This window comes from Rhizobium ecuadorense, from assembly GCF_001187535.1.
GTDB classification, from domain to species: Bacteria; Pseudomonadota; Alphaproteobacteria; order Rhizobiales; family Rhizobiaceae; genus Rhizobium; species Rhizobium ecuadorense.
In genome coordinates this window covers 1-56,186 of record NZ_LFIO01000812.1, presented here as the reverse complement: position 1 = coordinate 56,186, position 56,186 = coordinate 1, and the positions used below count along the sequence as shown (strand labels likewise).

At 62.0% G+C, this 56,186-nt stretch carries 54 protein-coding genes and 4 pseudogenes (1 of these 58 running past the window's edge); 26 read left to right on the top strand and 32 right to left on the bottom strand.

Annotated features, from left to right (window positions below; translation table 11 throughout):
• Window positions 1–221, top strand: partial view of a hypothetical protein gene (locus AF337_RS14410; protein WP_049732587.1) — the 3' portion only. The gene continues 43 nt to the left of window position 1, outside the view; the window shows 221 of its 264 coding nt (coding positions 44–264); the start codon falls outside the window, past its left edge; its stop codon occupies window positions 219–221.
• A gap of 44 nt (window positions 222–265) precedes the next feature.
• Entirely contained in the window at window positions 266–535 is a 270-nt protein-coding gene (locus tag AF337_RS14405; RefSeq protein ID WP_049732573.1) for an antibiotic biosynthesis monooxygenase, read from the top strand.
• Between the two features lie 74 nt (window positions 536–609).
• On the opposite strand, the gene AF337_RS14400 is transcribed toward AF337_RS14405, so the two are convergent.
• The 5 genes and pseudogenes from AF337_RS14400 to AF337_RS14380 form a co-directional block, all read right to left on the bottom strand.
• Window positions 610–1,029, bottom strand: coding sequence for an HD domain-containing protein (locus AF337_RS14400; protein ID WP_049732572.1), 420 nt, complete (start codon window positions 1,027–1,029; stop codon window positions 610–612).
• Window positions 1,030–1,033: 4 nt separating this feature from the next.
• Window positions 1,034–1,363, bottom strand: a complete 330-nt coding sequence (locus AF337_RS14395; protein WP_049732571.1) for a DUF2934 domain-containing protein — start codon at window positions 1,361–1,363, stop codon at window positions 1,034–1,036.
• A 31-nt stretch (window positions 1,364–1,394) separates the two neighbouring features.
• Window positions 1,395–1,745 (bottom strand): hypothetical protein, encoded by a 351-nt coding sequence (locus AF337_RS14390; RefSeq protein ID WP_049732570.1) that lies wholly within the window; start codon window positions 1,743–1,745, stop codon window positions 1,395–1,397.
• A 128-nt stretch (window positions 1,746–1,873) separates the two neighbouring features.
• Entirely contained in the window at window positions 1,874–2,164 is a 291-nt protein-coding gene (locus AF337_RS14385; protein WP_049732569.1) for a hypothetical protein, read from the bottom strand.
• Window positions 2,165–2,346: 182 nt separating this feature from the next.
• A pseudogene (locus AF337_RS14380) lies at window positions 2,347–2,796 on the bottom strand (SDR family oxidoreductase); the annotation flags it as partial.
• A gap of 30 nt (window positions 2,797–2,826) precedes the next feature.
• Between AF337_RS14380 and ydiJ the strand changes: the two are divergent.
• Complete coding sequence (gene ydiJ / locus AF337_RS14375; protein ID WP_049732586.1) at window positions 2,827–5,928, top strand: D-2-hydroxyglutarate dehydrogenase YdiJ; 3,102 nt, start codon at window positions 2,827–2,829, stop codon at window positions 5,926–5,928.
• The gene (locus tag AF337_RS14370) at window positions 5,928–6,140 is read left to right on the top strand and encodes a GntR family transcriptional regulator (protein ID WP_049732568.1); all 213 of its coding nucleotides are present in this window, start codon (window positions 5,928–5,930) and stop codon (window positions 6,138–6,140) included. Before ydiJ ends, AF337_RS14370 begins: the two co-directional genes overlap by 1 nt.
• Window positions 6,141–6,218: 78 nt before the next feature.
• Here the strand turns inward: AF337_RS14370 and AF337_RS14365 are convergent.
• From AF337_RS14365 to AF337_RS14350, 4 genes and pseudogenes are all read right to left on the bottom strand, one after another.
• Window positions 6,219–6,580, bottom strand: a pseudogene (locus AF337_RS14365) (thiamine pyrophosphate-dependent enzyme); the annotation flags it as partial.
• A 72-nt stretch (window positions 6,581–6,652) separates the two neighbouring features.
• Window positions 6,653–6,931, bottom strand: coding sequence for a DUF6522 family protein (locus AF337_RS14360; protein ID WP_049732566.1), 279 nt, complete (start codon window positions 6,929–6,931; stop codon window positions 6,653–6,655).
• 40 nt (window positions 6,932–6,971) lie between these two features.
• Window positions 6,972–8,102 (bottom strand): HPP family protein, encoded by a 1,131-nt coding sequence (locus AF337_RS14355; protein ID WP_049732565.1) that lies wholly within the window; start codon window positions 8,100–8,102, stop codon window positions 6,972–6,974.
• Between the two features lie 58 nt (window positions 8,103–8,160).
• A complete protein-coding gene (locus tag AF337_RS14350; RefSeq protein WP_049732564.1) occupies window positions 8,161–9,063 on the bottom strand; it encodes a LysR family transcriptional regulator in 903 nt (300 codons plus the stop codon).
• A 255-nt stretch (window positions 9,064–9,318) separates the two neighbouring features.
• Between AF337_RS14350 and AF337_RS14340 the strand changes: the two genes are divergently transcribed.
• Entirely contained in the window at window positions 9,319–9,630 is a 312-nt protein-coding gene (locus AF337_RS14340) for a hypothetical protein (RefSeq protein WP_049732562.1), read from the top strand.
• Window positions 9,631–9,692: 62 nt separating this feature from the next.
• Here AF337_RS14340 and AF337_RS40410 read toward each other — a convergent pair whose 3' ends face one another.
• Window positions 9,693–9,914: a hypothetical protein gene (locus AF337_RS40410; protein ID WP_082336811.1), complete on the bottom strand. Its 222-nt coding sequence runs from the start codon at window positions 9,912–9,914 to the stop codon at window positions 9,693–9,695.
• 236 nt (window positions 9,915–10,150) lie between these two features.
• On the opposite strand from AF337_RS40410, the gene AF337_RS14335 reads away from it, so the two are divergent.
• Window positions 10,151–11,194 (top strand): tartrate dehydrogenase, encoded by a 1,044-nt coding sequence (locus tag AF337_RS14335; RefSeq protein WP_049732561.1) that lies wholly within the window; start codon window positions 10,151–10,153, stop codon window positions 11,192–11,194.
• Window positions 11,195–11,259: 65 nt separating this feature from the next.
• Here AF337_RS14335 and otnC read toward each other — a convergent pair whose 3' ends face one another.
• Both otnC and AF337_RS14325 read right to left on the bottom strand, forming a co-directional pair.
• Complete coding sequence (gene otnC / locus AF337_RS14330; protein ID WP_049732560.1) at window positions 11,260–11,928, bottom strand: 3-oxo-tetronate 4-phosphate decarboxylase; 669 nt, start codon at window positions 11,926–11,928, stop codon at window positions 11,260–11,262.
• 14 nt (window positions 11,929–11,942) lie between these two features.
• Complete coding sequence (locus tag AF337_RS14325; RefSeq protein ID WP_049732585.1) at window positions 11,943–12,941, bottom strand: LacI family DNA-binding transcriptional regulator; 999 nt, start codon at window positions 12,939–12,941, stop codon at window positions 11,943–11,945.
• Between the two features lie 239 nt (window positions 12,942–13,180).
• On the opposite strand from AF337_RS14325, the gene AF337_RS14320 reads away from it, so the two are divergent.
• From AF337_RS14320 to AF337_RS14275, 10 genes are all read left to right on the top strand, one after another.
• Window positions 13,181–14,497, top strand: a complete 1,317-nt coding sequence (locus tag AF337_RS14320; RefSeq protein WP_049732559.1) for an MFS transporter — start codon at window positions 13,181–13,183, stop codon at window positions 14,495–14,497.
• A 169-nt stretch (window positions 14,498–14,666) separates the two neighbouring features.
• Complete coding sequence (ltnD, locus tag AF337_RS14315; protein WP_049732558.1) at window positions 14,667–15,605, top strand: L-threonate dehydrogenase; 939 nt, start codon at window positions 14,667–14,669, stop codon at window positions 15,603–15,605.
• A 2-nt stretch (window positions 15,606–15,607) separates the two neighbouring features.
• Window positions 15,608–16,384, top strand: a complete 777-nt coding sequence (otnI, locus tag AF337_RS14310) for a 2-oxo-tetronate isomerase (RefSeq protein WP_049732557.1) — start codon at window positions 15,608–15,610, stop codon at window positions 16,382–16,384.
• 2 nt (window positions 16,385–16,386) lie between these two features.
• Entirely contained in the window at window positions 16,387–17,667 is a 1,281-nt protein-coding gene (gene otnK, locus AF337_RS14305) for a 3-oxo-tetronate kinase (RefSeq protein ID WP_049732556.1), read from the top strand.
• A gap of 468 nt (window positions 17,668–18,135) precedes the next feature.
• Window positions 18,136–18,849, top strand: a complete 714-nt coding sequence (locus tag AF337_RS14300; RefSeq protein WP_049732555.1) for an HAD-IA family hydrolase — start codon at window positions 18,136–18,138, stop codon at window positions 18,847–18,849.
• A gap of 34 nt (window positions 18,850–18,883) precedes the next feature.
• Window positions 18,884–20,494: an ABC transporter substrate-binding protein gene (locus AF337_RS14295; RefSeq protein WP_049732584.1), complete on the top strand. Its 1,611-nt coding sequence runs from the start codon at window positions 18,884–18,886 to the stop codon at window positions 20,492–20,494.
• Between the two features lie 87 nt (window positions 20,495–20,581).
• Complete coding sequence (locus tag AF337_RS14290) at window positions 20,582–21,532, top strand: ABC transporter permease (RefSeq protein ID WP_049732583.1); 951 nt, start codon at window positions 20,582–20,584, stop codon at window positions 21,530–21,532.
• Window positions 21,529–22,395, top strand: a complete 867-nt coding sequence (locus AF337_RS14285) for an ABC transporter permease (RefSeq protein ID WP_049732554.1) — start codon at window positions 21,529–21,531, stop codon at window positions 22,393–22,395. The genes AF337_RS14290 and AF337_RS14285 overlap by 4 nt, the downstream gene beginning before the upstream one ends.
• Entirely contained in the window at window positions 22,392–24,047 is a 1,656-nt protein-coding gene (locus AF337_RS14280) for an ABC transporter ATP-binding protein (RefSeq protein WP_049732553.1), read from the top strand. The genes AF337_RS14285 and AF337_RS14280 overlap by 4 nt, the downstream gene beginning before the upstream one ends.
• 83 nt (window positions 24,048–24,130) lie before the next feature.
• Entirely contained in the window at window positions 24,131–25,456 is a 1,326-nt protein-coding gene (locus tag AF337_RS14275) for an NAD(P)/FAD-dependent oxidoreductase (RefSeq protein ID WP_049732552.1), read from the top strand.
• A 67-nt stretch (window positions 25,457–25,523) separates the two neighbouring features.
• On the opposite strand, the gene AF337_RS14270 is transcribed toward AF337_RS14275, so the two are convergent.
• The 3 genes from AF337_RS14270 to AF337_RS14260 form a co-directional block, all read right to left on the bottom strand.
• Window positions 25,524–28,067 carry a methyl-accepting chemotaxis protein gene (locus AF337_RS14270; protein WP_049732551.1) on the bottom strand — a complete coding sequence of 848 codons (2,544 nt, stop codon included), beginning with the start codon at window positions 28,065–28,067 and terminating at the stop codon, window positions 25,524–25,526.
• Between the two features lie 218 nt (window positions 28,068–28,285).
• Window positions 28,286–31,993: a trifunctional transcriptional regulator/proline dehydrogenase/L-glutamate gamma-semialdehyde dehydrogenase gene (gene putA / locus AF337_RS14265; protein ID WP_049732550.1), complete on the bottom strand. Its 3,708-nt coding sequence runs from the start codon at window positions 31,991–31,993 to the stop codon at window positions 28,286–28,288.
• A 28-nt stretch (window positions 31,994–32,021) separates the two neighbouring features.
• The gene (locus tag AF337_RS14260) at window positions 32,022–32,228 is read right to left on the bottom strand and encodes a hypothetical protein (protein ID WP_049732549.1); all 207 of its coding nucleotides are present in this window, start codon (window positions 32,226–32,228) and stop codon (window positions 32,022–32,024) included.
• Window positions 32,229–32,400: 172 nt separating this feature from the next.
• Here AF337_RS14260 and AF337_RS14255 point away from each other — a divergent pair, with 172 nt between their 5' ends.
• Window positions 32,401–32,895, top strand: a complete 495-nt coding sequence (locus AF337_RS14255) for an Lrp/AsnC family transcriptional regulator (RefSeq protein WP_049732548.1) — start codon at window positions 32,401–32,403, stop codon at window positions 32,893–32,895.
• Window positions 32,896–32,907: 12 nt separating this feature from the next.
• Here AF337_RS14255 and AF337_RS14250 read toward each other — a convergent pair whose 3' ends face one another.
• Window positions 32,908–33,288, bottom strand: coding sequence for a winged helix-turn-helix transcriptional regulator (locus tag AF337_RS14250; RefSeq protein WP_049732547.1), 381 nt, complete (start codon window positions 33,286–33,288; stop codon window positions 32,908–32,910).
• Between the two features lie 154 nt (window positions 33,289–33,442).
• Here AF337_RS14250 and AF337_RS14245 point away from each other — a divergent pair, with 154 nt between their 5' ends.
• Both AF337_RS14245 and AF337_RS14240 read left to right on the top strand, forming a co-directional pair.
• The gene (locus AF337_RS14245; RefSeq protein ID WP_049732546.1) at window positions 33,443–33,835 is read left to right on the top strand and encodes a DoxX family protein; all 393 of its coding nucleotides are present in this window, start codon (window positions 33,443–33,445) and stop codon (window positions 33,833–33,835) included.
• A gap of 35 nt (window positions 33,836–33,870) precedes the next feature.
• The gene (locus AF337_RS14240) at window positions 33,871–34,617 is read left to right on the top strand and encodes an SDR family NAD(P)-dependent oxidoreductase (RefSeq protein ID WP_049732545.1); all 747 of its coding nucleotides are present in this window, start codon (window positions 33,871–33,873) and stop codon (window positions 34,615–34,617) included.
• 71 nt (window positions 34,618–34,688) lie between these two features.
• On the opposite strand, the gene AF337_RS14235 is transcribed toward AF337_RS14240, so the two are convergent.
• A complete protein-coding gene (locus tag AF337_RS14235; RefSeq protein WP_049732544.1) occupies window positions 34,689–35,585 on the bottom strand; it encodes a LysR family transcriptional regulator in 897 nt (298 codons plus the stop codon).
• A 122-nt stretch (window positions 35,586–35,707) separates the two neighbouring features.
• Here AF337_RS14235 and AF337_RS14230 point away from each other — a divergent pair, with 122 nt between their 5' ends.
• The 3 genes from AF337_RS14230 (at window position 35,708) to AF337_RS14220 (ending at window position 38,729) form a co-directional block, all read left to right on the top strand.
• A complete protein-coding gene (locus tag AF337_RS14230; protein WP_049732543.1) occupies window positions 35,708–36,454 on the top strand; it encodes an SDR family oxidoreductase in 747 nt (248 codons plus the stop codon).
• Window positions 36,455–36,465: 11 nt separating this feature from the next.
• On the top strand, window positions 36,466–36,936 hold the full coding sequence (locus AF337_RS14225) for a cyclophilin-like fold protein (RefSeq protein ID WP_049732542.1): 471 nt from the start codon (window positions 36,466–36,468) through the stop codon (window positions 36,934–36,936).
• A 140-nt stretch (window positions 36,937–37,076) separates the two neighbouring features.
• Window positions 37,077–38,729: an acyltransferase gene (locus AF337_RS14220; RefSeq protein WP_049732582.1), complete on the top strand. Its 1,653-nt coding sequence runs from the start codon at window positions 37,077–37,079 to the stop codon at window positions 38,727–38,729.
• Between the two features lie 15 nt (window positions 38,730–38,744).
• On the opposite strand, the gene AF337_RS14215 is transcribed toward AF337_RS14220, so the two are convergent.
• A complete protein-coding gene (locus AF337_RS14215; RefSeq protein WP_049732541.1) occupies window positions 38,745–39,632 on the bottom strand; it encodes a LysR substrate-binding domain-containing protein in 888 nt (295 codons plus the stop codon).
• A 110-nt stretch (window positions 39,633–39,742) separates the two neighbouring features.
• On the opposite strand from AF337_RS14215, the gene AF337_RS14210 reads away from it, so the two are divergent.
• Genes AF337_RS14210 through AF337_RS14200 form a run of 3 tightly spaced genes read left to right on the top strand, consistent with a single transcriptional unit; the run spans window position 39,743 to window position 43,398 of the window.
• Complete coding sequence (locus AF337_RS14210; RefSeq protein WP_049732540.1) at window positions 39,743–40,996, top strand: aromatic ring-hydroxylating oxygenase subunit alpha; 1,254 nt, start codon at window positions 39,743–39,745, stop codon at window positions 40,994–40,996.
• Window positions 40,986–42,077, top strand: a complete 1,092-nt coding sequence (locus AF337_RS14205) for an FAD-binding oxidoreductase (RefSeq protein WP_049732539.1) — start codon at window positions 40,986–40,988, stop codon at window positions 42,075–42,077. Before AF337_RS14210 ends, AF337_RS14205 begins: the two co-directional genes overlap by 11 nt.
• A 40-nt stretch (window positions 42,078–42,117) precedes the next feature.
• Window positions 42,118–43,398 (top strand): M24 family metallopeptidase, encoded by a 1,281-nt coding sequence (locus AF337_RS14200; RefSeq protein WP_049732538.1) that lies wholly within the window; start codon window positions 42,118–42,120, stop codon window positions 43,396–43,398.
• A 25-nt stretch (window positions 43,399–43,423) separates the two neighbouring features.
• Here the strand turns inward: AF337_RS14200 and AF337_RS14195 are convergent, their stop codons facing one another.
• The 13 genes and pseudogenes from AF337_RS14195 to AF337_RS14140 form a co-directional block, all read right to left on the bottom strand.
• On the bottom strand, window positions 43,424–44,437 hold the full coding sequence (locus tag AF337_RS14195; protein ID WP_049732537.1) for a GlxA family transcriptional regulator: 1,014 nt from the start codon (window positions 44,435–44,437) through the stop codon (window positions 43,424–43,426).
• A 40-nt stretch (window positions 44,438–44,477) separates the two neighbouring features.
• On the bottom strand, window positions 44,478–45,476 hold the full coding sequence (locus tag AF337_RS14190) for a 4-hydroxyproline epimerase (protein WP_049732581.1): 999 nt from the start codon (window positions 45,474–45,476) through the stop codon (window positions 44,478–44,480).
• 14 nt (window positions 45,477–45,490) lie between these two features.
• On the bottom strand, window positions 45,491–46,342 hold the full coding sequence (locus AF337_RS14185) for an ABC transporter permease (RefSeq protein WP_049732536.1): 852 nt from the start codon (window positions 46,340–46,342) through the stop codon (window positions 45,491–45,493).
• Window positions 46,339–47,187 (bottom strand): ABC transporter permease, encoded by an 849-nt coding sequence (locus AF337_RS14180; protein ID WP_049732535.1) that lies wholly within the window; start codon window positions 47,185–47,187, stop codon window positions 46,339–46,341. Before AF337_RS14180 ends, AF337_RS14185 begins: the two co-directional genes overlap by 4 nt.
• Window positions 47,188–47,208: 21 nt before the next feature.
• The gene (locus tag AF337_RS14175) at window positions 47,209–48,300 is read right to left on the bottom strand and encodes a quaternary amine ABC transporter ATP-binding protein (RefSeq protein WP_049732534.1); all 1,092 of its coding nucleotides are present in this window, start codon (window positions 48,298–48,300) and stop codon (window positions 47,209–47,211) included.
• Between the two features lie 84 nt (window positions 48,301–48,384).
• Window positions 48,385–49,236, bottom strand: coding sequence for a glycine betaine ABC transporter substrate-binding protein (locus AF337_RS14170; protein WP_049732533.1), 852 nt, complete (start codon window positions 49,234–49,236; stop codon window positions 48,385–48,387).
• Between the two features lie 77 nt (window positions 49,237–49,313).
• Window positions 49,314–50,660, bottom strand: a complete 1,347-nt coding sequence (locus tag AF337_RS14165) for an NAD(P)/FAD-dependent oxidoreductase (RefSeq protein WP_049732532.1) — start codon at window positions 50,658–50,660, stop codon at window positions 49,314–49,316.
• Window positions 50,657–52,174 carry an aldehyde dehydrogenase gene (locus AF337_RS14160; protein ID WP_049732531.1) on the bottom strand — a complete coding sequence of 506 codons (1,518 nt, stop codon included), beginning with the start codon at window positions 52,172–52,174 and terminating at the stop codon, window positions 50,657–50,659. Before AF337_RS14160 ends, AF337_RS14165 begins: the two co-directional genes overlap by 4 nt.
• On the bottom strand, window positions 52,167–53,078 hold the full coding sequence (locus AF337_RS14155) for a dihydrodipicolinate synthase family protein (protein ID WP_049732530.1): 912 nt from the start codon (window positions 53,076–53,078) through the stop codon (window positions 52,167–52,169). The genes AF337_RS14160 and AF337_RS14155 overlap by 8 nt, the downstream gene beginning before the upstream one ends.
• Complete coding sequence (locus AF337_RS14150) at window positions 53,075–53,791, bottom strand: GntR family transcriptional regulator (protein WP_049732529.1); 717 nt, start codon at window positions 53,789–53,791, stop codon at window positions 53,075–53,077. The genes AF337_RS14155 and AF337_RS14150 overlap by 4 nt, the downstream gene beginning before the upstream one ends.
• Before the next feature lie 400 nt (window positions 53,792–54,191).
• Window positions 54,192–54,621 (bottom strand): annotated as a pseudogene (locus AF337_RS14145) (S-(hydroxymethyl)glutathione synthase); the annotation flags it as partial.
• A pseudogene (locus AF337_RS45395) lies at window positions 54,617–54,885 on the bottom strand (ISNCY family transposase); the annotation flags it as partial. The pseudogenes AF337_RS45395 and AF337_RS14145, both read right to left, overlap by 5 nt.
• Window positions 54,886–54,901: 16 nt before the next feature.
• A complete protein-coding gene (locus AF337_RS14140) occupies window positions 54,902–55,459 on the bottom strand; it encodes a hypothetical protein (protein WP_049732528.1) in 558 nt (185 codons plus the stop codon).
• Window positions 55,460–55,586: 127 nt separating this feature from the next.
• Between AF337_RS14140 and AF337_RS14135 the strand changes: the two genes are divergently transcribed.
• Window positions 55,587–55,805, top strand: coding sequence for a hypothetical protein (locus AF337_RS14135; RefSeq protein WP_049732527.1), 219 nt, complete (start codon window positions 55,587–55,589; stop codon window positions 55,803–55,805).
• Window positions 55,806–55,926: 121 nt separating this feature from the next.
• Here AF337_RS14135 and AF337_RS14130 read toward each other — a convergent pair.
• A partial coding sequence (locus AF337_RS14130) for an aminotransferase class I/II-fold pyridoxal phosphate-dependent enzyme (RefSeq protein ID WP_152971078.1) occupies window positions 55,927–56,186 on the bottom strand: 260 nt, incomplete at its 5' end.

The window sequence follows — 56,186 nt, the reverse complement described above, 5'->3', positions numbered from 1 at the left end:
ACTGGCTCGCCTCGCCTGTTCGCAAGCAGGTGCTAGAACCAATCGGCGTCACGAATATTCGCACTTTTACAGACCCGCAAACCTCTAACCGCGTCGGTTTGGTCATGGACGTTGCGGACATGCAAAAGTTGATGGACTTCATGCAGACCAAGGCCGCGGCTGATGCGATGGCGAGTGACGGCGTCCTGCCCGAGACCATGATGTTCCTGGTTCAATCGTAGCACACATCTCAACGAGACTTGGAAATGCAACGCGGGAGGATGATATGACGACGTTATTCGTCAGACACGAGGTCTCCGACTACGCCACCTGGCGCAAGACATACGATGCGTTTCAACAGGTGCAAAAGGCCAATGGCGTTACGGCGGAAGCCGTCTACCGGGCCACCGACAATCCGAACGACATTACCGTTACGCACGAGTTTGCCACGCTGGAAGCGGCTCAGGCTTTCAGTAAGCTGGAAGAACTGAAGGCAGCGATGCGCAAGGGAGGGGTGCTCGGCACTCCGATCGTGTGGTTTGCCAACAAAACGTGAAATGGGGCAAACGCCCGTGGCCGCTCGCGGCACATGAGATGAAGGCGCAGTAGCGCGCGCGCTGCCGAGCGCTCTTATTGCCAGTTCCTCAGGGTACGCAGGAGATCCAGGCCGCGCTGGTATTTTTCCGTTTTCTTGCCGGCATGTTCGGCCTGGCGGAGATTGTCTTCGAGGTCGGCCTGTTTGACCGGCAGGGCTAGCGGATTGGATGCCGCACGTCTGACGAAATCGTCATCCGGCTCGTCGGGCCGCCGCGTCAGGGCATCGACCGCGGAGATAATTGCCGGCGGAAAGCCTTCCTCCCTCAACCTGTCGAGCGTCCACCCGCTTCCCTTCTCGACGACGTCATGAAGATAGGCGACCGTTCGGGTATCGTCGCCGGAAACGAGAAGTGCTACCCGCTGGCAGTGCTCGAAGAACGGCCGGTCAGTCTTGTCAACCTGGTCTTCATGCGCCTCGAGAGCGATTTGGATGGCGTGGTCGAGATGCTGCATCGGATCACGGCCCTTCGGTCTTCCTGATCTTCCGCTGGGACGGCTTTTCGCCCGCCGTCATTTCGATATCAGGCACGGGAAGAACCTGGGTAACCCGGCCGCGCTTTGGTGGCCGCCGATCGAAATCGCCGCTCTCACCGGCGCCCTGAAGCAGCGCCGCATCATCCCTGTCGTCTTCATCGAGCAGGTCCTGCAGCGTCTCATGCTCGTCCTCGCCGGCCAGTTCATCGCATGCTTGCAGCCAATGGCGCTGGTCCGCACCATCCGGGCGACCCTCGGCCTCCCAGATTTCGTAAGCACGGCGACGTATCTGCTCGTGCTTGTCTATAGCCATGATCTCCTCCAAGCACATTTGAATCAGCCATTCAGGGTGTGTTGATGGTCGGCAGAAAATCCTCCACCTGTTTACGCGCATCTTTTGAAAGCGTCTCCACCCGCTCCTTCCAGAACCGTTCGGCCTCCGGCGGATCCTCGTCCCATTGGCGGACTTCGGTGATGTTGTCGTCAATTTTGGACCGGCGGCAGCCACCGAGTCTCAAATATTCCTTCGCAAGTTTCAGGCTGGGTGTTTCGGTGTCGGCGCCGCCTATCACCGTGCCTACGTTCCTGCGGGCATTCTCCAACGTCCTGCGACGATCATCCGCCGCCTGCTGCGTGTCGGCGGAGCGTGCGTCGTCAGTGCCGCTTTCCGGCGGCAGGGCGGATCTGGGCGTCATACCGGTCATCCTTCCACTCATGCAAAGATATTTCGATCCGATAAACCTCGCGGGTTGCAAGAGTTCCCACCGATGGCAATGATTTGAGTGGAGGCTCGGGCCGGAGCGCCCGGGCGCTATCCCGGCCGTCAATGAACGGCCACGCTCACCATGCGATAGGGATGCACGGCCTCGAACTGCGAGATCATCGCCGTTGCCCGCAGCAGCACGCGCTCGGCATTCTCGGGATCGTCACGGGCCAGTTCGTCGGCGCTGACCCGAATTGCTTCAGCCATGTTGATGGAAAGTTCTGCAAATTGCGCATCGCCCTCGACAAGGGCCTCACGTGCCGTGTCTTCCAGCGTACGGGCGATGTCAACGAAGATCTCCTCGCGTTCCTCGACGCTGAGATCTTTGATTGTATTGGCCTTTTCTTCCATGACAGGCACTCCGGAAAGACGTGGGAATCATCTTCTTTCATTTCGAACGCCGGAGCAGCACTTCTGTTCCCTGGAGGGGGAGACCGGCGCCTCGGTGTCGGCATCGTTTGCCGTGCGATCGAGGCGCCGGAATGCCGGTGCGGAAGGCTCGGCCATCGTTGGCACGTCTGCGGATCGCCCGCTTACTGCTCAGAGAATTTGACCATCGTGCCGCCGCCGGTCGCCTGGTCGGTCGGGAAGACCTCGATCCGGGACACGTCGACGAAAACAGGAAGCTCGATGGCATTCGCGATGATCGAGGCGATGTGAGCGGGCTGTATCGGGCGGTAGCCGTCGCAAAGCAGAGTTCGCGCCTGATTGCCGGCCATTGCGGTGCGATAGAGGTCCGTCTGCACGCGGCCCGGCACCACCTCGGTCACGCGCACCGAGCTTCCGAGCAGGTCGCAACGCAGATTGTCGCAAAACAGGCTAAGCCCGGCCTTCGACGGCCCGTAGGCACCCATATTCGGATATGGCGCCTGACCGCCGCTCGAACCGATGTAGATGAGGTGGCCACGCTTTCTTTCGACCATGGCAGGCAGGAATGCGCGGGTCAGATGCATCGGCGCTTTGAGATTGATGTCGATCATGGCAAAGCTCAAGTGCATTCTGAAGGTTTCGAAATGATTCCACGCCTGCAGCCAAAGATCTCGATCTGCCTTCCTCCCGCGGATTTCTTCCAGCGCCTCGTCGAGGCGGGGTTTACCGGCGATATCGAGACCGGCGCCGCCAGCCGGACGGTATTTTCGACCGACAATTCCATTTACCAGATCGAGCCGACCGGCATCCTTTTTCCGAGGGGCGTCGAAGACCTGCAGCTCGTGGCGGCCACTCTATCGGAACCGGCCTTCCGGGGGATAAGCATCGCACCGCGCGGCGGCGGCACCGGCACGAATGGCCAATCCCTGACATCGGGCGTCGTGGTGGACTGTTCGCGGCACATGACGTCCATTCTGGAAATCGATCCGGTCCGAAGGGTTGCGCGCGTCCAGGCCGGCGTCGTCAAGGATGAGCTGAACCGGGTACTGAAGCCCTACGGCCTCTTTTTCGCACCGGAGCTCTCGACCTCCAACCGCGCCACCATCGGCGGCATGATCTCCACCGACGCCTGCGGCCAGGGCTCCTGCCTCTACGGCAAGACCAGCAACCACGTCCTCGGATTGCGCGTCGTGCTTATGGACGGGTCCGACTTTTGGTCGCGTCCGCTCGATGCAGAGGCGCTCGCGGGGATCGCCGCGCGCGAGGATCGCCTCGGCGAAATCCACAGGACGGTCGAACGGATTGCGCGGGAAAAGCGCGAGCGGATTACCGAGATCTTTCCGAAGCTGAACCGCTACATGACCGGCTACGACCTCGCCCATGTCACACGTGGCGACGGACGCTTCGACCTCAACGCCGTTCTCTGCGGCTCCGAGGGCACGCTGGCGATGATCGCCGAAGCCGAACTCAACCTTCTGCCGATCCCCGCCCATGCGGCACTGATCAATATCCGCTACGGGGACTTCAACACCGCCTTGGAGGATGCACGCAACCTGGTGGCGCTGAAGGTCGCCTCGGTGGAAACGGTCGACGAGAAAGTGCTCGGCCTCGCGAAAGGCGACATCGTCTGGACCGGCATTGCCCGCTTCTTTCCCGACGATCCGGCGAACGCGACCAACGGCATCAACATCGCCGAAGTGCTTGCCGACGATGAAGAGGAACTCGAGCGCAAGCTTTCGGAAGTGACCGCCGCACTCGACACGGACGCGAATGCACGCCATGCCGGCTACACGGTCGCCCGGGGCCATGCCGAAGCCGAAGCGATCTGGTCGATGCGCAAGCGGGCGGTCGGCCTGCTCGGAAATGTGGAGGGGCCGGTCAGGCCCGTCGCCTTCGTCGAGGATACGGCCGTGCCGCCGGAAAACCTGGCGGCCTATATTCGCGAGTTCCGTTCGCTTCTCGATGGCGCGGGCCTTTCCTACGGCATGTTCGGCCATGTCGATGCCGGCGTCCTGCACGTGCGGCCGGCGCTCGACCTCACCCGCGACGACCACATCAGGCTGGTGCGCGACATCAGTGACGCCGTCGTGGCGCTCACCCGCAAATATGGCGGCGTCCTCTGGGGAGAGCACGGCAAGGGCGTGCGTTCGGAATATGTGCCGGAATTTTTCGGCGATCTTTATCCCAGCCTGCAGGAAATCAAGCGGGTGTTCGATCCTGAGAATCGGCTCAATCCGGGCAAGATCGCGACCCCTTCCGCGGAAGTGCTGACGAAGATCGACGATGTCCCGCTGCGGGGAGATATCGACCGCATCATCGGCAACGAGATCCGCTCCGCGTTCGACAACGCCGCCTATTGCAACGGCAACGGCGCCTGCTTCGATTTCGACGAAACGAGCCCGATGTGCCCCTCCTACAAGGCAACGCGCGACCGGCGTTTTTCCCCCAAGGGCCGCGCCGCGCTGATGCGGGAATGGCTGAGGCTGCTTGCCGAAAAAGGCATCGACCCGCGCCAGGAGGTGACACGGCTGCGGCGCGGCACGCCCCTCGTAAGTCTCGCGCGCCGCGCTTTCAACTCGCTGAACCCGGCCAATCGGGATGACTTTTCCCACGAGGTGCGCGCGGCGATGGACACATGTCTCGCCTGCAAGGCCTGCGCTGGGCAATGTCCGGTGAAAGTCAGCGTGCCGGCCTTCCGCTCGAAATTCCTGGAACTCTATTATGGACGCTACCTCCGCCCGCTGAAGGATCCGCTGGTCGCAGCGATCGAAACCACCTTGCCGTTCGTCCGGCGCATCCGGCCGGCCTATAACTTCATCGTCGGCACGCGCGCCGGCAGGACGATGATGAGCATGACCGGGCTGACTTCCCTGCCGCGTCTGCCGCAGATCTCGCTCGCAAGGGAAGCCGTCCGCCTCGGCGTGCCGCTTGCGACCGCTCAGGCGATCGAAGCCCTGTCGCGCGAGGAAAGGCAGCGGAGTGTCGTTTTCGTCGCCGATGCCTTCACCGCCCACTTCGATCCCGATGTCGCGCTTGCTGCCATCCGGATCGCTCGGAAAATGGGGCTGACGCCCTTTCTTGCAACCTCCCACGTCAATGGCAAAGCCCTGCATGTTCACGGCTATCTCGGACGCTTCGAGGCGGCGGCCGAGCGGACCGCACGTTATCTGCAGCGACTGTACGAGACAGGCGTGGCGCTCGTCGGGCTCGATCCGTCGATGACGCTCGCCTTTCGCAGCGAATATAAGGGGATGCTGAAGGCGACCGTTCTGCTGCCGCAGGAATGGCTCATCGACAATCTCGACCGGCTCGCCGCTTCATCTGCCGCCGCTCCGAGTAGAAGCTTCCGGTTGCTCGCCCATTGCACGGAACGCACCAATGCGCCGGCCTCCGTCGGGCAATGGCAGAAAATATTCAAAAGTCTCGGCATCGACCTTCGGCCAGCCCAAACCGGGTGCTGCGGCATGGCCGGCACCTTCGGCCACGAGGCTCGCAACCGGCCGATCTCCGAGCGTCTTTATGCGATGAGCTGGAAGCCGGAGCTGGATGCCGCCGGCGAGACCCATATCCTTATGGCGACAGGATATTCCTGTCGCTCGCAGGTGAAAGAAATCGACGGCAAGCAAATTCCGCATCCATTTCAGGTCATCGACAAGATAATCCCCGAAACCGAGCATATCTGCAAGACGCGCGCCCGAGGCGCTGATCGCCCGCGCCTACGACTATCTCGAAAACCTCGTGACTGATGACGCCGTGGTCGAGGCGCGCGCCGACTAGCGCGCGCGGCTACAGCACCTATTTGAAAAAGATCAACAAGGAACATGCCGCCATTCTGGCAGCAATCACCCGGGGTAACGCCAAGGTCGCAAAAAACGCGCTGATCGCCCACCGGGAGGAAAGCCTCCATCGCCACCGCACGATGCTCGACGAGCCGGCGAATAGCGAAACAGAGGATTGATGTGCGCCGCCTGCCTTTCAAGCGGCGCGTTTTCCTGCGATCACCTATCCCGCGATCGCTTTCCCGTAATCACTTTACCTATGCGATAGCCTGGTCGCGAATTTGGCTCAGGCTCGTTTTCGGCGTCAGCGTTTCCGGGTCGATCCGGATTTCGATAAGAGCCGGCTTACCTAATGCCTCGCAGCGTTCGAAGGCGCCGACGAAATCCTCGATCTCATCAACGGTCTCGCCATGCAGGCCATAGGATCGCGCCAACGACGCAAAATCCGGGTTCGTCAGTCGGGTGCCGGAAACGCGGCCGGGATAGCTGCGCTCCTGATGCATACGGATCGTGCCGTAAATGCCGTTGTTGATGACGAGGAAGATCACCCGCGCGTCTGCATCGCGGTCGCGAGCTCCTGCCCGTTCATCAGGAAACACCCGTCGCCCGCAAAAGCCGCCGATCGATCAGAAGGTCGCAATCCTTGATGTGCCGGATCAGCTTCGGACCTGCGGCGAGGCCGAGGTCGCCGTCAGTCGGGGTTTCGGCCGGATGATTTTCCCCGAAGCACGATCATCTGCTCGTGCTGTACCTCATTCGCATCATTCAGCACCGCGCGCCAAAGCCTGTTGCCGAGCCGAAGCGACACCCGCTTGGTGCCCTCGTGTCCAGCGGTGCCGATTTCCACGGAGCTGACGAGGGAGCCATGCCGCATGTGGCGGCGCAGATCGGCCTGCGACAGTCCGAACCGTTCCGCGAGTTCGGATGAATCCAGGATAAAATCCCCACTCGGATCGCGCTCGATCAACACCGGCTCATTCTCCCCCTGCTTGACAATCTACGAGTACCGCTCAGGCCACGGCCGAGATCGGGGCGCTGTCGTTCGGCAGCAGCCGCGCCACTGCGCTCAGGAGATCGGTCTGCGATATCAGGCCGAGGATCCTGTAGTCGTCATCGACGATGATGACGGCATGCGTGCATCCGTCCGTCAGGACGGGCAGCAGCGACAGGGCCGGATCTGAAGGCCTCGCCACGGCCGGTTTCGAGATCGCATGCGCGATCCTATCGGTGCTCGTCGACAATTCCCGCAAGCCGACGGTGCCGATCAGGCGACCCTCCGGATCCTTCACCGGCAGCGTCCGGATATTATGCTTCAAAAGCAGGTGCCGGGCGACATCCGGTTCTGCAGCTTCGCCGACGGCGATCACGTCGCGCGACATGATATCGGCACAGCTGATCTTGCCGTTTGAGCGGATCGCCGCCTGCAACTCGACCTGCTGCAGCAGCCGGCCGAGGTCGGCGCGATCGATATCGAAGGTTTCGTCGAGCGCGGCGAGGGCGGCATCGACATCCTCGTCGCGAAAGCCCACCCGCACGGCCGATGGCAGGTCGATCGTCTGATGGTTGTTCTCCGCCGGTTTTGGAACGACGTGCGGATAATTCCGCTTGGAAAGCTTGTGGAACAGCAGCCCAAGGCCGACGAGGATGCAGGAGTTCAAGGCGACGGGCACGAAGGGAAAGAGGAAACCCCAGCCGGCAACGACAGGACCGCCGAGCACGGCGGTCAGCGCCGCCGCGCCTCCCGGCGGATGAAGGCATCGAGTGAAAGACATGGCGCCGATGGCAAGCGACACACCGACGCCGGTCGCGATGATCGGATCGCGGATGAAATAGGCAGCGATGATTCCCATCAGGGCGGAAATGGTATTGCCGCCGATGATCGACCAAGGCTGGGCAAGCGGGCTTGAAGGCACAGCGAAAAGCAGCACCGCGGATGCCCCCATCGGCGCGACGATCAGGGGAAGATGCGGCCCCTGCCCGAACAGATAGCCACTGATGACGCCGGTGAGGCCGATGGCCAGCAAAGCGCCGAGACATGCGATCAGCCGCTCTCGCAAGGTCGCGCCGGCCAGGATCGGTGAAAACAACCGAAAGCGGCGGAAGCGGCTCGGTCCCACCTTCGGGGAAACGGGAGATTGCATGAGAAGACCAATTTGAAGCGAGGATTATCTGGCGGGTTAAGGGAGCAAGATGGGCGAGCTAGTTTGTCAGCCTGACATCTCTGCCTTTTGTCGCGCTGAGAACTTCGTGGAATGCGTCGAAAGCGCGGGGGCGATCGTTCTTGCGGTAGACCAGGAGCGTCTCCACGAGCCCCAGCTGATGGGTCTGGACGGATGTCGGCCAGGGCATCAGGTCGAGCACGGATCTCGGCATCACACCGGCGGTGTTGCCGGTCGCCACACTCGCCAGGATCGCATGGTAGGAGCCATGTTCGCTCGTCGGCAGGATACTCGATTTGCGCGCCCAGTTTTCGGCGATCCGGCGATAGGTGCAGCCGGGTTCCAAAGCGGCAATCGACCCGACACGCAGATCGGCGGCGGATTTGACCGCGGGATGCCCGGATGGCAGTACGATCAACAGGTCTTCAACAAAGACCGGCTCCATCTCCAGTGCCTTGAGCTCAGCCTCGAAACCCGCGTCTTCCCCGCGCATCGTCTTCGGCGGGCAGGCAATCAGCGCGCAGTCCAGCATATCGGCCACAACGGCGCGGGCGAGGTCGCGGGATGCGCCCATCGTCAGATGAAGCGACACGTCAGGCCACATCCAGTTGAATTGCGTCAGCGCCGCCGGCAGCCGGCTCGCCGCCGTGCTTTCCATCGTGCCGACGCGCAATGTTCCAGACGGGGCGAGAGGCCGTACAGCCTGGCGCGCTTCGAGCGCGAGCGCCGTCAGCCGGTTGGCGTAGGTCAGGAACGTCTCGCCCTCCCGTGTCAATGTCATTTTCTTGCCGTCACGGCTGAAGAGGGAAACACCAAGGTCGCCCTCCAGCTGCCGGATGCGCGTCGTCACATTCGACGGCACCCGCCCGACGGCCTTGGCAGCCTTGGTAACGCTGCGCTCGCCGGCGACAGCGAGGAATATCTCGAGCGACGAAAGGTCCAATGAAAGATCTCGTTTCGGGAATTATGGAGAAAGATCATTCTCCATACAAAAATCATCGCCACCACTCAAGTCGTATTGCGATATAATTTGCCCAGGCAAGCAAAGAGGAAACAGCTGCCGAAAAAAACAACGCGACGCCGAGGAAATAGCCATGCGAGCCCGATGTTACCGCCACTCCACAAGAATTGCGGCGCTTGCAGCTGGCACGGGGTTTGCATCTGCAAACCCATCTGCAGATCGATCGGCGACGACCTCATGGTGCATCTTGTCTTGACCTGTCTTCTTCTCAGCATGGCTTCCGGCTTGAGCATGCGGCGCTTTCTCCTGCCGTATCTCCCGGGCGGCGATCTCGCCGAGAAGTCCGCGCCCGTGACCGTCGTCGCGAGCGCCGTTTTTCTGGGGACGCTGGCTTTTACGGTCTCCGATCAGAATCTGTGGGCAATATCCGCCATTCTGATGCTCGGCCTGCTACTGGCGGCCATGTTCGACGATGCCAGGCCCAAGCTGACCATCGCCCTCTCCGCCATCAGCCTGGCGGTCTATCTCGGCCTGCGTTCGATCAACTGAGCCATCCGGCTTTCCCAGACAGCGGCGCCGCGTGCGCCGCTCGGAGATGATCGAACACTCGTCTATTTGGCGGCATAGAAGCCGCTGTCAAGATGCTGCATCCAACGACGAAAATCATTCGTAAGCAGCGCCACATCATACCGCCACTCCGTTCGCAAAAGCTCCCACCGGCCTGCTTCTCCACTGTCAAGCAAGGCATCAAGCCTCTGCCTGAGATTTTCAAACGCCTCATCAGCAGGATAGGGCGTGGGGCGGTACAATGAGGGATGCAATCGGCTTTCCATCAAGCTCACTCCTCAACAATCGGGGCCACTCATATATATCGTATTACGATATATTTTCAAGAGACGCTGGCGAGATCGTTCGATAGAATTCACCGGTGATGCCGGTGCAAACACAACAATCGACCAAATCCCGGCCGCTTTCGGCAAATAAAGCCTGAGCCTCCCTCTACAGTCATTGCCGCACGGCGCAACCCGCAGAGCAGGAATGTGCTGATCAGCCTGTGAGAGGACCTGCCATGAAGACCTACAAGATTGCCCTACTGCCAGGAGACGGCATCGGCCGCGATGTAACTGAGGCAGCCAAGGCCGTGCTCGAAAAAGCGGCTGCGCGAAACGGATTCTCGCTTGCGACGACAAGCTATCCCTGGTCCTGCGACTACTATCTGGAGAACGGCAGCATGATGCCCGGCAACGGCATCGAAATACTGCGCTCCTTCGATGCCATTCTGCTCGGCGCCGTCGGATGGCCTCGTAAAGTGCCCGATTCCGTGTCGCTGCACGGACTTCTGCTGCCGATCCGCAAGGCTTTCGTGCAATATGCCAATATCCGCCCGCACCGGCTGCTGCCGGGTGTGCAGGGACCGTTGCGGTCGGAGAACTTCGACATCCTCTGTATCCGTGAAAATACCGAAGGCGAATATTCCGGCGCCGGCGGCCGCGTCCACCAGGGGACCGACAGCGAGGTGGCTGTTGAGACCTCGATCTTCACTCTCAAGGGGGTCGAGCGCATCCTGCGTTTCGGTTTCGAACAAGCGCGGGCGCGACGCGGCAAGCTTGCCTCGGTGACAAAGTCCAACGCGCAAAGATACTCAATGGTTTTCTGGGATGAGATCACCCAGAGGCTTTCCCAGGACTATCCCGATGTCGAGGTGACCAGTTACCATATCGACGCCATGGCCGCCCGCATGGTCATGGCGCCGGAGAGCCTCGATGTGGTCGTCGCGTCCAACCTGTTCGGCGACATCCTGACAGACCTTGGCGCCGCCATCCAGGGCGGGCTCGGCTTTGCAGCCTCCGCCAATATCAACCCGGATCGCTCGGCACCGTCGATGTTCGAGCCGGTGCACGGCTCGGCGCCGGATATCGCCAATCTTGGTATCGCCAACCCGATCGCCGCCATCTGGTCGGGCGCAATGATGCTGCAGCATCTGGGAGAAGCGGCTGCAGCCGGAAAGGTGATGGCCGCAATCGAGGCGACGACGGCACGCGGCATCGGTGCAAGTCCCGGCAGGGACAAGACGGAGGCGATCACGGCATCGGTGCTATCGGCGCTCGACTAGAGCAAATACCGACGCGGGTAAGCGGGTTTGGCCGCCCGACCTAAATCTGAACCTGTTTTGGCCGTTCAATGATCGTCGTGATCGTGATGCGATGGAAGGTCGAGGCCGAACGTATTGACCAGATCGGCCACCTGTCCCGGGCTGAGGTAACGGGGATTGAGGTTGCGTAACAGTAGATACAGCTTTGCCGTTTCCTCCAGCTCTTCGGTGGCAAAGACCGCCGCCTCAAGGCTGTCGCCGGCAACGACAGGTCCGTGGTTGGCCAGAAGCACCGACGAATACTTGCCCGCCAGTCCGCGGATGGCGTCGGCCACATCAGGATCGCCGGGACGGTAATAGGGCACCAGAGCGGTTTCGCCGGCGCGCATCAGATAATAGGGCGTCATCGGCGGCAGGGCGGCGCGCGGATCGATCTCCGGCAGCATGGTCAGCGCCACCGCATGGGTGGAATGAAGATGAACGATGGCGCGGGCGCTGCCGCGCGTATCGTAGAGGGCCGCGTGCAGCGGAATTTCCTTGGTCGGCTTGTCGCCGGAGAGCAGCCGGCCTTCGGCATCGAGCCTGGAGATCCGGGCCGGATCGAGAAAACCGAGCGACGCGTTGGTCGGCGTAACCAGCCAACCGCCGTCTTCCAGCCGCAACGATATGTTGCCCGACGAACCGGGCGTCAGCCCGCGCTCGAACAACGAGCGGCCGTATCGGCAGATTTCTTCACGCTGGCGCGCGTCGGACATGACATTTCCTCCAATTACGCGGTTGCCCCGTCGATCAGTTCAAAACCGAGATCGACGGCCTGGGGCGGGGCGTCGGCCACGACCAGTTGCGCGGCGATCTGTCCGGTCGCCACACGCGGCGTTCGTATGGTCGACAAGGGCTGCGGCATTGCCCGGCCGATATCGAGGCCGTTATAGCCGAAAATGGCAAGCCTCGAGGGGATAGCGATCCCCTCGGCCAGACAGTGAAAATAGCCGCCCAGCGCCATATCGTCGTTGGAAAAATAGACGGCATCGAGATCCCTCGTCCGGGCAAGCAGCCGCTCCAGCCCCAGCCGGCCGTTTTCCACGGATGAAGCGCCGGCGAGAATTTCGCGCGCGACGAGAGGGGCGCCACCGGCCGCCAGCGTTTCGCAAAAGCTGGAAAACCGCTTGCCGGCGCGGGTATCACGGTTGAGATCGTGACCGACATAGCCGATCCGGCGATAGCCTCGCTTGAGCAGGAAGGCAGCGCTCTCCCGCCCGGCCGCGCGGTTCGAGAAGCCGACCGCGATATCGAGCGCATCGCCGTCGAGATCGAGCAGTTCCAAGACCCGGCATCCGCTGGCGCGCAGCATCTTCACCGTCCCCTCGGTATGCTCGTATCCCGCCAACATGACCGCCGCCGGCCGCCAGGCGAGCATCGCAGCAGCGAGCGCTTCCTCCTTGCCCGGATCATAGTCGGTGACGGAGAACACCGCCTGATACCGGTTTTCCTCCAGGACGGCGCTGGCGCCGCGCAGCACATCGGGGAAGACGATGTTGGAGAGCGAGGGAATGACGAAGGCAACGAGACGCGAACCGGTGGAGGCCAGCGTCCCGGCGATCCGGTTCGGCACATAGCCCAACCGCTCGACGGCAGCCATCACCCGCTCCCGCGTCTTGCCGGAAAACGAGCCGTGATTGCGCAGCACGCGCGATACCGTGCTCTCACCGACACCGGCCGCTTCCGCGACCTCGGCAAGCGTTACCGTCACCTGCTGTTTGAAATCCATCGTATGTTTGAACCCAAGCTCTTTGGGGATGGCTGCCGGCATCTCCGCCGGCAACCGCCGCGCTGCCACCATTTTTCACTGCTCCCGCCAAGAAGCAAGGATTTTTTGGCAGCGCTACCAATTTGATGTTGGCAGCGCTGCCAAAATAGATTAATGAAAATGGCAGCGCTGCCAAAAATGGCTTGGCGTGCTGCGGGAGGACCGACAGGAGACCGCGGCAACAATTGGAGGAGAAAATCATGACTCTGCAGACGCAAGCGCCGCCCGTTGGCGCCCATCCCGCCCAGACGGCGGAAGACCGCGCCTATGCCAAGGTGTTCTGGCGCATCGTGCCATTTTTGATGTTGTGCTACGTGGTCGCCTATCTCGATCGCGTCAATGTCGGCTTCGCCAAGCTGCAGATGTCGAGCGAGCTCGGCCTCTCCGAAGCTGCCTATGGCATCGGCGCAGGCATTTTCTTTATCGGTTATTTTCTGTTCGAGGTGCCGAGCAATGTCATCATGAACAGGGTTGGCGCGCGGATGTGGATCGCCCGCATCATGGTCACCTGGGGCATCATTTCCGCCGCCTTCATGTTCACCTCGTCGGAAACCGTCTTCTATGTGCTGCGTTTCCTGCTGGGTGTTGCCGAAGCCGGATTTTTTCCCGGCATCATTCTCTACCTCACAGCGTGGTATCCGGCCGGTCGCCGCGCCAGGATCATCACCACCTTCATGTCCGCGATCCCGATATCGGCGATTTTCGGCAATCCGCTTTCGGGCCTCCTGATGGACAGTTTCCACGGCACGCACGGACTTTCCGGCTGGCAATGGATGTTCCTGATCGAAGCCATTCCGGCCATTCTTTTCGGCATCGCGACCTTCTTCTATCTTGATGATACGATCGAAGACGCGAAATGGCTGAACGATGAGGAAAAGCGCGTGCTCGCGGCCAATATCGAAGCGGAGAACCGGGCCAAGGCCTCAAGCCCGCACAGCATTGCCGCAACGCTGAGCGACCGCCGCGTCTGGCTGATGTGCCTGATCTATTTCTGCTTCGTGCTCGGGCAATACGGCCTGAATTTCTGGATGCCTTCGATCGTGAAAGCCTCAGGCGTCAGCGGAAACCTCAATATCGGCCTGATTTCCGCGATCCCCTATATCTGCACCTTCATCGCCATGCTGGCGCTCGGACGCTCTGCCGACCGGATGCGTGAACGCCGCTGGCACCTCGTCGTCCCGGCCGTCATCGCCGCCGGCGGTTTTGTCGCGGCAACGTTGGCGACCAGCACGACGGTCTCGATTGCCTGCCTCTCGCTGGCGGCCGCAGGCGCCATCAGTTGCGCGCCGCTCTTCTGGTCGCTTCCGACAGCTTTTCTTGCCGGCACCGGCGCTGCGGCCGGCATCGCCTGGATCAACTCGGTCGGCAATCTTGCCGGGTTCCTCGGGCCGTTTCTGGTAGGCTATCTGAAGGACTTCACCGGCACCAACAGCGCCGGCATGTATCTGCTGGCAGCTGCCTTGATCATTGGTTCGCTGGCCGTGTTGACGGTTCCTGCGAAAACCGTCAATCGCTGAACTCGCCCATAACCCCGAAAATCGGCATCGATTTTCGGAAAGGATTATGCGCAAATTCAAAATGTTAGAGCGTCGTTAGCGTGTCTTATGGACGTGCGGCGCTCTAAAGCCCCTCCAGGACTGCTCCGCAGGAGCACAGACTTTTCTCACAAGACCGGAGAACCTCCTCATGTCACCGCTTGCTGAAAATACCGGACCTGCCGTCGTCGCGGCCGTCATCGGCCTTGGTTCCATGGGGCTCGGAATGGCCCGTTCGATGAAGCACGCCGGGCTCGATGTCGTTGGATATGACATCACGCCGGCAGCGGTGGAGCGCTTCATCGCCGATGGCGGACGAGGTGCAACGACCCCGGCCGGCGCGGCAAAGGACGCCGACATCGTCGTCTCCGTCGTCGTCAACGGCGCCCAGACCGAGGCCGTGTTGTTCGGGCCTGACGGCGTCGCGCACAGGATGAAACCCGGGGCGGTCTTCATCTCGTCGGCAACCATGGACCCCGCCGTCGCCCGCGATCTGGCACAAAGGGTGGAGGCTCTCGGCCTGCATTATCTCGACGCCCCGATTTCGGGCGGCGCAGCCAAGGCCGCGCGTGGCGAACTGACGATCATGGCATCCGGCTCCAGACAGGCTTTCGACGCCGCGCGTCCGGGTCTGAACGCCATGGCCGGCAAGGTCTACGAACTCGGCGATGCCGCCGGGGCAGGCGCGGCCTTCAAGATGATCAACCAGCTTCTCGCCGGCGTGCACATCGCGGCCGCCTGCGAAGCCATCACCTTTGCCGCCAAGCAGGGCCTCGATCTCGACAAGGTCTATGAGGTGATCACGGCCTCGGCCGGCAATTCGTGGATGTTCGAAAACCGCGTGCCGCATGTACTGGCCGGAGACTATACGCCGCTCAGCAGCATCGAGATCTTCGTCAAGGATCTCGGCATCGTCCAGGACATGGCCCGCTCCCAGCGTTATCCCGTGCCGCTCGCGGCAGCGGCGCTGCAAATGTATCTGGCTGCCGCCGGCGCCGGCATGGGCCGTGATGACGATTCCTCGCTCGCGCGGCTCTATGCCCAGCTTTCCGGCGCGGAATTGCCCGGCTCCAACAAAGAGGAACGCTAGCCATGCCGGTTTTCGCCGCCAACCTGACGATGATGTTCAACGAATGGACATTCCTCGACCGCTTCGACGCCGCAGCCGACGCCGGCTTTGCCGCCGTCGAATATCTCTTTCCTTACGAAGCAGCGCCGGAGGCAATCGCCGAACGGCTTGGCCGCAACAATCTGCAGCAGGCCTTGTTCAACCTGCCGCCGGGCGACTGGGCGGCAGGCGAGCGTGGCGTCGCGGCCCTTCCCGGACGGTTCGATGCGCTGAAAGCGGATGTCGAGCGGGCGCTCGACTATGCGGCGGCGACCGGCGTCAGGCGGTTGCATCTGATGGCAGGCATCGCCGACCCGCGTGACGAAAACGCCGCTTCTTCTTACCGGCGCTCCGTCACTTATGCTGCCGAACGGCTTGCGGACAAAGGCATCGATCTCGTGCTCGAGCCGATCAACGGCCGAAACATGCCGGGATATTTCCTCAACGACTTCAGCGCCGCCGAAAAGCTGATTGCCGAATGCGGCCTGCCCAACCTGAAACTCCAGTTCGACATCTATCATTGTCAGATCATCCATGGCGACGTCACGATGGCGTTGCGGCGCCTGCTGCCGATCACCGGCCATATCCAGATCGCCAGCGTGCCGTCCCGCAACGAGCCGGACGGGGAGGAGCTGAACTATCCCTATCTGTTCGGCGAAATCGACCGCCTGGGTTACGACGGTTTCATCGGCTGCGAATACGTCCCGCGCGGCCACACACTGGACGGCCTCGGCTGGTTCAGACCTTTTGCACGGAGCTAGACATGGCCATTTTGCTCGGATCAATCGCTGACGACTATACGGGCGCGTCCGACCTTGCCAACACGTTGACGAAGAACGGTCTGCGCACGGTGCAGACGGTCGGCATCCCCGATCCGTCGCTGGCGCTGCCGGATGTCGACGCCGTCGTCGTTTCCCTGAAAATCCGCTCCATCCCCCCGGCGGACGCCGTGACGGCTGCAACCAGCGCCGAGCAATGGCTGCGCCGGCGAGGCGCGAGTCACGTCCTCTACAAGATCTGCTCGACCTTCGATTCCACCGATGCCGGCAATATCGGACCGGTCACCGAGGCATTGAGCCACGCTGCGGGCGGCGGCATCGTGCTGGTGACACCAGCTTTCCCGGAAACGGGTCGCACCGTCTATCTCGGCCATCTCTTCGTCGGCAGACAGCCCTTGAACGAAAGCCCGCTCAAGGACCACCCCCTCAATCCGATGCACGACGCCAATCTCGTGCGGGTTCTCGCCCGGCAATCGCATGGCGCTGTCGGGCTGATCGATCTCACGGCCATCGCGGCCGGACCCGGCGCCGTCAAAGCGAGGCTCGAGGCGCTGCGCGCGGCAGGCGTCACCGCTGCCATCGCCGATGCGATTTTCGAGCGGGATCTGGAAACGCTCGGCGAGATCGCATTGGAAACACCGGTATCCACCGGCGCATCCGGGCTCGGTCTCGGCCTTGCCCGCGCGTTGGTCCGCTCCGATCGGATATCGTCCGGCGGCGCGGTGCCGGCGGATGTCATTCGCCCGGTCGGCGGGCTTTCCGCGATCGTTGCCGGCAGTTGTTCCAAGGCAACGCTACGCCAGCTCGACGTCGCCGAACGGTCGATGCCCGTCCTGCGGCTCGATCCGGAAAAGCTGCTTGCCGGTCCGGACGAGATCGCCGCGGCGATTTCCTGGGCCGGAGACCGCATCGCTGCCGGCCCCGTCGCGGTCGCCGCAAGTGCTGCCCCCGAAACCGTGACCCGGCTGCAATCCCTTTATGGGCGGGAGGCCTCCGGCCACGCGGTCGAGACTGCAACGTCGATCATCGCAGCCGAACTGGTGGCAAGAGGCGTGCGGCGCCTCGTGGTCGCAGGCGGCGAAACCTCAGGGGCCGCCGTCGACCGGCTGGCCATTCCGGCATTTCTGATCGGACCGGAGATCGCGGCCGGCGTGCCGGTGTTGCGCACGGTCGGCAATGCCCAGGGCGACATGCTTCTGGCGTTGAAATCAGGCAACTTCGGAGGCGAGAATTTCTTCGCGGCAGCGCTGGCCATGATGCACTGACGTGTCTCCGGTTTTCAGCGGTGCCGGCGGAAACGGAACCCGCCGCCATCGCCGATCTCCACACCATCACGGCGCTTGAACGCGCGGCCTTTGACCTCGTCATCCCCAACATTCGGCCATGGCGTCTCTGCCATGCGCTGCCGCGTGCCGCGCCGAAACGATAGACCTGACGGCCGAACGTCCCGGAGCCCACCGGAACAAAACGCGAACGAAGCAGACAGGCGCGTGGGCGAGGCAGGCCTCAGAATATCGCGAAACGGTCAGATTCGGTATTTTGTGCCGCCATATGTCGCCTTTCAGGAGAATCCGGCGCGGTGCAGGTGACAAACTACAGTCACTGAAGGGCTCGGATCCCGGCAAATGCGAGGCCTTCCATAGAAGAGCGGGACAATGATCTCGCCTGCGGGAACAGAATATTCTTCTTCGAGAAACCGTGCTCCCATTGGGGCCGAACACTGGGGAATTCACGTGAGCAAGAGCCTTCCGGAATTCAAATACATGACATTCGATGTCGTCGGCACGCTCATCGACTTCGAGAGCGGCCTCAAGACCTGCTTCGCCGAGATCGCCGCCGAGGCGGGAATTACCGTCGACGGCGAGCAGGCGCTTAGCCTCTACCGCGCAGCCCGCTACGCCGAGGATGCAGGCCTCTTTCCCGACGACCTCGTGCGGGTCTACCTCGCGATCGCGCCGAAGCTCGGTCTGCCCGCCGAACAAAAATATGGCGAACGGCTGCGGGAGTCGGCCAAGAGCTGGAAGGGGTTCGCCGACAGCGCCGCAGCGCTGGCCAGACTTGCGAAGGATTACCGCCTCGTTGCGATGACCAATGCCCGCCGCTGGGCCTTCGATTTGTTCGAGAAGGAACTCGGCAATCCCTTTTATGCCGCCTTCACGGCCGACGATACCGGCACCGAAAAACCCGATCCTGCCTTCTTCGAGAAGGTCTTCGCCTACGTTGCCGCGGAAGGCCATTCGAAGGACGACATTCTGCATGTCGCCCAGAGCCAGTACCACGACATCGGGATTTCCAGGGAACTCGGGCTGGCCAATTGCTGGATCGAGCGCCGACATGCCCAGAAGGGTTACGGCGGCACGATCGAGCCGGTCGAGTTCACCAAACCCGATTTCCATTTCACGTCCATGGCAGGCCTTACGGATGCCGTGGCTGCTGCACGCGCCTGACTTTAAAACCGCCACAGAAGAAAAGGGGAATGAGATGAACAGCAAGATTACCAATTGGACCAGCTCCGACGATGCCATGATCGAAACCGCCATCCGTCGTGGTGCGACCCGCCGCGAGCTGCTGCATATGCTGCTCGCAGGCGGCGTGGCCATGTCGGCCGGCGGGCTCGTGCTCGGCCGCGCCGGCAAGGCGCTTGCGGCGACGCCGGTTTCCGGCGGCTCGCTCAAGGCAGCCGGCTGGTCGTCCTCCACGGCCGATACGCTCGACCCCGCCAAGGCGTCGCTCTCCACCGACTATGTCCGGTGCTGCTCCTTCTATAACCGCCTCACCATCCTCGATCAGAGCGGCAAGCCGCAGATGGAGCTTGCCGAAGCGATCGAATCCAAGGATGCCAAGACCTGGACGGTGAAGCTAAAGAGCGGCGTCACATTTCACGATGGCAAGCCGCTGACATCAGACGACGTGGTCTTCTCTCTGAAGCGCCACCTCGATCCTTCCGTCGGCTCGAAGGTCGCCAAGATCGCCGCCCAAATGACTGAGATCAAGGCGATCGACAAACAGACCGCCGAGATCACGCTCGCCAACGCAAATGCCGACTTGCCGACCATCCTGGCGATCCATCACTTCATGATCGTTGCCGACGGAACGACCGACTTTTCGAAGGCGAATGGCACCGGCGCTTTCGTCAAGGAGGTCTTCGAACCCGGCGTGCGCTCGGTCGGGATCAAGAACAAGAACTACTGGAAATCAGGCCCGAACGTCGATTCCTTCGAATATTTCGCGATCAGCGACGACAATGCCCGCGTCAACGCCCTGCTTGCCGGCGATATCCACCTCGCAGCCTCGATCAATCCGCGCTCGATGCGCCTCATCGAGGCTCAGGGAGAAGGGTTCACCTTGTCGAAGACGACCTCCGGCAACTATACCAACCTCAATATGCGGATGGACATGGAGCCCGGTAACAAGCGGGATTTCATCGAAGGCATGAAGTCCCTCGTCAACCGCGAACAGATCGTCAAGTCGGCGCTGCGCGGTCTCGGCGAGGTCGGCAACGACCAGCCCATTTCTCCGGCCAACTTCTATCATGACGCGGACCTGAAAGCGCGGGCCTTCGATCCCGAAAAGGCGAAGTTCCACTTCGAAAAAGCAGGCGTTCTCGGCCAGTCCATTCCGATCATCGCTTCGGATGCGGCGAACTCGTCGATCGACATGGCCATGATCATCCAGGCCGCCGGCGCTGAGATCGGTATGAAGCTCGATGTCCAGCGGGTGCCTGCCGACGGTTACTGGGACAACTACTGGCTGAAGGCGCCGATCCACTTCGGCAATATCAACCCGCGGCCGACGCCGGATATCCTGTTTTCCCTGCTCTACAGCTCGGATGCTCCGTGGAACGAAAGCCAATACAAGTCGGAGAAGTTCGACAAGATGCTGATCGAGGCGCGCGGTTCGCTCGACCAGGACAAACGCAAGGCGATCTACAACGAGATGCAGGTTATGGTCGCTCAGGAAGCCGGCACCATTATTCCGGCCTATCTATCGAACGTCGATGCCACCACGGCCAAGCTCAAGGGTTTGCTACCGAGCACGCTTGGCGGCCAGATGGGATACGCGTTTGCAGAATATGTCTGGCTCGAAGCCTGATAAGCATTGGGGCCGGGGCTGCAGTCGCGCCCCGGCTCCGCCATTTGATTGGTCAAACTCAACTCGAACGCCAAAAGGGAGCCGCGCGTGAACAACCAGGTCTTATCCCTTGTGCTGGGCAGATTGCTCATCGCCCTGATCACCCTGGTGATCGTCTCCCTCGCCGTGTTCTTCGCAACAACGCTGTTGCCGGGAGACACGGCGGCGATCCTGCTTGGCCAGGCGGCCACGCCGGAAGCCGTCGCAGGTCTTCGCCAGGCCATGCATCTCGACGAGCCGGCGCTCTTTCGTTTCCTGCGCTGGTCCGTCGGACTGCTGCAGGGCGACCTTGGCACCTCCTATGCCAACCAGATGCCGATCGCCGATCTTATTGCCGGCCGCTTCGTCAATACGCTGAAACTCGCCGGCGTCACCGCGCTCTTCTCCGTGCCGATTGCGCTGACGCTCGGGATCACAGCGGCGATGCTGCGCGGCACGCTTTACGACCGGGTCGTCACCGTGATCACCATCGGCGTCATCTCCGTGCCGGAGTTCATGGTCGCGACCTCCGCCGCGCTGATCTTCGCCGTCTATCTGAAATGGCTGCCGGCGCTGTCTTTCGCCAATGAAATCCACAGTCTGGCCGACATGCTGCGCGTCTATGCCATGCCGGTGATCACCCTCACCTTCGTCGTCTCGGCGCAGATGATCCGCATGACGCGCGCGGCCGTCATCGAGACGCTCAACACACCCTATGTCGAAATGGCGCTGCTCAAGGGGGCCTCCCGGCCGCGCATCGTCTTTCGCCATGCGCTGCCCAATGCGCTCGGCCCGATCGTCAATGCCGTTGCACTTTCCCTGTCCTATCTGCTCGGAGGCGTCATCATCGTCGAGACCATTTTCAATTATCCCGGCATCGCCAAGCTGATGCTGGATGCCGTGGCCACCCGCGACCTGCCGCTGATCCAGAGCTGCGCGATGATCTTCTGCCTGGGCTATCTGCTGCTGATCACCATCGCCGATATCATCGCCATCCTTTCCAATCCGAGGCTCCGATGACCATGAGCAATTCCGAAACCACCACCGGCTGGCTGTCCGGAACCTCGTTTGGCTATCGCTTCAACATCGTCGGAGCAATCGGGCTTGCCGTCATCCTCTCCTGGGCGCTCGTCGCGATCTTCGCGCCGTTGATCATCCCCTACCCTGTCGGCGAGATTGTCGATCTCGACTATTTCGGCCCGATGAGCCGGCAACTCTGGCTCGGCTCCGACTATCTCGGCCGCGATATGCTCTCGCGGATTTTGATGGGCGCGCGCTACACGGTCGGCATCTCGCTGGCGGCGGTGACGATCGCCTGCTTTAGCGGCGTCGTGCTCGGCATGATCGCCGCGGTCGCCGGCGGCTGGCCGGACACCATCCTCAGCCGCTTCCTCGACGCCCTCAATTCCATCCCGAGCAAGCTGTTCGGCCTGGTCGTGGTCGCCGCCGTCGGCTCTTCGGTGCCGGTTCTGGTCCTGACGCTGTCGGTGATCTACATCCCCGGCGCCTATCGCTTCGCCCGGGCGCTCGCCGTCAACATCAATGCGATGGATTTCATCACCGTCGCGCGCATCCGCGGCGAAAGCACCCTCTATCTCATTCGCTCGGAAATCCTGCCCAATATCGTCGGGCCGGTGCTTGCCGACCTCGGGATCCGCTTCGTCTTCATCGTTCTGCTCCTTTCCGGGCTTTCCTTCCTGGGCCTCGGCGTCCAGCCGCCCTATGCCGATTGGGGCGCGCTCGTGCGCGAGAATATCGGCGGGCTGCCGTTCGGTGCGCCGGCGGTGATGTTTCCCTCACTTGCGATCGCCAGCCTGACGATCAGCGTCAACCTGCTGATAGACAACCTGCCGCAGAAGATTCGCGACCGGAGCGTGTCATGAGCAATTTCATTGAAATCCGCGACCTGAAGATCGAGGCCACCACCGATTCCGGCCGACGCGTCGAGATCATCAAGGGTGTCAGCCTCGACGTTGCCGAGGGCGAGATCGTCGCGCTGATCGGCGAGAGCGGTTCAGGCAAGACAACCATCGCCCTGACACTCATGGGCCATACCCGCGCGGGCTGCCGCATCACCGGCGGCAGCGTTTCGGTCGGCGGCAAGGACATGGTCACGCTCAGCGAGAAGCAGCGCGCCAAGGTGCGCGGCACCAAGGTCGCCTATGTCCCGCAGTCAGCCGCCGCCGCCTTCAATCCGGCCACAACGATCATGGATCAGGTGATCGAAGTCACCCGGATTCATCGGCTGATGTCGCCGGACGATGCGCGCGCCCGGGCAGTCGAACTCTTCCGGGCGCTGTCGCTGCCGGAACCCGAGACGATCGGCAGCCGATATCCGCACCAGGTTTCCGGCGGCCAGCTGCAGCGTCTGGCGGCAGCCATGGCGCTGATCGGCGACCCGACCCTCGTCATCTTCGACGAGCCGACGACGGCACTTGATGTGACGACCCAGATCGAAGTGCTGCGCGCTTTCAAGTCGGTCATGAAGAAGGGCGGCATAGCGGGCGTCTATGTCTCGCACGACCTTGCCGTCGTCGCGCAGATCGCCGACCGCATCGTCGTGTTGAAAGGCGGGGAGGCCCAGGAAACCGGCACCACCAACGAGATTCTCAACAACGCGAAGCATCCGTATACCAGAGAGCTGCTCGCAGCCTTTGAGCCGAAATCGCGCGGCGCAGCCGGATTGGCCGCCAATGTGACGGCGCCGCTTCTGAAGATCGAGGATCTCGTCGCCGGCTATGGACAGCGCCAGGCCGACGGCCTCCCCCTCGTTCGAGCGGTCGAGCATGTCAGCCTGAAGGTGGAGAAGGGGCGAAATCTCGGCATCATCGGAGAATCCGGTTGCGGCAAGTCGACGCTTGCCCGCACCATCGCCGGCATCCTGCCGGCCGCAATCGGCAAGATCGTCTTCGACGGCACCGAACTGCGCCGCAGCGCCCGCGAGCGCTCGCGCGACCAGTTGCGCGAGATGCAGATCGTCTTCCAATATGCCGATACCGCTCTCAACCCGGCAAAATCGGTGGAGGACATCCTCGCCAGGCCCCTGGTTTTCTACCACCGCATGGATCGGCAAGCGCGAAACGCCAGGATCGATCAGTTGCTCGACATGGTGCGACTGCCTCGCAGCCTGCGCCATCGCCGGCCGGGAGAACTCTCGGGCGGGCAGAAGCAGCGCGTCAACTTCGCCCGCGCACTCGCCGCCGATCCGAAGCTGATCCTTTGCGACGAGATTACCTCGGCGCTCGACACGGTGGTTGCCGCCGCGGTGATCGACCTGCTCAAGGAATTGCAGCGCGAACTCGGCCTTTCCTACATTTTCATCAGCCACGATCTCTCGGTCGTGGAGGCGATCTGCGACGAGATCGTCGTGATGTATGGAGGCCGGAAGGTCGAGGAAATCACGCCCTCGACGGTGAAGACGCCGACGCATCCCTATTCGCAGCTGCTCTTCTCCTCGGTGCCGACGCTTGATCCGACCTGGCTCGACGGTCTCCAGCGGGATCCTGAACTGGTGCGGGCCTATTGTCGGCAATGAGCGTCGGCGAGCGATCGTTTTGTCCGGCAATAGCGAATCTGAAAGATCGCGACGCGCTTTAAAGTATGAACGGAGACCCTGCCATGCCTGCACCGCTTGATCGCGTCGACACCACGCCGGATCTGCCCGCTGCCGCCGATGCGGTGGTGATCGGCGGCGGCATCGTCGGCGTTTTCGCGGCCTATTATCTTGCCCGGCGCGGATTGAAGGTTGCCCTCGTCGAGAAAGGCCTTGTCGGCGCGGAACAATCGAGCCGCAACTGGGGCTGGTGCCGGCAGCAGAACCGCGACGCCCGTGAACTGCCGATGTCGACGATGAGCCTCGATCTGTGGGAGCGCTTTGCCGCCGAGACCGGGGAGGATACCGGTTTTCGCCGCTGCGGCCTTTTCTATCTCAGCAATAGCGACGAGGAACTGGCGGGCTGGGCACGCTGGCGGGATTTCGCGCGTTCGGTCGGCGTCACGACGCACATGCTGAGCGGCGCAGAGGCAAGCGAACGAGGGCGCGCCACCGGCGCCTCGTGGAAAGGCGGCGTGTTTTCGCCGACCGACGGCACCGCCGATCCGGCCCGCGCCGCACCGGCCGTCGCGCGGGCGATCCTGAAGCTCGGCGGCACTGTGCATCAATCCTGTGCGGCCCGCGGCATCGACATCGAAGGCGGCAGGATCGCCGGCGTCGTCACCGAGCATGGCACGATCCGGACAAAAATCGCGATCCTGGCCGGCGGTGCCTGGGCTTCCTCCTTCTGCCGCCAGCTCGGCATTCGATTTCCGCAGGCATCGATCCGTTCGTCGATCCTTTCCGTTTCGCCGGGTGCGAGCGGCCTGCCGGATGCGCTGCACACATCCGCGGTCTCCGTCACGCGTCGCAGCGATGGCGGCTACACGCTGGCGATCAGCGGCCGCGGTCGCGTCGATCCCACCGCACAACAGTTCCGCTTCGCACCACAGTTCCTGCCGATGTTCGCTCGGCGGTGGCGCAGTCTCGCACCCGGGGGCTTGGAGGGATTTCGCTCCGGCCACGAGTCTCTTGCACGCTGGCGGCTCGACAGGCCGACGCCGATGGAGCGCATGCGCATCCTCGACCCGGCGATCAACCAGGCCACCATCCGCCTGACGCATGCGCGGGCGCTCGAGCTTCTACCCGCCTTGAAGAAAACCGCCATCAGCGCGACCTGGGCGGGTTATATCGACAGCACGCCCGACGGCGTACCGGGGATCGGCGAGATCGCCACGCTTCCGGGTTTGATCCTCGCTGCGGGCTTCAGCGGCCATGGCTTCGGCATCGGCCCGGGCGCCGGCCATCTGATTGCCGATATCGCCACAGGCGATGAGCCGATCGTCGATCCCCGCCCCTATCACCCGGACCGCTTCGGGAAATCCGCCTGGGGCAAAGTGGCCGACTTTTAGATGTCGCTCGGTCGAAGGAGCCTGCCGTAAAGTGCCCTGTCGCCTCAAAAACCGGGGCAGCACCTGTTCAGGAGGCCACAGACATCCGGGGGCTGCTGGCGGAAGAGGCCCTGCGGCCATCGGCGGCAACGGTCTGAAAGTGGGAAATTCTTTCGTTCAACAGTTCCACCTGCTGGCGAAGCCGGTGAATTTCCGCGGTGTTTTCTTCAACCATGGCGGCGTTGTGCTGGGTGATGTGCTCGACGTCGCGAACGGCGTTGTTCACCTCGTCGATGCCCTTGTACTGGGTGGTCGTGGAGGCCGAGATGACCTGCACCAGGCCGTTGATCGAGGTGAAGTGCTCCATGATGGCAGATAGCGCCTTGCCGGTTTCCTCGACGAGCGTGACGCCCGCACCGACCTGCGATGCGCTGTTGGAGATGAGGTCCTTGATCTCGCGGGCAGCCTTGGCGCAGCGCTGGGCAAGCTCGCGCACTTCCTGCGCGACGACGGCAAAACCTCTGCCGGCCTCTCCTGCGCGCGCCGCTTCCACACCCGCATTGAGCGCAAGAAGATTGGTCTGGAAGGCGATCTCGTCGATCACGCCGATGATGCTGGTGACTTTCTCGGATGACCGGTTGATGGCGCCCATGGCGTCGACGGCTTTGGCGACGACAGCTGCGGAATGCTCCGCCTGGCGGTGGGCTTCCGCGACCGAGAGCGACGTCTGACGGGCGTTTTCGGCGGTCGTCCGCACGCTGTCTGTGAGTTCACCGAGCACCCGCGAGCTCTCCTCAAGGGCGGCTGCCTGCTGTTCCGTGCGCCGCGCCAGATCGTCGGCCGCTCCCGAAAGATTGGTGCTGCCCTCGGCGATCTCATAGGTCGTATTGCGAACCTCGGCGAGCGTCAGCCGCAGCGCATCGATGGCGTGATTGTAGGTTTGCGCCATCGCGACATAGTCTGCGGCCAGATCCTCGCTCATCTCGGCGGCGAGGTTGCCATTGGCAAGCTTGCCGAGCATGTCGGAGAGCGCATTCAGAGCCTCGCTCTGTTCCGCCTCGATGCGCGCCTGCTCGGCGGCACGGCGGGCCTGCTCCCGCTCGTCGCGCGCCCTGTTCGTTTCGGCGACCTCTTCCAGCCGGGTCTTCTCAAGCGCCTGGTCGCGGAAGACGGTTACGGAGCGGATCATGTCGCCGATCTCGTCGCCGCGCTTGCCGTCGCCGATCGGGACATTCAGATCGCCGTCGGCAAGCCGCATCATCGTCTGGGTGATCCGCTTCAGCGGCCCGCGCAGGGTTTCGATCAGCATGAGGCCGCCGATGATCGCAAGCACCGTGCCGGCGATCATCGCCGCGAGCGACATTGTCGCCGAGCGCTGGCTGATTTCCCTGCCGCTCTCCTGCGCCGTGCTGACGAACTGTTCGAGCGTATGGCTTGCGTCGGCCACAAGCGCGGTCGCCGCCTCCTTGTCCGCGCGCCACCGGTCGGCGATCGATATCAGAAGCGACGTGTCCTTCTCGATCGTCGCAAGCGACGGCTCGATCTTCTTGGCAAGATCCTGCAGCGCGGCATTCTTACCGCTCAGGGGGACGAGCTTTGCAGCGCTCTCGCGCAATGCCTTGAGATCGGCGAGAACCGCATCCCGCGACGCGGCATCCAGCCGCCTGTTCAGTTCGCTCAGGTGTAGGCGCAGATCGTCGATCGATTTGAAAGCGGCATTGACGATCGCCGCCATCGAACGAAGCGTTGATATGCTCGCATCCATGCCGGTAAAGCGCTCGATCGCCGTGTCCGCATTGCCGGAGGCGAGTTTTGCAAATTGCTCCTGAAGGCCCTGCAGATCCTGATCGACGGGAGCGTAAGCTTCGAGCGTCAGGCTGCTGTCCTTGGCCATGGGGGCAAGCTTGTCCAGGACCGGCTTCAGCGCAGCGATCTGGCTTTGGGCCTTGTCGGAGGCAAGCGCCCCGCTGTCGCCGACCTCTTTGACGAGCGGCGGCAGAAGGCTGCCGATGGCCTGGGCGAGCTTCTGAGGGTCGGCTGCCGCTGCGGTCGCCTTGCGCAGTTTCGCAATGCGTCCCGCGAGATTCTTATAGGCCGAGGCATCGAGAAGCAGCGCCCGGACGAAGGCCTCCTTGCCATTCGCCTGATCCTGGAGAACGTCGAGCTGTTTGCGCGCCGTCTGGCTTTCCTTAAACAGCCCGGCCACCGCGTCGTCGATCGCCTGTTCGGTATTGACGCGCTCCTGCGACACGGCCCAAAGCGCGTCAGCGCCGCCCTGCATCTTAGCCCCGAGTTCGCGCACCGTGGCGATCTGCTGCTTTTGCGCAGGATCGATCAACATGGCATCGAGCGTCGCCGCGCCCTTCTCCTGATCGGAGATGCTGGCAATCAGGCGATCGCGCGTGGCCGCACTCGGAAGATCGGTAAAGGTGGTCAGCGAGGATCGCAGCTGCTGGAAACTGGAAAGCGTATCGATCGTCTGCCGGGTCAGGGTCATCTGGCCGTTCAGCGTACCGGCGGTGAAATAGCCGAAAAGACCGATGCCGGCGATCAGCACGATCAGCGGCACTACGAAGAAGAGCACCTTCGTCACGATCCGCATACGCTGCAACAGTCGGTCAATCAACGCCATAAGGAAGCCCCGCCCCAGGAAATTTCTGCTTCTCCGGCGCAACCGCTCACATCGACATACAGCCACGGCGGTCATGTCGGAGTGACCACAATTGGCAGTCGTCGCGCCAGGTTGCGACGATAGCCAGAACTCTTAAAAAAATGGTCAATGGTGTCGAGTTTTTCGGGACAAGCAAAACAGCGATCGAGGGCGCATTTGTGCGCCCTCGTCTCGTTTTCTCAGCCGATCGCCATCAGGCTGGCATTGCCGCCGGCTGCCGCGGTGTTGATCGACGTGGACACCTCCTCCAGCAGCCAGTTCAGGCAATAGGCCTCGGGATCGCCGGCCAATTCCTCGCTCGTGGCAGCCTGGACCAGCAGAAGCGGACCGGGCAGAGCAGCAATCTTCCGGTTGACGATCAGAACCCTGTCGCGATCCCCTTCGACCAGTGCGCCCGAGAATGGCCCGTCCTTTTCCCAAACCGACGTCCAGGAAACCCGGCTGGCGACAGCCGCCGGCAGATCGGCCAGGGCCGATTTCGGCAGGGAGCCGGCGTCGACGACCACGTGGTTGCCGGTCGACAGGGCCGCGGCGATCTGGCGATACAGCCCGCTTTCGGTCTGCGGCACGGCCAGAATGCGGCCGCGGGGATGGAGCGCGTAGAGATTTTGCTCTCCGACCGGGCCGACCAGTTCGCGTTCGAGCCCGAGCGCTGAACGGCTCGCATAGCCACGCGCCGCTTCCCCTTCGGCCGGCAAGCCCTTCTTGTCGAGCCAGACGATGTAGTCGCGAAGGGCGAGGTCGGTGTGGACAGAATCCTGCTGCGGCGGCACCGGAGCACGCTGTACCAGCCGGCCGATATAGAGCGGACCGCCGGCCTTCGGACCGGTGCCCGACAGGCCGCGGCCGCCGAAAGGCTGCACGCCGACGACGGCGCCGATGATGTTGCGGTTGACGTAGAGGTTGCCAGCCTTGATGCGACTGGTCACATGCGCGATCGTTTCGTCAAGCCGGGTGTGAAGCCCGAATGTCAGGCCATAGCCCGATGCGTTGATGTCGTCGATCAGGCGGTCGAGCCCGTTTCGCTTGAAGCGGACAACATGCAGGACCGGCCCGAAGATCTCCCGCGTCAAGTCCGACAGAGCCTTGATCTCGATGATTGTCGGCGGAACGAAGGTGCCCGCCGCGGCACTTTCGGGCAGCGGCAGTTGATCGACCTTGCGGCCGGCGCCGCGCATCTGCTCGATATGCTGGTCGATCTCGGCCTTCGCGCCATCGTTGATGACAGGACCGACATCGATGCTCAGCCGATCGGTGCGGCCAATCGTCAGCTCGCGGAAGGCGCCCTTCAGCATGGCGAGGGTCCGGTCGGCCACATCGTCCTGCAGGCAGAGGACGCGGAGCGCCGAGCAGCGCTGGCCGGCGCTGTCGAAGGCCGAGGCGATGACATCGGCCACCACCTGCTCGGCGAGAGCCGAGGAATCGACGATCATGCCGTTCTGTCCGCCGGTTTCGGCAATCAGCGGGATCGGCTTCCCGGTCGAAGACAGGCGTTCGGCCAGTTGCGCCTGGATCATCCGGGCGACTTCGGTCGATCCGGTGAACATGACGCCGGCTGTTTCCCGGGCACCTACCATGCCGGCGCCGAGGCGGCCGCTGCCGGGCACGAACTGCAAGGCGCCGACAGGCACGCCCGCCTCATGGAGGATCTTGACGCTTTCCGAAGCGATGATCGGCGTGACGCCGGCGGGCTTGGCGAGCACGGGATTGCCGGCCACCAGTGCGGCCGCCACCTGCCCGGTGAAGATCGCCAGCGGGAAATTCCATGGGCTGATGCAGACGATCGGGCCGAGGGGCGCATGCGACGGTCCGAGGGTCTTGCGCGCCTGCTCGGCGTAGTAACGCAGGAAGTCGATCGCCTCGCGCACTTCGCCGACGGCATTGGCGGCGGATTTGCCGGCCTCGCGCATGATGATGCCCATCAGCGTCTTGATGCGGTCCTGCATGATGTCGGCCGCCCGCTCCAGGCAAGCCGCACGCTCGGCCGGCGGCACCGCCGCCCATTGCGGCGCATGCTCGGCCGCCATCGCAACGATCCGGGTTGCCTCTTCGACCTTCAGCTCGGTGACCGTGCCGACGACGTCGCGGTGATCGGCGGGATTGAGGACGTTACGCATCACCCCATCCGTCGAGCCATCGGCAAGGATCGGACCTGCGTGCCATGGGCTGGCAGCCGAGGAGGCAAGCGTCTCACCCAGATTGGAAAGCGTCGCCTCGTTCGAGAGATCGAGACCGTCGGAATTGGCGCGGGCACTGCCGTAAAGCGCCTTCGGCAAGGCGATCTGCGCGTGGGGAGCGCCGACGACCGGCATGGCGGCGACGGTCTCGGCAGGATCGGCGATCAGCGCCTCGACGGAGACGTGCGGATCGGAGATGCGGTGCACGAAGGAGGAATTGGCGCCGTTTTCCAGCAAACGCCGCACCAGATAGGCGAGCAGCGTCTCATGTGTTCCCACAGGCGCATAGATGCGGCAGGGCCGGTCGAGCTTTTCCTTGCCGACGACTTCGTCATAGAGTGGTTCGCCCATGCCATGCAGGCACTGGAACTCGTATTTGCCGACGGCGAAATCGGGACCGGCGAGATGATATATCGTCGCCAGCGTCTGGGCATTGTGGCTGGCAAACTGCGGGAAGACGGCGTCGGGTGCGTTCAGCAGCTTGCGCGCGCAGGCGATGTAGGCGACGTCGGTGTAGATCTTGCGGGTATAGACCGGATAGTCGTCGAGACCGTCGAGCTGGGCGCGCTTGATCTCGGCATCCCAATAGGCGCCCTTGACCAGACGCACCATGATCCGGCGACCGGAACGGCGGGCGAGATCGATGATATGGTCGAGCACGAAGGGGCAGCGCTTGCCATAGGCCTGGACGACGAATCCCAGCCCGTTCCAGCCGGCAAGATCAGGGGCAAAGCAGAGCTCCTCGAGCAGATCGAGCGAAAGCTCCAGCCGGTCGGCCTCCTCGGCGTCGATATTGAGGCCGATGTCGTAGCTCTTGGCGAGAACGGCCAGCGCCTTGACCTTCGGCAGCAGCTCGCCCATCACCCGGCCGGCCTGCGCCCTGACATAACGGGGGTGCAGGGCCGAAAGCTTGATCGAAATACCAGGACCGTCATAAATGCCGCGCCCGTCCGAGGCTTTGCCGATGGCATGGATCGCCTTTTCGTAATCCTTGAAATAACGCTCAGCGTCTGCGGCCGTCGTCGCGGCCTCGCCCAGCATGTCGTAGGAATAGCGGAAGCCGCGCGCTTCGAGCGGCCGGGCGCGCTTCAGCGCCTCCTCGATCGTTTCGCCGGTGACGAACTGCTCGCCCATCATGCGCATCGCCATATCGACGCCGCGACGGATGACCGGCTCGCCGGCCCGCGCGATCAGCCGCGTCAGCGCCGCCGACAGGCTGCGGTCGTTGACCGTCGAGGTTAGCTTGCCGGTGACGACGAGGCCCCAGGTGGCGGCGTTGACGAACATGGATTTGCCGCCGCCGATATGCGAGGTCCAGTTGCCCTCGGCGATCTTGTCGCGGATCAGCGCGTCGCGGGTGTCGGTATCGGGAATGCGCAGCAGCGCTTCGGCAAGACACATGAGCGCCACGCCTTCTTGGCTGGAAAGCGAATATTCCTGCACCAGCCCTTCGACGCCGGTGCCCTTATGCTTGGCGCGCAAGGCCTCGATCAGCGTACGGGCGGTGCTGCGAATGTCATAGCGCTTCGCCTCGGAGACGCGCGCAGCCGCAACGAGCGGCGGCAGGCATTCGGTTTCCGGGCGGCGATAGGCTGATGTGATCGCCTGGCGAAGTTCCGATTGCGGCCGGATCGGCGGGGCAAAGCCGGTGAACGGCGCGCCATTGGCGGGATCATTGGAGGATGCGGGGTCGATCGCTGCGTTCAACATGGGAGTCCCTGATCAGTGAATGTTTCGTCTAACGGATAAATGGAACAGCGGGCTCGTCGTCCCAGGTGGCATCGTCCGTAAAAATCGGGCCGGAATATTCCGTCTCGCGAAGCGGGCGCGCATTGGGCTTGTCGCGCTTGAGGGTGAATGGGGCTGCGACCGCTCTTATCGCCACCGGCCGGTAGTGAGCGAGCAGATCCGGTTTTTGATCGCCATCCGCTTTTCTTTCATGCATCTATGATCCCCCTTTTTGCGCGTCGCGGCTACCGATTTCGGCAATGCGCCCAGCGGCCGCGCCCTTCCTCCGATTGCCGAGCATAATCTATCACAGCCGAAAATCGCGATCTCACTTGATTTCAACAGTTTTCAAGCTGTATGAACTTATAAACCGAGCACAGAGAGTTCAAATGGCCACAGAAACCGACATCTTTAGTGAATTGGACCAGTTCGACAGAAAGATCCTCGCCGCGCTCGCCGAGGACGGCAGACTGTCGATCACCGATCTCGCGGCGCGCGTCGGGCTTTCGAAGACGCCGTGCCAGATCCGCTTCAAGCGGCTGATCAGTGACGGCTACATCGAAGGCTTCAAAGCCGTCCTCAACCCGTCGAAAATGCAGCTCGACCACATCGCCTTCGTCGAGGTGAAGCTTTCCGATACCCGCGAGGATGCGCTGAAAAGCTTCAACGACGCCATCAAGAAGATCCGGGAAGTCGAAGAGTGCCACATGATCGCCGGCAGGTTCGATTATCTCCTGAAGATCCGCACCCGCGACATCGGCCGCTACCGCCGCGTGCTGGGCGAGCGTATCTCGACGCTGCCCCATGTTGCCAGCACCTCGACGAATGTCGCTATGGAAACAGTCAAGGAAGCCTGGGACAAGTTCGGGTCGAGCCTTTCGTGAATGTGAAGCAGTTCAGCGATCTCTCGCTTTCCGGCCGCGTGCGCTCGGCTTCACCGGCACGCTCTTGCCGTACTCGTTCCACCATGCCGTCAAAGCTTCCATCGTGGGGCCGAGGCCCCGCGCTTTTTGCGTGATCTCATATTCGACGCGCGGAGGAACCTCCGCAAAGATCGTGCGGGACACCAAACCGTCCGCTTCGAGTTCACGAAGTTGCGCCGTCAGCATGTGTTGGGTGATGCCGGGAATAGCCTTTCTCAATTCGCCGAACCGATAGATCCGCTGATTGAGCAGCCACATGATTTCCAGCTTCCATTTGCCGGAAAGCAGCGCGAAGGCTCGCCGCATCTCTTCATGCATATTCACTTCTTCTTCAGCCATGGTCTGCTTTTCCATACTAACAGCAAGTAAATCATCCTACTTGCAAATATAAATGTTAGACGACATTTCTCTGCGTGCACAAGAAGGCGCAGGAAAAGCGCCTCTCAAAACAAACCGACAGACTCGACGAGAGGAATGTTGCTGCGTGGGCAGCGACAGGGATGAACTCATGCCTGAATATTACGTCTACTGGATCAGCACGGGACTTCTGTCCGCGCTCTACCTTGCCTCAGCCACCATCTATGTCACCAAGCGAGACTGGGTTCGCCAGGTTCTGGCGGAACTCGGATACAAGGCTTCCTATCTCATTCCACTCATGATCGTCATCAAGGTTCTTGGCCCGGTCGCGATCCTTTCACGCATCAGCATGCCGCTCAGTGATCTCGCCTATGCCGGCATCTTCTTCCACCTGCTGCTGTCGGGCCTCGCACATATCGGTGTTCGAAAACCCGCCGGCGCCCTGCCCGCGGCGATCGGCCTGGCGCTGCTCGTCACCTCGTTCCTGACGCAGAACGACGCCCGCCTCGTTCCTTCCCCCTACGTTCAGACCGCAGCGCGCTGACGTCCGATAACTTTAACCCAACCAAGGAGATAGAAATGGGCCGACTCAATGGAAAAGTTGCCATCGTCACGGGCGCAAGCCGCGGCATCGGCCGCGCCACTGCAAAGCTCTTTGCCGCCGAAGGCGCGAAGGTCGCAATTCTCTCGCGCACATCAGAAGGCGTCGAACGTGTCGTCGCTGATATCGTCGAAGCGGGCGGCACAGCACTCGGCGTCGTCTGCGATGTCGGAGAGACCGACCGGATCACGGCCGCGGTGGACCAGGTGGTAGCCGCATATGGCCGCATCGACATTCTCGTGAACAATGCTTTCGACGGTTCCGCGGTCTCGTCTTCGGTCATCGACCTCTCGGTCGAGCTGTTGCAACGAAACTTCGATACCGGGCCGATCGCCTATTTGCGGTTCATGCAGGCTTGCTATCCTCACCTGAGAGAAAGCGGAGAAGGCCGGATCATCAACTTCGGCTCGATGGCCGCCACCAGCGGGCTTGCTGGTTATGGCCCGTACAATATGGCCAAGGAGGCGGTGCGCGCTCTGACCCGCACGGCGGCACGCGAATGGGGCGCCGACAAGATCACCGTGAACAACATCCTGCCGATCGCCGACACCTGGGGTGCTGCCGAAAAGGAGGTTCCTCCGCCAGCGAATGCACTCGCTCGTTTCGGCTCGCCGGAAGAGGACATTGCGCCAGTGGTGCTGTTCCTTGCCAGCAAGGATTCGCAGTTCATCACAGGCTACAGCCTCACCCCCGATGGCGGCGCTATCATCGACAGCGCTCGGTAATCGCCGGTGAGCTAGGGGCGCAACAGGTTGCGCCCCTTTGTCCAATCGAGCGGTCCGGCGTGCTTTTGGGACTACCTACGACGGTAGCGAAAGGCTTCAACGAAGGCAGAAAACGCGGGAGATGGATGGCGCCGGCTGGGATAGTAGAGATGATAGCCTTGAAACGTCGGCATCCAGTCTGCGAGCACTTCGCGCAATTCGCCGCTGTCCAGATATCGCCGGACCAGATCCTTCGGCACATAGGCCAATCCAACGCCATCGAGAGCGGCATCGATCGCCGGCTCCATGTTGCTCAACACAAGCTGACCCTCGACCCGGACGCTGAATTCGCTGCCGTCCTTCTCAAATTCCCAGGCGTAAAGCGCGCCTGACGTCGGAAGCCGCAAATTGACGCAATTGTGGTCTGTCAGGTCCTGCGGTGTCGTAGGCATCACCCGCCCAGCAAAATAATCAGGCGATCCGACCACGGCATAGGAGACGTCGGGACCGAGACGAACGGCCACCATGTCGCGCGCGATTGCTTCGCCGAGCCGCACGCCGGCATCGAACTGGCGCTCGACAATGTTTGTGAAGCCGTTGTCGACGATGATTTCCACGGTGATATCAGGGTAGTCACGCAGAAATGCCGGCAGTCTGGAACGAAAAACCAGCTCGGCGGCGTCGTCGGGACACACCAGCCGAACCAGACCTGAAGGCCTGTCACGCAATGCGCCGAGAGCGCTGATACCGGCGGCGATGCTCTCGAAATGCGGCTGGATGCTTTCGACCAGGCGCGTGCCCGCTGCCGTTGGCGCAACATCCCGTGTCGTGCGCGAAAGAAGACGGATGCCGAGCCGCTCTTCGAGCGCGCTGACCGTGTGGCTCAGAGCCGAGCGGGTGACCCCCAGCTTTGAGGCAGCGCGCGTGAAGCTTCGCTCCTTTGCCACTTCCAGAAACGCCCGTATTTCGGTGAATTCGTCCCGACGCATTGTTGAATATCCCTCACCACGACATCCAGATTATAGCGCCTACTCACGCGAAACCAGCCGGATTATCTATCCCGAGCAGACAGATGAACAGGTTGCGGCCGTTGGCCAATCGGGAGATCACCATGCGACACGGTATCGAAAACAAAATCGTCGTCATCACCGGCGCAAGCAGCGGACTTGGCGAAGCCACAGCGCGTCACCTCGCCGAGCGCGGCGCTTCGGTTGTCTTGGGGGCGCGCCGAACGAGCCGGATCGAAAGTCTGGCTGAAGAACTGAGGTCCAAGGGCCTGAAGGCGAAAGCGGTCCAGACCGACGTCACGGATCCACATCAGGTCAAGACGCTCGTCGACACCGCCGTCGAAGAATTCGGTCGGATCGACGTGATGCTGAACAATGCCGGGCTGATGCCGCTTGCGCCGCTCGAACGGCTGAAGCTCGACGAGTGGGATCGCATGATCGACGTAAACATCAAGGGTGTGCTCTACGGTGTTGCGGCAGCACTGCCCCATATGAGGGCGCAGAAATCGGGGCACATCATCAACGTATCCTCCGTCTACGGCCATGTGGTCGATCCAGGCGCCACCGTTTACTGCGCCACAAAATTCGCCGTGCGCGCGCTTTCGGAGGGGCTGCGGAAGGAAATGAAGCCATACAACATTCGCACCACGATCATCTCACCCGGCGCGGTGAGAACCGAGCTGCTCGAGCATATCAGCGAGAAGGACATTCAGGCCGGCACGCAGGAGTTCGTCAGCAAGATCGCCATCGGCGCTGACACCTTCGCCAGAACGGTCGCCTTCGCGGTGAATGAGCCTGATGACGTCGATATCAATGAGATCCTGTTCCGGCCCACGGCACAGCCGGTCTGATTCAACGCGCCATGTCGACCACATCCCAATTCATGAGCCGGCGGACGATGTTAGGGCTAGCGCTGACGGCTGGCGCCATGCCGCGCCTGGCGACCGCACAGGAAGGCAGCAGCCCGGCGAGTCAGAAACCCACCGACGTCAGGATCGGAATAAGCTTCTGCAACCTGACCCTGACTGCAACGCTTTACGACAATCCCTCCGCGCTGGATCTTGCATCCATGCTGCCTTTGGACCTCAAGATCGAGGACTACGGCAAGAACGAGAAGATCGTCCATCTGCCACGCAAGCTCACGGAAGAAGGCAGTGCTCCCTTCGGCAACGAACAGCCGGGCGATCTTTGCTATTTCAAGCCCTGGGGAAACCTCGCCCTCTTCTACGGGGACTACCGTTGGGACGGACTGATCCGCCTCGGCCGCTTCGACAATGGTTTTGAGCCGCTGCTCATCAGGGGAGAATTCCCGGTGCGCATCGAACGGATCTGACAGCCGCCATGCCAGAAGCGGTTCTCCGACGGCTTGATCCGGTCTTGCTTTCGCAGGAATGACACCATCTGATGCAGTGCGAGGCAGGATCGCCGAAGCCAGACGGATGTTCGGCGGTCGAAATCGACAATGAGGATCAGATGGACCAAGGCCATAACCGGCAAGCGTCGACGAGCGAGGATCGGGAATCGCGCAGGCTGCAATATCTTCCCTGGGAACGCATCGCGTCTGACCTCGATCATCCCGCCCATCTCGCCCGCAAGGCGGCGCTTCGGCGCTCATGCGGCGCCGAATTGGCCGAGACGTCCTATATCGCTGAAGATGCCGCGATCTTCACCGAAAGCCTGACGATGGGCGAGCGGTCCTGGATTGCCGGGCAGGCGCTCGTGCGGGGCGATGTGGTCCTCGGCGACGATTGCTCGATCAATCCTTTTGCCTGTGTGTCCGGCAAGGTGACGTGCGGCAATGGGGTGCGAATTGCCTCGCACGCATCGATCGTCGGATTCAATCACGGCTTCGACGATCCTGATCGCCCCATCCATCGCCAGGGCGTCATCAGCCTCGGCATCGTGATCGGCGACGATGTCTGGATCGGCGCCAATTGCGTTATCCTCGATGGCGTCACCATTGGAAATGGCGCGGTGATCGCCGCCGGGGCCGTGGTCACGCAGGACATTCCCGCCCTGTCGATTGCCGGAGGCGTACCGGCAAAGGTGCTGCGGCGCCGAGGCAAGGCGGCCAGGAAATCCGGCATTGCAGATATCGAAGATCAGTTGGTCAGGCTCGGTCAGAAGGCGAAAGAGCAATGGCCGGATATTCTCGCCCGCTGGAAAACAGCTGAGGCCTATGAATCGCTGGAGGCGGACGGCGTCAGGCGATCGGCGATCCGGCATCTCTGCGATGCCATCGAGATCGCAGCCGGCTTCGGCCAGCTGCCGCGCGGGCTCGATCAGCCGCAGACCGTCCAGCGTCTCCAAAGTCTCCAGGACCGGGAGACAGGCCTCTTCCCGGAAGAGCATTCGCGCGTGCATGGCCGGGCGTTGAGGGAGGATCCGAAGGCACTCTACAATGTCCTTTCGGTCGGTTATGCGCTTGAATTGCTTGGCTCCGGACCACGGCACCCCATCCAGGCGGTGCAACTCGGCACTCAAGAGCTGGAGCAATGGCTAAGCGCCCTGCCCTGGTCGAGCCGGGCATGGCATGCCGGCAGCGTGGTCGATGCCATCGGAACCGCCATGTACTTCAATGCCAAGTATTTCGGCATCAAGGATTCGCGCCAGCAGCTCTTCGAGTGGCTGAGCCGCAATGCCAACAGCGTCTCGGGCCTGTGGGGCGAGCCGACGGCGCTGGAAGGATGGCTGCAGCCGGTGAACGGCTTTTACCGACTGACGCGTGGCACCTACGCGCAGTTCGGTATGCCGCTCCCGCACCCGCATGCCGCGCTCGAAACGGTTCATCTCAATTATCGCAATCACACGGGCTTCGTTGCTGAGAAATACAATGCCTGCAACCTGCTCGACACGATCCATCCGCTGCTGCTGATTGCCCGCCAGACCGATTATCGGCGGGCCGACGGCGAGGCGATCGCCCGCAATCTTATCTCAAGGGCCTTGGACAGATGGCGGGATGGCGAAGGATTCCCCTTCGCCGACGGTAGCGTACCGAGCTTGCAGGGCACGGAGATGTGGCTTTCCGTCATCCACCTGGCGGCCGATTTCCTAGACCTGTCGGATCGCTTCGCCTTTGTTCCGAAGGGCGTGCACCGGACGGCGACTCCGGGGTTGGGCTTGTAGCTTTGGCCTTTTCGATCAACCGTGCAATGATGCCGTCAGCCAGGCGGCGGCGAGATCGCGGGCGCTGCTTCGCTTGGCTTTGACGGGCACGATGACATTGTAACGCCCTTCGGCGGCAAGCTCGCTGCTGTCTGCCTGCACCAGGGTTCCGTCCTCCAAGAACGTGCCGACCAGCATGCGCCATCCCAGCGCCACCCCCTGCCCGGCGCGGGCGGCGGCGATGGTTTCGGTATAGTGGTTGAACCGAAGCGATGGCTTGACCTCGATATTGGCGCCAATCAGCGAAACCCATTGCGACCAGTTGTACCAGGACCGATCGACAACGTCCGTTTCGATGAATTCGTCGGCCGAGCCTAACGGTCCATCTCCTCGGCGCCTGAGATAATCGGGAGAGCAGACGGGGGAAATGACGTCGCCGCGCGAGGCGATGACGGTCCCGTCGCTGAAGGGCGGCAGGCCGTAACGGATCGCCACATCGACCTCTCCACCGTCGAGCGCAATCGGGCTGTCCTGGGAGATCACCCGTACCAGAATACCGGGATTGGCCCGGCGGAATTCGGCGAGCCGCGGCAGCAGCCAGAAGGAAGAGAATGCTACGGTTGCTCCGATCGTCACCACGTCCTGACTGCGCGACTGCATCGCCTCCACGCTTTCGGCAATATCGGCAAAGCTCTTTGCCAGCGTCGCGCCGAGGCTGACGCACGCCGCTGTCGGTTCGATCGCCCGGTGTTTGCGCACGAACAGGGCCTGGCTGAACTCCTCCTCCAGCAACGCAATCTGCCGGCTGACTGCCGCCTGGGTGACGCCGAGTTCGCTTGCCGCGGTCGTAAAGCTCTTCCGGCGCAGCACCGCTTCCAGCGTCACCAGCGCCGTCAGCGACGGGAGCCGTCTCCGAAACTGCATCTCAAAACCCTCTTGGCATGAGAAAAAATTATGTGAGCGTGATTTTTTATGCCGTTGAAAGCCCCACGATGCAAGGGCAACCTAGGGAAACTCTCACATAAGAGGTTCTCATGCTAAATAGGCTTCCATCTACCATTTCGGCACTGCTCGACTCCCGCTCGGAAGGCCACTCGCTGCCGGCCGGCCTCTATATAAGAGAAGACGTATTCGAAGCGGATATCGAGGTCTTCTTCCACAAGCACTGGATCTGCGTCGGCCTCGACTGTGATGTTCCAGAGCCCGGCGACGCTACGGTCGTCGATATCGGCAAGACGAGCCTGATCCTGCTGCGCGACGACGACGGCGAAATCCGCGTGCTGCACAATGTCTGCCGCCATCGCGGCTCCCGTCTTCTCAACCCGGGCAGGACGATCGTTTCGAAGCTCGTCTGTCCCTATCACACCTGGACCTATGAGCTGACGGGCGAACTCAGCTACGCCCCCCATATGGGCAAGGAATTCGACAAGGATTGTCACGGTCTCAAGCCGGTCACCTTCAAGTCGATCGGCGGCCTGATCTACGTCTGCCTGTCCGACAATCCGCCCGAGGACATTGCCGTCCTCGAACAGGCGATGATCGAGCGGCTCGCGCCCTACGATATCCGCAATGCCAAGATCGCCCACCAGACCGACGTCATCGAGGACGGCAACTGGAAGCTGACGATGGAGAACAATCGCGAGTGCTATCACTGCTCCGCCAACCACCCGGAACTCTGCGTCTCCTTCGTCGATCTCGACTTCGGTTTCGATCCCGAAACGTTGAGCCCTGAGGATCGAGAACAGGCCGAGGAGCATTTCCGGCTTTACGAGGCGCGCACGCAGGCATGGGAAGCCGACGGTTTCCCCTCGGCTGCCGTCGAGCAGCTTTCCGATTGCGCCACTAACTTCCGCACGCAGCGGCTGATCATATCAGGTGCGGGCGAATCCCAGACCCCCGACGCCACCGCCGCATCGTCCAAGCTCCTCGGGCAGATGACCCGCAAGGATCTCGGCGACACGCATCTCTGGGGTCATAACAGCTGGAACCACTTCATGGGCGACCATGCCGTGGTGGCAACCGTTATCCCGCTCTCTTCAGGCAAGACGCTGGTCAGGACCAAGTGGCTGGTGCACAAGGACGCCGTCGAAGGGGTCGATTACGACCTCGACAAGCTGACGGATGTCTGGGTCGCAACCACCGATCAGGACGCCGATCTCGTCGCCCGTTCCCATGCCGGCGCTCTCGATCCGGCCTATCAGCCGGGTCCCTATTCCCGCTTTTCCGAGACGAACCTCGACAAGTTCGCCAGCTGGTACATCGACCGGATGCGCGCTCATGGATACTAGGACCCCGCAAGTGCTGCTCGCAAAGGCCGCCCTTCACGACGTCTGGAATCCCGAGGAAGACGATGCGCTCGTCTGCCTCGACGTCCAGCAGGAGACCCACGACGTCAAGACGTTCACCTTCGCCTCCCCTGGGGGGAAGCACTTCGCCTTCAAGGCCGGACAGTATTTTCTGTTCGACCTTGAACACAATGGAGAGGCTGAAAGCCGGTGCTACAGCATCTCCTCTTCGCCGCATCGCACGAACGCCTTCTCCGTCACGGTGAAGCGCGTTCCGGGCGGCAAGATCTCCAACTGGCTTCACGACTCGCTGGTTCCGGGCGCATCCGTCAAGGCGAAAGGCCCGCTCGGCCATTTCGTCCGGTCCGAGACGTCGGGACCTAAGCTTCTGCTGCTCTCCGGCGGCTCCGGCATCACCCCGGTCATGTCCATTCTGCGGGAACTTGCCGACAGCTGCGAACCCGCCGATGTTGTCTTCATGCACGCCGCGCGCACACCGCAGGATTTGATCTTCCGCGACGAGCTTGCCTGCATCGCCCGCAGGCTGAAGGGCCTTCGGCTGCACTTCCTCCCGGAGACCGTCGCCGGCGAGGCGTCCTGGCCGGGTCTCACCGGCCGTATTTCGGCGGACTATGTCAGGCTTGCGGTTCCCGATATCGCCGAGCGGACGCTGATGTGCTGCGGCCCCGCCCCGTTCATGGCGGCGGCCCGCCGCATTTCCACCGAGCTCGGCGTCCCCGCCTCGCACTATCTCGAGGAAAGCTTCGACGACGCCGTCATCGACGAACCGGAAATCCCTGCAGTTGGGGAGGCGACCGCCAAGGTCTTTCAGGTGACCTTTTCGAAGCAGGCCCGCAGCATCGAGGTGACAGGCGATCAGAGCGTGCTCTCCTGCGCGAAGAAGTCGGGGGTCAGGGTTCCATCCTCCTGCGCCAACGGCGTCTGCGGCACCTGCAAGTCGAAGCTGACATCGGGCACGGTCGACATGAACCACAATGGCGGCATCCGCCAGAGGGAAATCGACGCCGGATTCTTCCTGCCCTGCTGCTCGAAGCCGCTCAGCGATCTCGTCATCGAACGCTGAGCGACACCGCATTATTCACCGACAACAAGGGAGCACTCGGATGCTGCGAGACGAAAACGATTCCGTCGAGCTGACCGGCTCGACCGTCTTCAAGGATGAGCGCAAGCAGGCCTACCTCAACCCCGAGGGAGCGGACCGGCCTCTCATCAGTCCTGTGCCGGCCGCGACGCTCGACCGGGCGCGCCGCTACCGGCTGGCGCGGCTGCGCATGAAGATGCGCGAATGGGATTGCGGCGCGCTGCTGCTCTACGATCCCGTCAATATCCGCTATGCCTTCGACTCGTCGAACATGAGCATCTGGACGATGCATAATCCGTCACGCTACGCGCTGATCCTGGCCGACGGCCCGGCGATTATTTTCGAATTCGAAGGCGCCGAACACGTCAATGACGGGCTGCCCGGCATCGACGAGATCCGGCTGGCGAAGTCCTGGATCTTCTTCACCGCAGGCAACCTCGTGGAACCCCGCCTGAAGGTCTGGGCGGACGAGATCACCGACATCGTGAAGGGCAATGGCGCCAACAGGTGCATCGCCGTCGACAGGCTCGAACCATCAGGCGCATTCGAACTCACGGAACGCGGATTTACCCTTCTCGACGGCCAGGAACTGGCCGAACGGGCGCGGTCGGTCAAAAGCGATGAAGAAATCGAGCTGATGCGCTGGACGATCCGCGTCTGCGAAGCGGGAATGGCGCGGATGTACGAAGTATCGGAGCCGGGCCGCACCGAGCGGGAGATCTGGGCCGAACTGCACTTCGAAAATGCGCGCAGCGGCGGCGAATGGCTGGAGACCAAGCTATTGACCGCGGGCCCCCGAACCAATCCCTGGTATCAGGAGTGTTCGGACTACGTCATCAAGCGCGGCGAGATGATCTCCTTCGACACCGATATGATCGGCCCCTACGGCTATTGCGCCGACCTCTCGCGCTCATGGACATCAGGCCACGTGGCCATGAACGCCAAGCAGAAGGAGCTTTACGCCGCAGCCAGGGACCAGATCGAACACAATCTGTCGGTCATCCGGCCGGGCATGACGTTCCGGGAGTTCAACGAACTGTCCTGGCAAATCCCGGAGAAATACCAGCCTTATCGCTACACGCTCGCCCTGCACGGTACCGGCATGGCCGACGAATGGCCGGGCGTGTTGCTGCACCCGGATTTCGATCCCGCTTTCAGCGGCATCATCGAGGAGAACATGGTGCTCAACGTCGAAAGCCTGATCGCCGAAGCCGGTTCGGAGAGCATCAAACTAGAAACCCAGGCCCTGATCACCGCCAAGGGCGCGGAGCGGCTGGACAGCTTTCCGTGGGAGGATATCTGAAACCTCTTCGCGCGAGGCGTCTCGGTCAGTGCGCCCTCAAAGCTGCCGCGCGATGCTGTGACGGCGTCTGCCCGAAAGTCCGCTTGAAGGTCCGCGTGAACTGCGAGGCATTTTCAAAGCCGACATCGAGCGCGATCTCGATAAGCGGCGCCTTCGACTGGACCAGGATCGATTTTGCCCGCTCCATGCGAACCCGATTATAGGCCTTGGCGGGAGACATTCCCGTCTTGTCGATGAAAATTCTCTCCAGCTGCCGCCGTGACAGCCCAACCATGCCGGCAAGCTTCTGGATCGATATGCTGCCGTCGACGAACTGTTCCATCGTAATCATCGCCGCCTTGACGCGAGCGTCGTCATAATCGTCGTACAGCGGACGGCGGGGCTGGATATCCGCCGGCGCCCGGGCCTTCTCGATCTGAAGCACTTCAAGCGCATTTCGCTCGGCATCCCGGCTGATATATTTCCTGACCAGCAACGCGGCCATGTCGGCCGAACTGCTGCCGCCGGCGCAGGATCCGCGCTGGCGATCGAGATTGAAGAGCCGGTCGGACCGAACGCCGTGATCGGGGAACCGCTCGCGAAACTCCTTGTAATGCAGCCAGCTCACGCAGGATTCGTGCCGCTTCATCAGGCCGGCCGCCGCAAGAATGAACGACCCGGTGCAGACGCCGATCAGCGGCACCTTCTTGGCATCCGCCTGCCTGAGAAAAGTGATGGTCTGCTGGTCGACAGGATTCTCCACCGTCAGAAGCCCGCCGACGACCACGATGTAGTCGAATTTCAAAGGATCGACGAAATCGGAGGTCGGGGCAACCTGGACGCCGCAGCTTGAGGTGATCAGATGCCGCGTGCTGCCGATCACCTGCCAATCGGCAAGCACCCTTCCGGAGCGATCCTGCTCGTCGCTGGCAAGCCGCAGCGTATCGATGAAGAGCGCAAAGGCCGACAGCGTAAATGACCGCGACAGCACGAATCCCACTTTAAGCCGGGCGCCGGGTTTCGCGGCGCCGTCTCCCTGCCGATGCTGCTCCGGTCGCATAGTCATCTCCTTGCCGCCTCTCAAAACTCGGAAAATGCGCTCATCGAATTTGAAAACCGTGTGCCAGCGGATCACGGTCGTCAACAAAGATGGTGTTGTGGCCGATGACCCGCGCCCAGCCGCCGATGCTTGGAAGAATGCCGCGATAGGGTCCGACCCTCGCCTCGGCTTCGACCCGGCCCTCGAAAATGGTTCCGATCAGGCTTTCATGACGATATTTCGACCCGACATCGAGCCGCCCCTTGCCATGGAGCTGGGCCATGCGCGCCGACGTGCCGGTGCCGCCCGGCGACCGATCGATGGCCTTGTCGCCGTAGAAGACCGCACAGCGTCCGTCCGAGACGTCGTTGACGGGACGGTCGCACCAGATCGCATGATGCACGCCGCGGATCCTGGCATCGTCGGGATGGACGGGATCGCAGACGCCAGCAAGCGCCGATCTCAGCCTCTGGCTGCAGCCGACAATATCGGACGCCGACATGTCGTCGAGCCCGCTCCAATTCTCTTGCGGCTCGACGACCGCATAATAATTGCCGCCATAGGAGATATCGACCCGCAGACGGCCCATGCCGGGCACATCGACCTCGACATCGGCCTCGTGGAGATAGCTCGCCACATTGTGGAGACGAACGCTATCGACATAGCCGCCCTTCTCCTCATAGGTGACATCCACTCTGCCGGCCGGCGTTTCGATGGCGACCCGACCCGGCTCGCGCGGCCTGACCAGTCCGTCCTCGATCGCAGCCGTCACGGTGCCGATCGTGCCGGCGCCGCACATCGGCAGGCAGCCGCTGACTTCGATGAAAAGAACGGCGAAATCGCAGTCTTCCCGGTAGGCAGGGTAGATGATCGAGCCCGACATGATGTCATGCCCCCTCGGCTCGAACATCAGCGCCTTGCGGACCCAATCGTGGTCGCGGACGAAGATTTCCCGGCGCTCGCCCATCGGCAGGTGCGGAAGCAGCGGACCGCCGCCGGCAACGAGGCGGACGGGGTTGCCGCAGGTATGGGCATCGATGCAGAAGAAGCTGTTTCTCATCCTCGTGTCCTTGCTCATCCCGCTTTCGGCAGCCTGTCGCGGTCGAGCAGGCCGCGGGACAACCGGTCAAGCAGAAGGGCGACCGCGACGATCGCCAGGCCGGCTCTCAGACCAAGCCCCATCTCCATGCGCGTCAGGCCGCGCGTCACCTCGGCGCCGAGCCCGCCTGCGCCGACGAGGCCGGCCAGCACGACCATCGCCAGCGACAGAAGAATGCACTGGTTGAGCCCGACCAGCAGCGTCTGCTTGGCCAGGGGGATTTCGATCTTCCAGAGGATGGAGCGCGGCGGCGCGCCGATGGCGCTGCCGAGTTCGATGAACACCTTCGGCACCTGGTTGAAGGCCAGCGTCGTCAGGCGCAGCATCGGCGGAATGCCGTAGACGATGGTGGCGATGATCGCCGGCACGCGCCCAAGGCTGAAGATCATCACCGCGGGAATGAGATAGACCCATGGCGGCACGGTCTGCATCACGTCGAGAATCGGGCGAACCACCGCCTCCAACGTCTTGTGCCGCGAGCACAGGACGCCGATCGGAAAGGCGACGAGCACCGAGATCATGACGGCGACGCTGACCAGCGCAAGGGTCTGCATCGATGCCGTCCACAGCCCTACAACCAGGCAGAAACCGAGGCAGAGACCGGCAAGGATCGCGGCGCGCAGGCTGACGGCAAAGAATGCCAGGACGACAACGATCGCGATCAGCGCATAGGGTGGCACGAAGAGCAGTGCCGCCTCGATTGCCGAAAGCACCGTTTCCACCAGATAGCTGATGGCCGCAAACAGAGGGTGAAGATTGGTGTTGAGCCAATCGACCGATGGCGCCAGGAAGGCGCCGGGCGAAAACTGAAAGGTCGAAAGATTCATGCTTTCCTCCCTGTTCCCAAGCGAGCGGCACTCTGGGTTATCCGGTCAATCACCATGGTCAATACCACGATAGCGATCGCTCCATTGATTGAGGTGGCGATGTCGAGTGTCCTGATCGCGCCGTAGATCGTCTCTCCGAGCCCGCCGGAACCGACGATGCCGGCGATGACCACCATGCCGAAGGCCATCATCAGGCTCTGATTGATGCCTGCCATGATGCTCGGCAGAGCAAAGGGAAGACGGATCTTGAGGAACATCCTTGCCGGCGTCATCCCGAGCGCCTCCCCAAGTTCGATGAATTCCTTGGGAGTCATGCGGATGCCGAGCGAGGTCAGGCGGATGGCCGGCGGCACGGCGACGATCACGGTCGCAATCAGCGCCGTCGCCGGTCCGTAGCCGAGCAGGGCGATCGCCGGCAGCAGGTAGATATAGGGCGGAAGCGTCTGGATCAGATCGAGACCCGGCTCGATGAAGCGATCGAGAGCGGTGAAGAAGCCGGCGGCGATACCGATCGGGATGCCGATCGCCAAGGCGATCGCGGTCGCGGTCAGGACCAGAGCGAGCGTGCTCATCGTCTCCGGCCAGAGCCCCATCGAAAAACAAAGCGCCAGCGCGACGCCGCTCGCGAGGCCGAACCAGAGATTGACCGCCCGCCAGCCGATGAGCGCCACGACCAGGGCGATCACGTAGAAGGGCGGAAGCTGCAGGAGCCAAAGGATGCCGTCATAAAGCCCTTCGAGAACCTGTCTGATATAGTCGAAGAGGAATTCTCCGTTGTCGCTCACCCATTCGAGCGCAGAGTCCGTCCATTCGTCGAAAACATCGGTGAAGGCTGAACTATCCATGTCAATCACCTCCAGTTGGGGTCACGCCGCCGTGAGATCGTGGGCGGAGGTCCCCTTGACGCCCATCAGCAGGCTGCGCGGCGTGACCACGCCGACGACCTGATCGTTGTCGACGACGGCGATGGCGTCACGCTCCGACTGCATCGTCAAAGAAATGAGCTCGTCGATATCGGCGTCCGGCGTCGTGCGCGCCAGCGAGGCGATGTCGAAGGTCGGCGCCCCTTGCTGGAATTCGGCGACACTCCGCATGACGGAATGCGCCTTGATCAGGTGCAGGCGGGAAATGCCCGCGACGAATTCGGCGACGTAGGCGTCCGCCGGGTTGAGGATGATTTCCTCTGCCGTGCCAGTCTGGATGATGACGCCGTCCTTCATGATCGCGATGCGATCGCCGATGCGGATCGCCTCGTCGAGATCATGGGTGATGAAGACGGCGGACTTGCCGAGCGCTTTGGTCAGCTGGCGGAACTCATCCTGAAGCTGGCGCCGGATCAGCGGGTCGAGCGCGCTGAACGGCTCGTCCATCAGGATGATCTCGGGGTCGGAGGCGAGCGCTCGGGCAAGCCCGACGCGTTGCTGCATGCCGCCGGAAAGCTCACTGGGATAACGGCTCAGCCAGTCGGCGAGGCCGACCTTCTCGAGGGCGGCGGCAGCGGTCTTGTTTCGCTCTGCCTTCGCAATACCCTGGACCTCGAGGCCGAAGGCCGCATTTTCGAGCACCGTCCGGTGCGGCAGCAGCGCGACGCTCTGAAACACCATGCCGATGTTCTTGGCGCGCATCTGCCGGAGATCGACCGGCGACAAGGAGGCGAGGTCGCGTCCCTTGACCAGGACCTTGCCGGAGCTCGGCGTGATCAGCTTGTTGAGAAGGCGGATGAGCGTCGATTTTCCGCTTCCCGACAGTCCCATGATGCAGAAGATTTCGCCGCGCCGGACCTCGATGCTCGCATCGGAGACGCCGACGACGCAGTTGAACTCCTTGAGGACCTCTGTCTTGCCGAGGCCGCGCTCCTTGATCGATTTCATCGCGGCGACGGACTTGCCTCCGAAAACCTTCCAGAGGGATTGGCAGTCGATCAGGACATCCTTGGCATCGATATTGGCGGCTTTCATAGCGATCCCCTTTGAGCCAATGGCGCTGGCTTCTTCATTCGGTTTGAAGATGGCCGCCCGACGGATCGGGCGGCCACGATGCGATTACTTCTTCTTGATGTTTTCCCAGCGCTTGATCAGGTCGGCATGGCTGCCGATCCAATCCTGCACGGCCTGGTCCATGGTCTTGCCGTCCTTAACTTCGCCGTTGATGGTGGTGATGTCGGCGATCGGCACGTAGACGCTGGCCATGACTTCGCGGGCATGCGGATATTCTTCGGAAAAGCCCTTATGGCCGATCCAGTAGTAGCTCTGCGGTGGCGGGAATACGCCCTTCGGATCCTTGAGGTACTTGACCTCGTACTTCTGGACCATCCAGGACGGCTCCCAGATCGTGACCGCGATCCACTCCTTGCGATCGTAGGCGGATTTCAGCGCGGCCGTCATCGCGGCGGTGCTGCCTTCGACGAGCTGGAGCTTGAGGCCGTAATCCTTGACCGCATTCGCCGTATCGCGCATCAGGCCGGCGCCCGGTTCGATGCCGATGATCTTGCCGCCGAACTTGTCGGCGTTTTCATTGAGCTGTTCGAGCGAGTCGATCGGAACGTATTTCGGAACGGCGACGCCCTGATAGAGGCCGTGCGAAACCGGCGAAATCTTTTCGAGGCGGTTCTTGTTCTTGTCCCAATAGTCCTGGGCGACGTAGTCGGTCTGCGAGGTGAGAGCCTGGATATCGCCCTTGGCAAGAGCGGCATAGGCAATGCCCCATTCGGAGAACTCGGTCACCTTGACGGTGTAGCCGGCATCTTCGAGAACCTTCTTGGTAATGCCGGTGATGGGCGTCAGATCTTCCCACGACATCGTGCCGAGGGTGATCGTCTTTTCCTCGGCGCGAGCAGGAAGGATGCTCATCCCGATCACCGCAGCGGCGCAAAGCGCCTTCCACAAAATCTTCATTGTTTTTACTCCTGGTTTTCGTTCCCGTACTCATCGAAGTCTGCAGGCGGCAGTCTTCACATTGCGCGGCGGAGGGATCATCCCTCGCGGCCTGCACGCAATTCCTGAAAGCGGATGACAGAGTTGACGCCGAGCCACGCAATGGGCTCGGGCGGCAGCCTGGTCGGCTCCGGCTGGTTCTTGTATTTCTCAAGCTCCGGGCTGGCGGCGCCGGTCGCGAGATCGGCGGCCATCATGCCCGCGAAAGTGCTCTTGACGGTGCCGAGACCATTCTCGCAGCAGGCGGAAAAGAGCCCCTCTTCGACCTCGCCGAATGCCGGCACATGGTTTCTGGAGAGGCAGAGCGCGCCCGCCCAGCTATATTCCATCGGCAGGCGCTCCATCCCCGGAAAACGGGCATCGAACGACCGCCGCTGTTCGGCAGCAATTCCGGCGACGCGCTTCTCCGACACTTTCAGGCTCGGGTCATAGGTGAACCTCGTCCTGACGACGATCCTCGAAAGCCCGTCCTTGGTGATCTTGCGCACCGTCGCGCCCATCGGATCGGCCGGCAGCAGCGCCCAGCGATCCACACCGGTGACATCGCCTGCGAATTCGTTCTGCGAAAAGGCCGAGGTCATCGACGCATAGGTGAAGATATGCATCAGCCTTCCGCGAAAATGACCGAAGCTTTGAATATGGCCGTTCACACCGAGAATGACCTTCGGCGCCGAAACGGAGCCGCGGGCGGTCTTCGCCTTCCAGGTCCCGCTTTCACGCGAAAGCTCCAGCACCGGCGAATGCTCGTGGATCGCAACCTTCGAATGGAGCCCGCGCGCCAGACCTCTGATATAATCGGCCGGCTGGATCATCACCGCGCCGGGCGTGTAGAGGCCGCCGCGATAATAGTGCGAGCCGGTCATCTCCCGCATCTGGTCGGCGTCGAGAACGCGATGCTCCTCGCCGATCTTCTCAAGTGACTTCCTGTAATTGTCGTTGAGACCCATTCCCCGCTCGGAGGCCGCGGCATTCACCTTGCCCGAGGGATCGAAGGTTTCCCGGGACAGGCCGTATTCGGCCGCGACATCGGCTGCGAAGGAGATCGCCAGCCGGTTCTGCCGGATCTCGTCCTTGGTCGCTGCTTCGTCGGCGACCGAATACTCGCCCGAAGACAGGTTGTGCGGCACGTCGATCATGAAGCCGGAATTGCGCCCGGCCGGACCCTTGGCGAGTTCGCGGGCCTCCAGGACAACGATCTTGTCCTCAGGCCGCGTTTGCGAGAGGCGGCGGGCCGCCGACAGGCCGGCAAATCCGCCGCCGATGATCAGCCAATCGGCGGTAATGTCGTGTTCAAGCGCCTTCACGGGAAAGGCGCGTTCGCTGGTCGCCTCCCATCCCGAAACGCCGGTGTCGGTCGGCAGGTGCTTGATCACATGGCGGCTCATCGGATCGTCTCGTCGACGGAGCGCTCCGAAATGTCGATCCATATGGTCTTGAGCTCGCAGTAATTGTCATGGGCGAAGACCGACTTGTCGCGGCCGCCGAAACCGGACTCCTTGTAGCCGCCGAACGGCGTGGTGGCGTCACCTTCACCGAAGCAGTTGACGGTGATCAGGCCGGCCCGGATGTCGCGGGTCAGCCGGATCGCATTGCGCAGGCTGCCCGTATAGACGGAGGCCGTCAGGCCATAATTGGTATCGTTGGCCAAAGCGGTCGCCTCGGCGAGCGTGTTGAACGTCGTGACCGACAGGATCGGTCCGAAGATTTCCTCCTGGAACAGGCGGCTGGCCGGCGTCACACCCTCGACCAGCGTCGGCTCGATGAAGATGCCGTTATAGGTTTCGCCGCCTTGAGTGACGGACAGCTTCTCCGTCTTGGCATCGTCGAGGAAGGATTTCACCTTCTCGAAATGCGACTTGCTGACGAGCGCGCCGATGCGGTTTTCAGGATCGAGCGGATCGCCCGTCTTCCATTCGCGCATATAGGCGCCGATGCGCTTCATCAATTCATCCTTGATCTTGGAATGAACGATGAGACGTGAGGTGGCCGAGCAATTCTCGCCCATGTTCCAGAAGGCGCCGTTGACCACCTGCTCGGCAACGAGATCGAGGTCTTCGGCATCGTCGAGAACGACCGCGGGGTTCTTGCCGCCGCATTCGAGCACGACCTTCTTGAGGTTCGAATCCGCGGCGTAACGCAGGAAGCGACGGCCGGTCGGCGTCGAGCCGGTGAAGGCCACCATGTCGACATCATTGTGCAGGCCGATCGGTTCGCCGACCTCCCGGCCGGAGCCGGTGACGACGTTGAACACACCAGCCGGAATACCGGCTTCGTGGGCAAGCTCGGCGACGCGCAGCGTGGTGAGCGTCGTTTCCTGCGCCGGCTTGACGATGACCGAGCAGCCGGCGGCAAGCGCCGGGCCGATCTTCCAGGCCAGCATCAGCAGCGGGAAATTCCACGGCAGCACGCATCCGACGACGCCGATCGGCTCGCGCACGATCATCGTCAGCGCATTGGCGCCGACCGGGGCGGTGTTGTCATAGAGCTTGTCGATCAGCTCGGCATGCCAGCGCAGCGTATGAATGGTATCGGGAACGTCGACCGTCTGGCATTCGCGCACCGGCTTGCCGCTGTCGAGGCTTTCCAGGACGGCGAGCTCGTGTCTGTGGCGCTCCAGGAGCTTGGCAAGCTTCAGAAGCACTTCCTTGCGCTCACCCGGCGAGCGAAGCCGCCAACGCCCATCGTCGAACGCATCCTTCGCCTTCTCAACGGCGAAGTCGACATCGCTGGAATCGCAGGCGGCGATTTCGGCGAGGACTTCGCCCGTCGCAGGGTTCGTCGAGGTGAAAGTCTTGCCGGAATTTGCCGGACGAAATGCGCCGTCGATGAAGGCGTTCGTCGGAAACTGAAGCTCGGCGGCGATCGCCTTGTATTCGGCGGCGGTCAAGGGTTCATGCATGATTGGCTCCCGACGTGATCTGGGCGACCGTGCGCTTCAAGGTGGCGACGACGGTCTCAAGGGTTCTTTTCTCTTCGGAGTTCAGTCCGCGCAGCGGCGCCCGCACCGGGCCGGCTTTGAGGCCGATGATCTCGCAGCCGTGCTTGATCGACTGGACGAATTTGCCGCATTCGAGGAAATCCATCAGCGGCAGCATCGCGCTCATGATCGCCCGGCCCTTGTCGAAGTTCTTTTCGAGGACGCAGGCCTCATAGAGGGCGACATGCTCGCGCGGCAGGAAGTTGGAACCGGCGCAGACCCAGCTCTTCGCACCCCAGGCGAAGAATTCGAGCGCCTGGTCGTCCCAGCCGCAGGACAGCGCAATATGCGGAAACTTGCGGGCAAGCCGGTGAAGATTGCCCATGTCGCCGGAGCTTTCCTTGATGGCGATCACGTTCTTCGACTTGCCGACGCGGGAGAAATACTCCTCGCCCATCACCACGCCCATGCGGGCGGGATAGTTGTAGAGCATGATCGGCAGGTTGGCGGCGCGATCGACGGTCAGCGCATGGACCGCGTTCTCGCGTTCGGTCGGCAATGCGTATGGCGGTGACGACACCAGGATCGCATCCGCGCCGATTTCCTTCGCCGCCTTGGCGTATTCGACCGAATCTTCGGTCCGCGTGGCGCCGGTGCCGATGATCAGCGGCAATCGCGTGCCGATGACTTCCTTCGCATAGGCCGCGAGTTCGTGACGTTCCTGGCCGCTCTGGGCATAGTATTCGCCCGTCGAACCGCCGACGATGATGCCGTGGACACCCGCCTCGATCAGCGACTCGAGCACGGCGGCAAATCCGGCCCGGTCGATCTGACCATTCTTGTCGAGCGGCGTTACCGCCGGCGTATAGATCCCCTCAAACTTCACGACGACTTCTCCAATACTTGCGTGGCCGGACCGCCGAGGAAGGCGTCCGCTTTCAGGCCTTGCGGGGCGATGAACATCTCCATGTTCTCGCGGGACAATTCCCAGTGTTCGAAAACGAGATCGACAACGGCATTCTCATCATGAGCGCCGAGCGCTGCGATGAAGCCGTCATGGTGGTCGGCCGCCACCTGCAGCCGCCGCCGCATATCCTCGTTCCTCGGCCGGAAGAACGTGTGACCGATGCGCGCATGATCGATGAGCAGCCGGCCGAGGCTCGGCTGCAGATAGACGTTGCCCGACATCTCGCCGAAGATTTCGTGAAAGCGATTGTTCTCAAGAACCATCGCCAATGCGTCCATGTTCTCGCTGGCAGCACGGAACCGCTCCTGCGTCTGCTTTAGGTCCGACAGCTGAGCGGGCTTGAAGTTCTGCACGGCGAGACGGCCGATCGCCGCATAGATCATCGGCGCAACGAGAAAGAAATTGCGAAGCGTGGAGTGGTTCATCGGGATGACCCGCGCACCCCGGTTCTCGCGGATGTCGATATAACCCTCGCCGGCGAGGCGGCGGAAGATATCCCGCACCGGCGTCCGGGAAAGCCCGTACCGCTCGCTCAAACTCGCCTCGTCCAGATCGGCGTCCGGGTCCAGTTCCATCGTCAAAATCTGGCGCTTCAGGTCGTCGTAGAGATTGCTCTTCGGTGTCTTCGCCATCGTCGATCTCCGGCCATTTGTTGCTCTACGCCCTGATGGCACGCATCCCCCAGGGAGTCAAACGATTGTGTACTTTGCGTACACAATTATTATTCTGAGGATACACAATAACACGCGCCCCCTGGAGAGCGGCCGTCAGACTTGATGCGGCTGATGGGGTGAACAGACATCCACAGCGGAAAGCTCCGCCGCGGCATCGCGGGTTTCTTTCCAGACGGGTTATCGTGGCAGGTCAGGAGAATTCTCTGCAGCCGACATCGATGCGCTCTTGCATCCATCGATCATCAGGCGCCCGAGGCCGGGTGCCGGCAAGCCGGCGGTGCGCGGCCATCGCGGGATATATCGATATCCGGACAGCGGCGAGGGCCGGGGAGCGCCGAGGTCGGCGCTCCCCGGTGGATTACGAGGCGAGAACGCCGCTCTTCTTGGCGGTCCAGGTGGCGATATAGTCCATCAGGCCGGGGTTGAGGCAATCGTATGGCTCGATACCAGATGTCTTCAACTGCGCTCTGACGGCATCCATCTTGCCAGGATCGAAGCCGCTTTCGATGATCGGCGACACGAAGGCCGGGCTTTGCCCAGCCGCCTTCCTGGAAGCGCTCAGGATGGACAAAGGACAATCCCTGGAAGGGATGTTCGCGCTCGACCGGCCCGTACATATGCACGCCGCATTCCTTGCAGGCGTGCCGCTGGATTAGGGCCGAGGCATCGACGACGGCAAGTTTGTCGCCGTTCTCGAGGACTTCGACGCTCTCGGTCGGCGCAACCGCCACGACCGAAAAGGCCGCACCCTCGGGCTTCCAGCACTTGCAGCCGCGGGCATGATGCGTCGAAATAGCTGAAGGCGCTTTCCGAGCGCACGAAGCGCAGTTGCATCAGCCTGCCGGTCGCATCATCGACGAACACCAAGAGCGAACACGGATCTCCACGATCCTCAAACCAGCGATGCTCGGACTGGCCTCACGCCGCAACCGCGGCTGATGAAACGTCCGCCGCTGCTTGCGCGACAGCCAAAGTCCGGCCTCCGACATCCAACGACCCAGCGTCTCGCGTGACACACGCAATCCATCGCGCTCGGCAAGCTTCTCGGCCGCCCAGAGTTTCCGCCCCTCAAAATGCGCTGACGGTGAGCGCAGCGGAGAATATGAAGAGAGTTGCGGAACTAAATCGCCGGGCAAACAAGGGTATCTGTTTTTCACCTCCCAGAACGATCCTGCCCATCGATAGCCAGACGGCGGAGGCGAGAAACACCGTGGAGGCGAGAACGGCGACAATGGCTATCGATGATGCCTTCTGCGCGGGAGGGATTATTGTCAGCCCGATTATGAACCCCTTGGGATTCAACAGGGTGGTTAAGGCCAGCTGCCGTATTCTTACGACCGTGACAGGGCTCGATCCGACACCCCAGAGCCGGAGCGCGAGGTAGAAAACCCAGGTCGCCGAAGCAAGTTTGACGGCCTGCGAAATCGCGGGATGATCACGGAGAATGGGAGCGGCTAGACCGGAGACCGAAAGAACAATCGCAAGATAGGCGAAGACGACCGTTGCAAGAACCATGATCGCCCGCCTAGAGGTCAGCCCCTGAGATGCGATCGCCAATATCGCATTGGTTGGTCCGGGCAAAATGAGAAGCGTGAAAACGCTCGCAGCAAGAGGAAGAAGATGCACTGTTATAAGTCCTTCGGTTCCTGCATTGCTGACAGGGCCGGCCTGACGGGTCGTTGATAAAGATCATTTTCAGCTGGAACATTCTCCGTTGCCTGCCGTTTATTTCAGTCAAACTTGAGGTTTCTCCATGCCTCGCATGATCAGCTTCATGCTCACTCGATTAGCCACGGGCTTCGCAATTGGATGCGTTGTGGGGTTTCTGGTTTGGCAGAACGGCTTTTTGCCCTTCGGCTCCGCGGCAGGGGAGGTTCAGCACTATATCGCCCAGGGTCTGTTTATCTATCTCTTCGCGAGTACGATAAGCATGGGCTATCTCGCTACAGCGCTTCTGCTGGAAGTGGAGTAGTCCCTTTTTCATCCAAGTCGCGACCTATAGAAAGAGCGGGCAAACACCGAGTACGACGCTTCGGGCGGACTTCGCGCCTGCGCTTCGGCCATGATCATATTCCGCGTCTTGCCCTGTATTCTCAGGCCACCATCCTTGCCAGCGCGCAGCGCGACCAGAGCGAATGCAGCGCCTCGACCAGATGGGCGATATCGGCGTCCGAATGCAGCGGCGTCGGCGTGATACGCAGCCGCTCGGTCTTCTTCGGCACGGTGGGGTAGTTGATCGGCTGGACGTAGACGCCGCAATTGTCGAGCAGCAGGTCGGAGATCCACTTGCACTTGGCGGCATCGCCGACCAGCACCGGCACGATATGGCTCGGATTGGGCACATGCGGAATGC

What these genes read in the sequence shown, in the direction of transcription:
- AF337_RS14205 (WP_049732539.1), top strand. Translation starts at nt 40,986, where the DNA reads ATGGATACTAGGACCCCGCAAGTGCTGCTCGCAAAGGCCGCCCTTCAC.
- AF337_RS14180 (WP_049732535.1), bottom strand. Translation starts at nt 47,187, where the DNA reads ATGGATAGTTCAGCCTTCACCGATGTTTTCGACGAATGGACGGACTCT.
- AF337_RS14275 (WP_049732552.1), top strand. Translation starts at nt 24,131, where the DNA reads ATGCCTGCACCGCTTGATCGCGTCGACACCACGCCGGATCTGCCCGCT.
- AF337_RS14170 (WP_049732533.1), bottom strand. Translation starts at nt 49,236, where the DNA reads ATGAAGATTTTGTGGAAGGCGCTTTGCGCCGCTGCGGTGATCGGGATG.
- AF337_RS14135 (WP_049732527.1), top strand. Translation starts at nt 55,587, where the DNA reads ATGCCTCGCATGATCAGCTTCATGCTCACTCGATTAGCCACGGGCTTC.
- AF337_RS40410 (WP_082336811.1), bottom strand. Translation starts at nt 9,914, where the DNA reads ATGGAAAGCCGATTGCATCCCTCATTGTACCGCCCCACGCCCTATCCT.
- AF337_RS14395 (WP_049732571.1), bottom strand. Translation starts at nt 1,363, where the DNA reads ATGGCTATAGACAAGCACGAGCAGATACGTCGCCGTGCTTACGAAATC.
- AF337_RS14255 (WP_049732548.1), top strand. Translation starts at nt 32,401, where the DNA reads ATGGCCACAGAAACCGACATCTTTAGTGAATTGGACCAGTTCGACAGA.
- AF337_RS14390 (WP_049732570.1), bottom strand. Translation starts at nt 1,745, where the DNA reads ATGACGCCCAGATCCGCCCTGCCGCCGGAAAGCGGCACTGACGACGCA.
- otnK (WP_049732556.1), top strand. Translation starts at nt 16,387, where the DNA reads ATGGCCATTTTGCTCGGATCAATCGCTGACGACTATACGGGCGCGTCC.
- AF337_RS14285 (WP_049732554.1), top strand. Translation starts at nt 21,529, where the DNA reads ATGACCATGAGCAATTCCGAAACCACCACCGGCTGGCTGTCCGGAACC.
- AF337_RS14210 (WP_049732540.1), top strand. Translation starts at nt 39,743, where the DNA reads ATGCTAAATAGGCTTCCATCTACCATTTCGGCACTGCTCGACTCCCGC.
- AF337_RS14400 (WP_049732572.1), bottom strand. Translation starts at nt 1,029, where the DNA reads ATGCAGCATCTCGACCACGCCATCCAAATCGCTCTCGAGGCGCATGAA.
- AF337_RS14195 (WP_049732537.1), bottom strand. Translation starts at nt 44,437, where the DNA reads ATGCGACCGGAGCAGCATCGGCAGGGAGACGGCGCCGCGAAACCCGGC.
- AF337_RS14200 (WP_049732538.1), top strand. Translation starts at nt 42,118, where the DNA reads ATGCTGCGAGACGAAAACGATTCCGTCGAGCTGACCGGCTCGACCGTC.
- ltnD (WP_049732558.1), top strand. Translation starts at nt 14,667, where the DNA reads ATGTCACCGCTTGCTGAAAATACCGGACCTGCCGTCGTCGCGGCCGTC.
- AF337_RS14225 (WP_049732542.1), top strand. Translation starts at nt 36,466, where the DNA reads ATGTCGACCACATCCCAATTCATGAGCCGGCGGACGATGTTAGGGCTA.
- AF337_RS14235 (WP_049732544.1), bottom strand. Translation starts at nt 35,585, where the DNA reads ATGCGTCGGGACGAATTCACCGAAATACGGGCGTTTCTGGAAGTGGCA.
- AF337_RS14160 (WP_049732531.1), bottom strand. Translation starts at nt 52,174, where the DNA reads ATGCATGAACCCTTGACCGCCGCCGAATACAAGGCGATCGCCGCCGAG.
- AF337_RS14245 (WP_049732546.1), top strand. Translation starts at nt 33,443, where the DNA reads ATGCCTGAATATTACGTCTACTGGATCAGCACGGGACTTCTGTCCGCG.
- putA (WP_049732550.1), bottom strand. Translation starts at nt 31,993, where the DNA reads ATGTTGAACGCAGCGATCGACCCCGCATCCTCCAATGATCCCGCCAAT.
- AF337_RS14340 (WP_049732562.1), top strand. Translation starts at nt 9,319, where the DNA reads ATGGTGCATCTTGTCTTGACCTGTCTTCTTCTCAGCATGGCTTCCGGC.
- AF337_RS14280 (WP_049732553.1), top strand. Translation starts at nt 22,392, where the DNA reads ATGAGCAATTTCATTGAAATCCGCGACCTGAAGATCGAGGCCACCACC.
- AF337_RS14190 (WP_049732581.1), bottom strand. Translation starts at nt 45,476, where the DNA reads ATGAGAAACAGCTTCTTCTGCATCGATGCCCATACCTGCGGCAACCCC.
- AF337_RS14325 (WP_049732585.1), bottom strand. Translation starts at nt 12,941, where the DNA reads ATGGATTTCAAACAGCAGGTGACGGTAACGCTTGCCGAGGTCGCGGAA.
- AF337_RS14150 (WP_049732529.1), bottom strand. Translation starts at nt 53,791, where the DNA reads ATGGCGAAGACACCGAAGAGCAATCTCTACGACGACCTGAAGCGCCAG.
- AF337_RS14370 (WP_049732568.1), top strand. Translation starts at nt 5,928, where the DNA reads ATGACGCCGTGGTCGAGGCGCGCGCCGACTAGCGCGCGCGGCTACAGC.
- AF337_RS14185 (WP_049732536.1), bottom strand. Translation starts at nt 46,342, where the DNA reads ATGAATCTTTCGACCTTTCAGTTTTCGCCCGGCGCCTTCCTGGCGCCA.
- AF337_RS14385 (WP_049732569.1), bottom strand. Translation starts at nt 2,164, where the DNA reads ATGGAAGAAAAGGCCAATACAATCAAAGATCTCAGCGTCGAGGAACGC.
- AF337_RS14240 (WP_049732545.1), top strand. Translation starts at nt 33,871, where the DNA reads ATGGGCCGACTCAATGGAAAAGTTGCCATCGTCACGGGCGCAAGCCGC.
- AF337_RS14175 (WP_049732534.1), bottom strand. Translation starts at nt 48,300, where the DNA reads ATGAAAGCCGCCAATATCGATGCCAAGGATGTCCTGATCGACTGCCAA.
- AF337_RS14230 (WP_049732543.1), top strand. Translation starts at nt 35,708, where the DNA reads ATGCGACACGGTATCGAAAACAAAATCGTCGTCATCACCGGCGCAAGC.
- AF337_RS14220 (WP_049732582.1), top strand. Translation starts at nt 37,077, where the DNA reads ATGGACCAAGGCCATAACCGGCAAGCGTCGACGAGCGAGGATCGGGAA.
- AF337_RS14165 (WP_049732532.1), bottom strand. Translation starts at nt 50,660, where the DNA reads ATGAGCCGCCATGTGATCAAGCACCTGCCGACCGACACCGGCGTTTCG.
- otnI (WP_049732557.1), top strand. Translation starts at nt 15,608, where the DNA reads ATGCCGGTTTTCGCCGCCAACCTGACGATGATGTTCAACGAATGGACA.
- AF337_RS14250 (WP_049732547.1), bottom strand. Translation starts at nt 33,288, where the DNA reads ATGGAAAAGCAGACCATGGCTGAAGAAGAAGTGAATATGCATGAAGAG.
- otnC (WP_049732560.1), bottom strand. Translation starts at nt 11,928, where the DNA reads ATGTCCGACGCGCGCCAGCGTGAAGAAATCTGCCGATACGGCCGCTCG.
- AF337_RS14355 (WP_049732565.1), bottom strand. Translation starts at nt 8,102, where the DNA reads ATGCAATCTCCCGTTTCCCCGAAGGTGGGACCGAGCCGCTTCCGCCGC.
- ydiJ (WP_049732586.1), top strand. Translation starts at nt 2,827, where the DNA reads ATGATTCCACGCCTGCAGCCAAAGATCTCGATCTGCCTTCCTCCCGCG.
- AF337_RS14260 (WP_049732549.1), bottom strand. Translation starts at nt 32,228, where the DNA reads ATGCATGAAAGAAAAGCGGATGGCGATCAAAAACCGGATCTGCTCGCT.
- AF337_RS14405 (WP_049732573.1), top strand. Translation starts at nt 266, where the DNA reads ATGACGACGTTATTCGTCAGACACGAGGTCTCCGACTACGCCACCTGG.
- AF337_RS14320 (WP_049732559.1), top strand. Translation starts at nt 13,181, where the DNA reads ATGACTCTGCAGACGCAAGCGCCGCCCGTTGGCGCCCATCCCGCCCAG.
- AF337_RS14270 (WP_049732551.1), bottom strand. Translation starts at nt 28,067, where the DNA reads ATGGCGTTGATTGACCGACTGTTGCAGCGTATGCGGATCGTGACGAAG.
- AF337_RS14215 (WP_049732541.1), bottom strand. Translation starts at nt 39,632, where the DNA reads ATGCAGTTTCGGAGACGGCTCCCGTCGCTGACGGCGCTGGTGACGCTG.
- AF337_RS14295 (WP_049732584.1), top strand. Translation starts at nt 18,884, where the DNA reads ATGAACAGCAAGATTACCAATTGGACCAGCTCCGACGATGCCATGATC.
- AF337_RS14335 (WP_049732561.1), top strand. Translation starts at nt 10,151, where the DNA reads ATGAAGACCTACAAGATTGCCCTACTGCCAGGAGACGGCATCGGCCGC.